Source organism: Moheibacter stercoris (assembly GCF_040545805.1).
Classification (GTDB): domain Bacteria; phylum Bacteroidota; class Bacteroidia; order Flavobacteriales; family Weeksellaceae; genus Moheibacter; species Moheibacter stercoris.
The window spans coordinates 115343-173013 of the sequence record NZ_JBEPMO010000005.1; the positions used below are offsets into that span (position 1 = coordinate 115343).

General features: G+C 36.3%; 55 protein-coding genes and 2 pseudogenes (2 of these 57 running past the window's edge). 26 read left to right on the top strand and 31 right to left on the bottom strand.

The features are described 5' to 3' along the window. The 4 genes and pseudogenes from trhA to ABID46_RS06130 form a co-directional block, all read left to right on the top strand. Window positions 1–25: the end of a PAQR family membrane homeostasis protein TrhA gene (gene trhA / locus ABID46_RS06115; RefSeq protein WP_354508126.1), read on the top strand. The gene continues 626 nt to the left of window position 1, outside the view; only the last 25 of its 651 coding nucleotides appear in the window; the start codon falls outside the window, past its left edge; its stop codon occupies window positions 23–25. Window positions 26–174: 149 nt separating this feature from the next. Continuing rightward, window positions 175–933, top strand: a complete 759-nt coding sequence (locus tag ABID46_RS06120; protein ID WP_354508128.1) for a hypothetical protein — start codon at window positions 175–177, stop codon at window positions 931–933. A 62-nt stretch (window positions 934–995) separates the two neighbouring features. Next, window positions 996–1277 (top strand): annotated as a pseudogene (locus ABID46_RS06125) (addiction module antidote protein). A gap of 495 nt (window positions 1278–1772) precedes the next feature. After that, the gene (locus ABID46_RS06130) at window positions 1773–2327 is read left to right on the top strand and encodes an REP-associated tyrosine transposase (protein WP_354508130.1); all 555 of its coding nucleotides are present in this window, start codon (window positions 1773–1775) and stop codon (window positions 2325–2327) included. Window positions 2328–3034: 707 nt separating this feature from the next. Here ABID46_RS06130 and ABID46_RS06135 read toward each other — a convergent pair. The 4 genes from ABID46_RS06135 to ABID46_RS06150 form a co-directional block, all read right to left on the bottom strand. Beyond that, entirely contained in the window at window positions 3035–3610 is a 576-nt protein-coding gene (locus ABID46_RS06135; RefSeq protein WP_354508132.1) for a suppressor of fused domain protein, read from the bottom strand. Window positions 3611–3650: 40 nt separating this feature from the next. Continuing rightward, window positions 3651–4043: a PLDc N-terminal domain-containing protein gene (locus ABID46_RS06140; protein ID WP_354508134.1), complete on the bottom strand. Its 393-nt coding sequence runs from the start codon at window positions 4041–4043 to the stop codon at window positions 3651–3653. Between the two features lie 50 nt (window positions 4044–4093). Next, window positions 4094–6121: a M3 family metallopeptidase gene (locus tag ABID46_RS06145; RefSeq protein WP_354508136.1), complete on the bottom strand. Its 2028-nt coding sequence runs from the start codon at window positions 6119–6121 to the stop codon at window positions 4094–4096. 178 nt (window positions 6122–6299) lie between these two features. Then, the gene (locus ABID46_RS06150) at window positions 6300–7586 is read right to left on the bottom strand and encodes a DEAD/DEAH box helicase (RefSeq protein WP_354508137.1); all 1287 of its coding nucleotides are present in this window, start codon (window positions 7584–7586) and stop codon (window positions 6300–6302) included. A gap of 313 nt (window positions 7587–7899) precedes the next feature. Here ABID46_RS06150 and ABID46_RS06155 point away from each other — a divergent pair, with 313 nt between their 5' ends. The 5 genes from ABID46_RS06155 (at window position 7900) to ABID46_RS06175 (ending at window position 12629) form a co-directional block, all read left to right on the top strand. Beyond that, on the top strand, window positions 7900–8352 hold the full coding sequence (locus ABID46_RS06155) for a Fur family transcriptional regulator (protein ID WP_354508139.1): 453 nt from the start codon (window positions 7900–7902) through the stop codon (window positions 8350–8352). Then, window positions 8330–10141: an OstA-like protein gene (locus tag ABID46_RS06160; protein WP_354508141.1), complete on the top strand. Its 1812-nt coding sequence runs from the start codon at window positions 8330–8332 to the stop codon at window positions 10139–10141. Before ABID46_RS06155 ends, ABID46_RS06160 begins: the two co-directional genes overlap by 23 nt. 62 nt (window positions 10142–10203) lie before the next feature. After that, the gene (locus ABID46_RS06165; RefSeq protein ID WP_354508143.1) at window positions 10204–10893 is read left to right on the top strand and encodes a hypothetical protein; all 690 of its coding nucleotides are present in this window, start codon (window positions 10204–10206) and stop codon (window positions 10891–10893) included. Next, a complete protein-coding gene (locus ABID46_RS06170; protein ID WP_354508145.1) occupies window positions 10893–12083 on the top strand; it encodes an aspartate aminotransferase family protein in 1191 nt (396 codons plus the stop codon). The genes ABID46_RS06165 and ABID46_RS06170 overlap by 1 nt, the downstream gene beginning before the upstream one ends. Window positions 12084–12098: 15 nt before the next feature. Next, complete coding sequence (locus ABID46_RS06175) at window positions 12099–12629, top strand: adenine phosphoribosyltransferase (RefSeq protein ID WP_354508146.1); 531 nt, start codon at window positions 12099–12101, stop codon at window positions 12627–12629. Here ABID46_RS06175 and ABID46_RS06180 read toward each other — a convergent pair. From ABID46_RS06180 to ABID46_RS06190, 3 genes are read right to left on the bottom strand one after another with little or no spacing between them, the layout of a single operon-like run. Next, window positions 12626–13621, bottom strand: a complete 996-nt coding sequence (locus ABID46_RS06180) for an OmpA family protein (protein ID WP_354508148.1) — start codon at window positions 13619–13621, stop codon at window positions 12626–12628. The genes ABID46_RS06175 and ABID46_RS06180 overlap by 4 nt on opposite strands. Before the next feature lie 36 nt (window positions 13622–13657). After that, the gene (locus ABID46_RS06185; protein WP_354508150.1) at window positions 13658–14779 is read right to left on the bottom strand and encodes a GNAT family N-acetyltransferase; all 1122 of its coding nucleotides are present in this window, start codon (window positions 14777–14779) and stop codon (window positions 13658–13660) included. Between the two features lie 20 nt (window positions 14780–14799). After that, entirely contained in the window at window positions 14800–16254 is a 1455-nt protein-coding gene (locus tag ABID46_RS06190; protein ID WP_354508152.1) for a GFO_1087 family putative carboxy terminal peptidase, read from the bottom strand. Between the two features lie 59 nt (window positions 16255–16313). On the opposite strand from ABID46_RS06190, the gene ABID46_RS06195 reads away from it, so the two are divergent. After that, entirely contained in the window at window positions 16314–16703 is a 390-nt protein-coding gene (locus ABID46_RS06195; RefSeq protein WP_354508154.1) for a hypothetical protein, read from the top strand. Window positions 16704–16718: 15 nt separating this feature from the next. After that, window positions 16719–17408, top strand: a complete 690-nt coding sequence (locus ABID46_RS06200) for a zinc metallopeptidase (RefSeq protein ID WP_354508156.1) — start codon at window positions 16719–16721, stop codon at window positions 17406–17408. A gap of 64 nt (window positions 17409–17472) precedes the next feature. Here the strand turns inward: ABID46_RS06200 and ABID46_RS06205 are convergent, their stop codons facing one another. The 10 genes from ABID46_RS06205 to ABID46_RS06250 form a co-directional block, all read right to left on the bottom strand. Beyond that, complete coding sequence (locus ABID46_RS06205) at window positions 17473–18093, bottom strand: response regulator (protein WP_354508158.1); 621 nt, start codon at window positions 18091–18093, stop codon at window positions 17473–17475. 23 nt (window positions 18094–18116) lie between these two features. Then, on the bottom strand, window positions 18117–19979 hold the full coding sequence (locus ABID46_RS06210) for a tetratricopeptide repeat-containing sensor histidine kinase (protein WP_354508159.1): 1863 nt from the start codon (window positions 19977–19979) through the stop codon (window positions 18117–18119). Window positions 19980–20169: 190 nt separating this feature from the next. Next, window positions 20170–20718 carry a hypothetical protein gene (locus tag ABID46_RS06215; protein ID WP_354508161.1) on the bottom strand — a complete coding sequence of 183 codons (549 nt, stop codon included), beginning with the start codon at window positions 20716–20718 and terminating at the stop codon, window positions 20170–20172. 77 nt (window positions 20719–20795) lie between these two features. Further along, on the bottom strand, window positions 20796–21917 hold the full coding sequence (locus tag ABID46_RS06220) for a hypothetical protein (protein WP_354508163.1): 1122 nt from the start codon (window positions 21915–21917) through the stop codon (window positions 20796–20798). Between the two features lie 200 nt (window positions 21918–22117). Further along, window positions 22118–23272 carry a homogentisate 1,2-dioxygenase gene (locus ABID46_RS06225; protein WP_354508165.1) on the bottom strand — a complete coding sequence of 385 codons (1155 nt, stop codon included), beginning with the start codon at window positions 23270–23272 and terminating at the stop codon, window positions 22118–22120. A gap of 90 nt (window positions 23273–23362) precedes the next feature. After that, window positions 23363–23743: a CCC motif membrane protein gene (locus ABID46_RS06230; RefSeq protein WP_354508167.1), complete on the bottom strand. Its 381-nt coding sequence runs from the start codon at window positions 23741–23743 to the stop codon at window positions 23363–23365. Window positions 23744–23745: 2 nt separating this feature from the next. Further along, a complete protein-coding gene (locus ABID46_RS06235; protein WP_354508169.1) occupies window positions 23746–24030 on the bottom strand; it encodes a DUF2752 domain-containing protein in 285 nt (94 codons plus the stop codon). After that, window positions 24018–24506, bottom strand: a complete 489-nt coding sequence (locus ABID46_RS06240; RefSeq protein WP_354508171.1) for a tetratricopeptide repeat protein — start codon at window positions 24504–24506, stop codon at window positions 24018–24020. Before ABID46_RS06240 ends, ABID46_RS06235 begins: the two co-directional genes overlap by 13 nt. A 38-nt stretch (window positions 24507–24544) precedes the next feature. Further along, a complete protein-coding gene (locus ABID46_RS06245; protein ID WP_354508173.1) occupies window positions 24545–25417 on the bottom strand; it encodes a T9SS type A sorting domain-containing protein in 873 nt (290 codons plus the stop codon). Between the two features lie 36 nt (window positions 25418–25453). Continuing rightward, a complete protein-coding gene (locus ABID46_RS06250; RefSeq protein WP_354508175.1) occupies window positions 25454–26662 on the bottom strand; it encodes an RsmB/NOP family class I SAM-dependent RNA methyltransferase in 1209 nt (402 codons plus the stop codon). A 414-nt stretch (window positions 26663–27076) separates the two neighbouring features. Here ABID46_RS06250 and ABID46_RS06255 point away from each other — a divergent pair, with 414 nt between their 5' ends. After that, a complete protein-coding gene (locus tag ABID46_RS06255; protein WP_354508177.1) occupies window positions 27077–28099 on the top strand; it encodes a quinone-dependent dihydroorotate dehydrogenase in 1023 nt (340 codons plus the stop codon). Here the strand turns inward: ABID46_RS06255 and ABID46_RS06260 are convergent. Beyond that, window positions 28091–28960 (bottom strand): alpha/beta hydrolase, encoded by an 870-nt coding sequence (locus ABID46_RS06260; RefSeq protein ID WP_354508179.1) that lies wholly within the window; start codon window positions 28958–28960, stop codon window positions 28091–28093. The two genes, ABID46_RS06255 and ABID46_RS06260, sit on opposite strands and share 9 nt — an antisense overlap. 48 nt (window positions 28961–29008) lie before the next feature. Continuing rightward, window positions 29009–29764, bottom strand: coding sequence for an SDR family NAD(P)-dependent oxidoreductase (locus ABID46_RS06265; protein ID WP_354508181.1), 756 nt, complete (start codon window positions 29762–29764; stop codon window positions 29009–29011). A gap of 645 nt (window positions 29765–30409) precedes the next feature. Here ABID46_RS06265 and ABID46_RS06270 point away from each other — a divergent pair. From ABID46_RS06270 to ABID46_RS06285, 4 genes are all read left to right on the top strand, one after another. Then, entirely contained in the window at window positions 30410–31846 is a 1437-nt protein-coding gene (locus tag ABID46_RS06270) for a phage tail-like protein (protein ID WP_354508183.1), read from the top strand. A gap of 9 nt (window positions 31847–31855) precedes the next feature. Beyond that, window positions 31856–32410 carry a phage tail-like protein gene (locus tag ABID46_RS06275; RefSeq protein WP_354508185.1) on the top strand — a complete coding sequence of 185 codons (555 nt, stop codon included), beginning with the start codon at window positions 31856–31858 and terminating at the stop codon, window positions 32408–32410. Between the two features lie 151 nt (window positions 32411–32561). Further along, entirely contained in the window at window positions 32562–34064 is a 1503-nt protein-coding gene (locus ABID46_RS06280) for a hypothetical protein (protein ID WP_354508187.1), read from the top strand. A 29-nt stretch (window positions 34065–34093) separates the two neighbouring features. Further along, entirely contained in the window at window positions 34094–36868 is a 2775-nt protein-coding gene (locus ABID46_RS06285; protein ID WP_354508189.1) for a GH92 family glycosyl hydrolase, read from the top strand. Window positions 36869–36875: 7 nt separating this feature from the next. Here ABID46_RS06285 and ABID46_RS06290 read toward each other — a convergent pair whose 3' ends face one another. After that, window positions 36876–37658: a M48 family metalloprotease gene (locus ABID46_RS06290; protein ID WP_354508191.1), complete on the bottom strand. Its 783-nt coding sequence runs from the start codon at window positions 37656–37658 to the stop codon at window positions 36876–36878. A 78-nt stretch (window positions 37659–37736) separates the two neighbouring features. Here ABID46_RS06290 and ABID46_RS06295 point away from each other — a divergent pair, with 78 nt between their 5' ends. The 4 genes and pseudogenes from ABID46_RS06295 to rplI form a co-directional block, all read left to right on the top strand. Then, entirely contained in the window at window positions 37737–38216 is a 480-nt protein-coding gene (locus tag ABID46_RS06295) for a hypothetical protein (RefSeq protein ID WP_354508193.1), read from the top strand. A gap of 88 nt (window positions 38217–38304) precedes the next feature. Then, window positions 38305–38655 carry a 30S ribosomal protein S6 gene (rpsF, locus tag ABID46_RS06300; protein WP_354508195.1) on the top strand — a complete coding sequence of 117 codons (351 nt, stop codon included), beginning with the start codon at window positions 38305–38307 and terminating at the stop codon, window positions 38653–38655. An 11-nt stretch (window positions 38656–38666) separates the two neighbouring features. Then, window positions 38667–38969 (top strand): 30S ribosomal protein S18, encoded by a 303-nt coding sequence (gene rpsR, locus ABID46_RS06305; protein ID WP_354508197.1) that lies wholly within the window; start codon window positions 38667–38669, stop codon window positions 38967–38969. A gap of 24 nt (window positions 38970–38993) precedes the next feature. After that, window positions 38994–39491: pseudogene (gene rplI, locus ABID46_RS06310) on the top strand (50S ribosomal protein L9); the annotation flags it as partial. Window positions 39492–39688: 197 nt separating this feature from the next. On the opposite strand, the gene ABID46_RS06315 reads toward rplI, so the two are convergent. From ABID46_RS06315 to ABID46_RS06350, 8 genes are all read right to left on the bottom strand, one after another. Further along, window positions 39689–41809, bottom strand: a complete 2121-nt coding sequence (locus tag ABID46_RS06315; protein ID WP_354508199.1) for a cation:proton antiporter — start codon at window positions 41807–41809, stop codon at window positions 39689–39691. A gap of 15 nt (window positions 41810–41824) precedes the next feature. Further along, complete coding sequence (locus ABID46_RS06320) at window positions 41825–42412, bottom strand: hypothetical protein (protein WP_354508201.1); 588 nt, start codon at window positions 42410–42412, stop codon at window positions 41825–41827. A gap of 115 nt (window positions 42413–42527) precedes the next feature. Beyond that, window positions 42528–42824, bottom strand: a complete 297-nt coding sequence (locus tag ABID46_RS06325; RefSeq protein ID WP_354508203.1) for an ATP-dependent Clp protease adaptor ClpS — start codon at window positions 42822–42824, stop codon at window positions 42528–42530. Between the two features lie 15 nt (window positions 42825–42839). Next, a complete protein-coding gene (gene prmA, locus ABID46_RS06330) occupies window positions 42840–43667 on the bottom strand; it encodes a 50S ribosomal protein L11 methyltransferase (protein ID WP_354508205.1) in 828 nt (275 codons plus the stop codon). Window positions 43668–43701: 34 nt separating this feature from the next. Continuing rightward, window positions 43702–44463 carry a triose-phosphate isomerase gene (gene tpiA, locus ABID46_RS06335; protein WP_354508207.1) on the bottom strand — a complete coding sequence of 254 codons (762 nt, stop codon included), beginning with the start codon at window positions 44461–44463 and terminating at the stop codon, window positions 43702–43704. Window positions 44464–44586: 123 nt separating this feature from the next. Further along, entirely contained in the window at window positions 44587–45663 is a 1077-nt protein-coding gene (locus tag ABID46_RS06340) for an ABC transporter permease (protein ID WP_354508209.1), read from the bottom strand. Between the two features lie 26 nt (window positions 45664–45689). Continuing rightward, window positions 45690–46817 carry a BT_3928 family protein gene (locus ABID46_RS06345; RefSeq protein ID WP_354508211.1) on the bottom strand — a complete coding sequence of 376 codons (1128 nt, stop codon included), beginning with the start codon at window positions 46815–46817 and terminating at the stop codon, window positions 45690–45692. A gap of 101 nt (window positions 46818–46918) precedes the next feature. Further along, complete coding sequence (locus ABID46_RS06350) at window positions 46919–47464, bottom strand: DUF1599 domain-containing protein (protein WP_354508213.1); 546 nt, start codon at window positions 47462–47464, stop codon at window positions 46919–46921. A 41-nt stretch (window positions 47465–47505) separates the two neighbouring features. On the opposite strand from ABID46_RS06350, the gene folP reads away from it, so the two are divergent. Beyond that, complete coding sequence (gene folP / locus ABID46_RS06355; RefSeq protein ID WP_354508215.1) at window positions 47506–48327, top strand: dihydropteroate synthase; 822 nt, start codon at window positions 47506–47508, stop codon at window positions 48325–48327. Between the two features lie 54 nt (window positions 48328–48381). Next, entirely contained in the window at window positions 48382–48786 is a 405-nt protein-coding gene (locus tag ABID46_RS06360) for a hypothetical protein (RefSeq protein ID WP_354508217.1), read from the top strand. 76 nt (window positions 48787–48862) lie between these two features. On the opposite strand, the gene ABID46_RS06365 is transcribed toward ABID46_RS06360, so the two are convergent. Beyond that, the gene (locus tag ABID46_RS06365) at window positions 48863–49657 is read right to left on the bottom strand and encodes a superoxide dismutase (protein ID WP_354508220.1); all 795 of its coding nucleotides are present in this window, start codon (window positions 49655–49657) and stop codon (window positions 48863–48865) included. 171 nt (window positions 49658–49828) lie between these two features. On the opposite strand from ABID46_RS06365, the gene ppk2 reads away from it, so the two are divergent. Both ppk2 and typA read left to right on the top strand, forming a co-directional pair. Continuing rightward, window positions 49829–50647: a polyphosphate kinase 2 gene (ppk2, locus tag ABID46_RS06370; RefSeq protein ID WP_354508222.1), complete on the top strand. Its 819-nt coding sequence runs from the start codon at window positions 49829–49831 to the stop codon at window positions 50645–50647. Between the two features lie 147 nt (window positions 50648–50794). Beyond that, entirely contained in the window at window positions 50795–52600 is a 1806-nt protein-coding gene (typA, locus tag ABID46_RS06375) for a translational GTPase TypA (protein ID WP_354508224.1), read from the top strand. 195 nt (window positions 52601–52795) lie between these two features. Here typA and ABID46_RS06380 read toward each other — a convergent pair whose 3' ends face one another. Further along, window positions 52796–55240, bottom strand: a complete 2445-nt coding sequence (locus tag ABID46_RS06380) for a DUF5686 family protein (protein WP_354508226.1) — start codon at window positions 55238–55240, stop codon at window positions 52796–52798. A 238-nt stretch (window positions 55241–55478) separates the two neighbouring features. On the opposite strand from ABID46_RS06380, the gene ABID46_RS06385 reads away from it, so the two are divergent. Together ABID46_RS06385 and ABID46_RS06390 are read left to right on the top strand one after the other, a co-directional pair. After that, the gene (locus ABID46_RS06385) at window positions 55479–57329 is read left to right on the top strand and encodes a TonB-dependent receptor (protein ID WP_354508252.1); all 1851 of its coding nucleotides are present in this window, start codon (window positions 55479–55481) and stop codon (window positions 57327–57329) included. After that, entirely contained in the window at window positions 57322–57531 is a 210-nt protein-coding gene (locus ABID46_RS06390; protein WP_354508228.1) for a hypothetical protein, read from the top strand. The genes ABID46_RS06385 and ABID46_RS06390 overlap by 8 nt, the downstream gene beginning before the upstream one ends. 79 nt (window positions 57532–57610) lie before the next feature. On the opposite strand, the gene ABID46_RS06395 is transcribed toward ABID46_RS06390, so the two are convergent. Beyond that, window positions 57611–57671 carry the final stretch of a hypothetical protein gene (locus ABID46_RS06395; RefSeq protein WP_354508230.1) on the bottom strand. Its footprint extends 68 nt past the window's final position, so the window shows 61 of its 129 coding nt (coding positions 69–129); the start codon falls outside the window, past its right edge — the gene reads right to left on this strand; it ends in the stop codon at window positions 57611–57613.

Genomic DNA, 57671 nt, shown 5'->3' on the forward strand with positions numbered 1-57671 from the left:
CTTTTGGTATGTGTTGCCGAGGTAGTTTAGGTTTTAAGTAGTAGGTTTTTAATAATAGAATTGCCACATCAAATTTAATATTATTTATAAATTCTGATTGTTTATGTTTTTTTTTAAATTTACCTACACCAATTGATTTAAACCAATAATAATTATTCAAATTTTTATATTAATATGATCAGAATTCTATCCTTTACCTTGCTAATTATTTTAAGTTCTTGTGCTACCAAATACGTAAAATTTGAACAACCGAAAAATGAAATTCACCCAACTCCCAAATTATTGAATTATATCAAAAATACGCCAAATCCTAAAGTGGTTATTAGAACTAAAGATGTAAAAACAAAAATTATTACAGGTAATTATTCGAATTATTCAAATGGCTATAGTGATAGTAACATTTTAGGTACATTTGATTCAAGAAACACCCATGGTAGCTCTCAATTTATAGAAAAAGAAATAAATTATGATAATTTATATGATGTAATCGAAAGAGAATTAATGAAAAATCAATTTATTGTTAGAGATAGACAATTATATAATCAAGCATTGATAAATAATGATTACGTTTCAAAAGGAGATACAGATTTGATCATTGAAATAAGTAAATTAAATCTTAATGTGATTTATGAAACAAATAAGTATTACACTGATAAAAATAAAGATGGTAGATTACCATATTTGTATAAAAGATATGGAGCAGAAATTGAATTTAAAGTATTGATGATTGAAGAAAATGAATTAGTAGGTTCATATACATACAAATACGCTCCTTGCAATAGTAAATATCCATGTGTTATTGATGAAGCTTTTTCAAAAAATTGGCATAAAGCAAGAACAGGAAAAACTGGATATGAAAAAGTTAGAGAAAATGAATTAGAAGTCTTTTTAGAAGTAGCTACTCAACAATTAGTACATAGTTTAATAAATTAAAAAGCTTCCGCACTTTTAAAATATAAAAAACAAAATTTTTCGGTGAAAATTAAATCTATAAAATGCAAACAACAAAATTTGATATAGCTGAATACTTAAACTCAAAAGAAATGATTGCTGAATATTTAAATACAGCACTCTAAGAAGGGAATGAGTCTGAAATACTTGTTGCAATTGGAAACGTTGCAAAAGCAATTGGTATGACGAAAATTGCAGAAGAAACGGGTATGAGCAGACCTAGTTTATACAAGACTTTCGCGGAAGGTTCTAAACCACAATTTTCAACCATTTTAAAGGTTTTGAAGGCTATTGGTGGACAAATTCAAATCAATCCTATTTCTTAACAATCCAGTGAAATCACATTTAGGAAAATATAAAACCCATATTTATACAATTGTTTTGTTATTAGTAACGGTATGGATATGGTCTTTGCTTTATCAAGCCCAATTTTTACCTTATGATGATAATTACGGGTTTTTAATAATGGCATTTTTACTTTCTGTGTCTGCTTTTTTTCTTCTGTTGTTTGTATGGGTAAATTGGAAACCATTTATTCTTCAGTGAAAATGGATTAGTCTTTTGTTTTTATTGTTTTGCTCGCCTCCTAGCATTTTTCTTGTGTTTTTTAACTATTGCTTTTTCTTTGGGGCAAATTTGGAGGTATGATTTTCTAGCGCTCGTTTGAGCGCAGCGGTTACGAGTGTTTTACTTATTCAGCGTTTAAAACGCAAAAATTATAGGCATGCGTTACTCCCGATGTTTCGGGAGCGCGCCAGACTAAATCCTTATTTTATTATATTTAATTGATTTCTAGTTATTAAATTTAAAACAAGTTCATTATGTCTGAAAAATACAAAGTGATTGATAGTTCTATTCCTACTTTTGTTACAATGACAATTATTGGTTGGGTTGATTTGTTTATTCGTCCTTCTTACAGTAAAATACTGGATGATTCGTTGAATTATTGTATTGAAGCTAAGGGTTTAAAAGTTCACGCCTATGTTTATATGACAAGTCATATCCATTTAATTTTAAGTTCTGAGGGAAATGAAATTCAAAACATTATCCGAGATTTCAAGAAACATACGAATAAGAAATTTATAGAAGAAATAAATTCAGTATCAGAAAGTAGAAGAGTATGGTTATTGAACAAATTTTCCTACGAAGCGCGTCGAACGAACCGTGCCGATCATTATAAAATTTGGCAAGATGGATTTCATCCAATTTTGTTGGATAATTATAAGAAAATTGAACAGCGTATTCACTACATACATTATAATCCCATAGCAGCAGGTTTTGTTTACCATGAAAGAGATTGGAAAAATAGTAGTTACTCTTCCTATGAAGAAGGCAATAGGGAAATTTCAAATGTGAAAGTTAGCCCACTTTGGTAATAAACGCTCGTTTGAGTGCAACGGTAACGAGTGTTTTTTTTATTCAGCGTTTAAAACGCAATTAAGATTGACACGCGATGCAATCGCGCGCCAGATTGGGGTCTTAATGTTGGTTGCAATGCCGACGTACAAGAGGTTGTAGACTATTGAATTTTGAAGTTCGCCAAAGGATTTTTCGTTTTCCAAGAACATTGAGTTGTTTGCAGGTTCTTGTGGAAGTATGAAAAAGGTATAAATGGCTGCAATGGGACTAAAGATTGTGTCTTTGGGGTATAGGGGATTTCAGATTTAGGATTTCAGATTGCTGATTTTATTAAACATTAAGGCATTAAGTGTTTTAAGGTTATTATGTTTCTGCGCTCTTTGCGAACTCTTTGCGCTCTCTGCGGTTATAATTTCTTCTCTAGCGCTCGTTTGAGTGCAACGGTAACGAGTGCTTATATTAATCAGCGTTTCAAACGCAAAAAAGATAGGCACACGATGCAATCACGCACCAGATTACGTTAATAAAACAAAAAAAAGCACCCAGTCTCCCAAGTGCTTCTTATATGTTTAGTTTTTATACTGTCTCCGGTCCCTGAGCATTTGAGATTAAGAGGAGAAACGCAGTTTCGGGTAATAAATATCGTCACTGGTCACTGACCAGAGCCTGTCCACCGAAGGAGGGTCGAAGGGCCAACTTCCTATATCGCAGCTCGCAAATCGAATTATCCCAAACTCACTTTCTCACGTCTTACATTATACGGATGAAAATTTGGATGTTTCCAAAAGTCCTCAATTCCCATAATGTTGTAGGCTTCTAGTTCAGAAGCATAGATAGGGTAGAGTGACGTAAGGTTAATTTTGTAGTCTTCACCGACATCAATTCCTGCCCATTCTTCACGTTCAAAAACAGTTGGAGCAAAGACCAAAAAGGCATCCATCTCGGAATCCTTCGCCACTTGGCTCTTGAAATCAATCGTGAAACCATAGGTAAACGGATATTTCCCACGCAAATGGTTGGCAATATGCCCAATGACAATCCCCCAATTGATTTCGTCTGACTCTACACAAATGCATAGTTCTGGACGAGTATCGGTATAGTCTGGATGTTCAACCAAAGACAAACCATAGGTTACAGCAGTCATATATCCGATTGTCGGATAATCTCTGTATACAATGGCTGAAACATCATTGACACCTTCGATGGTGCTTTCATTTCGAAAGAATTCAGGTTCGCGTTGGAAGATTTTATCTAAATGTGCCAAATACTTGACAACGGCTGTTTCTTTGGGGTCTTTCATTTTAGTCTAAACTTGATTTCGTTTCTATAAAAAGAAACAATTAACTCGGAATATAGGGTCTAGGTTGTTTGGATTGGATTTCGGCGATCCAATAGATCATTGGGCCAATAATACTTACCAAAACAATGATAAGAATCCATACAATCCGCATGTTTTGATTTTCGGGCTTTTCGAAATTAGGGTTTTTGATGGCATGGATCAAAAAGTAAATCCATGAGAAAAAACAAATGGCCATGGTAGCAAAGAATAGGGCAAAGAAAGTACCCATTCCTACAGCCAAACCTACGGGTAAGTCTAGTTCGCCACTAGCTCGATCCTGCATGGAGACTTCAATGATTCCAAATACAAAAATGAAATAGCCGAAAAATAGGAGGAAAAATAAAGCAATCGGTCCAATGGCTAAAAAGGCTTGTAGTTTTGAGTTATTCAACATAAAGAGTCATTTTTAGCCATTAGACGTTTTTGCTTGTATTTTGTTACAAATTAGTTGAAACCAGCACGTTTCATCAAGGCATCGTTGCTTGGTTTTTGACCACGGAACTCTATGTACAATTCCATAGGGTCCACGCTACCACCACTTTGCAATAATTTCTTGAATTTTGCTGCTACTTCTTTGTTGAAAATTCCTTTTTCTTGGAAATAGGCAAACGCATCGGCATCCAAAACTTCTGACCATTTGTACGAATAGTATCCAGATGAATATCCACCGTTGAAAATATGAGAGAAGGAAGTACTCATCAAGGTTCCTTCAACTACCGGATATAAATTCGTTGGAACCATGGCTTGGTTTTCAAATTCCGAAACCGAAGTTACCTTCAATGGGTTGGAGCCGTACCATGCTTGATCCAAAATACCAAAGCTCAACTGACGTACCGTTTGGTATCCTTCCATATAGTTAGACGCATTTTTCACTTTGTCAATCAAAGATTGAGGAATGGTTTCTCCTGTTTGGTAGTGTTGTGCGAAAAGTTTCAAAGCTTCTGGTTCGTAGCAATAGTTCTCCATAAATTGAGAAGGTAATTCTACGAAATCATACAATACATTGGTTCCAGAAAGGCTTTCATATGTTGTGTTGGCCATCATTCCATGTAAAGCATGCCCAAATTCGTGGAACAAAGTTTCTACTTCGTCAAACGTCAACAAAGCAGGTGTGTCAGCTGTTGGTTTGGTGAAATTACATACAATTGAAACATGAGGACGAACTTGTTTTCCGTTGATGTTGGATTGTTCTCTGTAGCTAGTCATCCATGCTCCAGCTCGTTTACCAGCTCTTGGGTGGAAGTCTGTATAATACAAAGCCAAATGTTGTCCTTTCTCGTCCAATACTTCGTAGACTTTTACATCTTCGTGGTATTTGTCAATATCTTTTCTTTCTACGAAAGTGATTCCAAATAAACGTTTTGCAATTTCAAACGTTCCTTGAACAACTTTGTCCAATTCGAAATAAGGTTTCAATTCGTCTTGAGACAAACTGTATTTTTCCATTTTTACTTTCTCTGCATAATAAGCATGATCCCATCTTTCCAATTGTTTGATACCGTCTTTTGCTTTTGCGTAGTCTTCCAACATTTTCACGTCACGTACGCCAAATGGTTTGGATTGTGTCAATAAATCGTTTAAGAAGGTTTTCACCGTTTGAGGATCTTTTGCCATACGATCTTCCAATACGAAATCAGCATGGGTGTTGTATCCCAAAATGTTGGCACGTTTCAAACGCAATTCTGCGATTTTTTGAACGTTTGCTTCGTTGTTGTATTCGTTTGCTTGAAAACCTTTGTTGCTATATGCCATGAACAATTCGCGACGCAATTCTCTGTTGTCTGCATAGGTCATCACCGGCAAATAACTTGGAATGTGCAAGGTAAAAACCCAACCTTCCAATTTGCGGTTTTCTGCTTCTGCTTTTGCTTCTGCCAAAACATACGAAGGAAGTCCTTTTAATTTGGACTCATCTTTAATTTGTAAGAAGTAATTGTTGGTTTCTGCCAAGGCATTTTGTCCGAAATTCACAGTCGTTTTGGATAATTCCGCATCGATTTTACGAATTTCATCTTTTTGTGCTTCGTTTAAGTTCGCACCGTTACGCGTGAAAGATTTGTATTTTCTTTCCAACAAACGCATTTGCTCCGGATTTAAATTCAAAGCATTTCGGTTATCATAAACGGTTTTGATACGTTTAAACAAAACTGGATTCAACATGATGTCATTGCCATGGCTCGACAACATAGGTGAAATAGTTTTGGCTAAATTTTGAATTTCTTCGTTGGTTTCAGCTGAATTCAAATTGAAGAAAATCGTTGAAATTTTCCCCAATTTTTCTCCCGAAGTTTCCAACGCCAAAATGGTGTTTTCAAACGTAGGTTCTGCTGGGTTGATGCAAATATCTTCGATTTCTTTTTGAGACATTTTGATGGCAATTTCAAATGCTGGTAAGAAATGTTCGGTTTTAATTTGACTAAATGGAACCGATTCATGCGGCGTGTTGAAATCTTGTAACAAAGGGTTTTCCATTTGATTCTGATTAAACATTAATAGTAAAAAATAAATGAATTTCATTTGTATAATTTATTTTGAAAAAGGCAAATTTAGCTTTTAATCAAATAGACAGACCTTATATAAGTCATATAAACTGTTAAGATTTTCTCAAAAAATTCCGATTTAAAGGGCATTGCCTTGGGATTCAATTTGTTTATTTCTTAAATCCAAAATATTTTTTGGGTTTGCTTTTCTTTTTTGAATTCGCCGAATTTCCAGAAGAAGTATCCGAAACCTTGCTTGGAGCATTTCCTCTTTTGGAAGGTCTTGGCTGTTTTACTTTTGGTGGAGACTTGGTGAAATTTTTCATCGGAAAAGGATTGTCCTTTGCTTCTGGAATTTGCATACCAATGGTTTTTTGAATGTCCTTGATGTAGTCTCTCTCGTCTATATCACAAAACGAAATCGCAATTCCTTCGGCACCCGCTCGTCCGCCTCGTCCAATTCTATGCACATAGGTTTCGGGAATGTTTGGGATTTCATAATTCACCACATATTTCAACAAATCTATGTCAATTCCACGCGCCGCAATATCAGTCGCCACCAAGACTTTGATTTTTTTGTCTTTGAAATTATTCAAAGCATTTTGTCGAGCATTTTGCGATTTGTTTCCATGAATCGCCGCCGCCGTGATTTTTAATTTTGCCAAAGCTTTGACCAATTTGTCCGCACCATGTTTGGTTCGGGTAAAAGTCAATACACTTTCGTTGATTTCGGTTTTCAACAAATGGTGCAAAAGACTTACTTTGTTTTCTTTGTCTACAAAGTATACTTCCTGCTGAATCGTTTCCGCTGTAGTGGAAACAGGTGTAACCTCTACTTTAATCGGATTATGCAAAATGCTATTGGCCAATTCCATAATAGGCTTGGGCATCGTTGCTGAGAAGAACAAAGATTGTTTCTTTTGAGGAAGGATTTTCAATAATTTTTTGATGTCATGGATGAATCCCATGTCCAACATACGATCTGCTTCATCCAATACAAACAATTCTATATCACGAAGCGAAATGATTTTTTGATCGATCAAATCCAACAAACGTCCAGGCGTTGCGACTAATATATCCACACCATTGCGAAGTTTTCCCACTTGAGGTGTTTGTTTCACTCCACCAAAAATAACGGCATGTTTCAAATTCAAATTCTTTCCATAATCTTGGAAAGATTCTTCAATTTGAATCGTCAATTCACGCGTTGGCGTTACAATCAAAGCTTTGATGCTTTTCTTGGGATTTTGTTTTTTACGCTCTTCTAATAATTGTAAAATAGGAATGGCAAAAGCTGCCGTTTTACCTGTTCCGGTTTGAGCACAACCCAGAACATCTCTACCTTGTAAAATAGGAGGGATGGCTTGTTCTTGAATGGGTGTTGGGGTTTGGTATCCAAGTGCGTCCAATGCATTTTGGATAGGGTCAATGAGGTTTAATTCCTTAAATTGAGTCATATAATTTTTAAAATAGGAAATAGGATGCCAATCCAATAATTGGAGCTATTTCGTTCAAATGTTTTGATTTGGGCTTTTCCTAACTTTACCTTCTTTCTAAAGTAGCTTTTTCAGAATGAAAAATAAGCCCTGCTGTTGAAGAATTCGGATTGTTTTAAAAATCTGAAAGAGATAAAATCGGGGCAAAGATAAGGGATTTAAATTAAACTGAATGGGAAAGAATTGGGTTCCGATAATGATCCTATAAGAAGGAATGATGCTCAAATTTTCAAATCTTCAAATTTAGAACTATCTTTACCGAAACTTTGCTGTAATGGAAATGGATGCTGTAAAACAGAAAAATTATGAGGTTGTAAAACAAGTTTTCACCAAATTTTTGGAGGAACATGGGCACAGGAAAACACCTGAACGCTATGCAATCTTAGAAGAAATCTACTCAACAGATGAACATTTTGACATCGATCGTTTGTACATCATGATGAAAGATAAAAAGTACCGCGTGAGTCGTGCTACTTTGTACAATACCATTGAATTATTGTTGGATGCTAAATTGGTACGCAAACATCAGTTTGGAGATCAACAAGCCCATTACGAAAAATCCTATTTTGACAAACAGCATGACCATATCATTTTAGGAGATACAGGCGAAGTTATTGAATTTTGCGATCCACGAATTCAATCCATCAAAGCAACGATTGAAGAAGTTTTTGGCATAAAAGTGGATAGTCACTCGCTTTATTTTTATGGCAGAAGAAATCAGCAATAGAATCAGAATCTTATCCTTTCTTGGTATTTTCTTTCTTGGAATCTTTGCATGGGCGCAAGTCACGCAAGGAACTCCACCGAAAAAGAAAATCAAACATTTGCATTCCGATGTGATCAAAAGTACTCCCGAACGATTTGAAGGAAATCAATTCGCCTATGGGAACGTAGGTTTTGAACATGAGCGAACCAAATTATACAGCGATAGTGCTGTGTATTACATGAAAGAAAATTTCTTTCGTGCTTGGTCCAATGTTCGAATTGTCAACGATACCATGAACATGCGTTCCGATAGTTTGGAATACGATGGAAATTTGAGCATAGCCAAAGCCTTTGGAAATGTTCATATGAAAGACCCTAAATCAGAAATGTTTGCGGACTACGTCGAATACAATCGTGAAACGGAATTCATCATCGCTTCGGGAAATGTTGTCTTGGTCGATCCGACTCAACGAGTTGAAACTCCTTATTTGACCTACGATAGACGAACTGGAATAGCTTACACAGACAAAGGTGCCATCATTAGAGGTTCAGATGGAACCGTCACGCATACCCAAATTCTTCAGTACGATACAAGAACCAAAACCATTGATTTCAATCAAAATACACGGATTGAAACAAAGGATTATATAATTGATTCGCACAAAATGAGGATGAATCAACAAACAGGTGAAACGGAATTTTTGGCGAATTCAAGAGTGACAAGTCGTGAAAATCCGAGAGACAATATTTATATGCCCGAAGGTGGCGGAATTTTCAATCGGAAAACGGGTGAAGCCTTTCTAAACAAGCGATCGATTGTGTACAGAGAAGGCAAGGAATTGCATGGAGACAAAATGTATTTCAACGATAAAACCGGATTTGGATGGGCGAGAGGAAATGTTTTGATGGACGATCCAGAAGAACAACGTTTCATACGAGGTGAATACGCCGAAGCGCATCGTGATATGGATTCCGCTTTTGTAACTGGAAATGCCTATGCTGTCAAAGCCTTTACTGAAGATTCGCTTTATTTCCATGCAGATACCATCATGGCGGTTCAACGTAAAGATTCGACACGTGTTTTGAAAGCCTATTACAATGCGAGATTCTTCAAATCCAATGCCCAAGGAAAGTCAGATTCGGTCTTTTACAATGAAACGATTGGTTTGTTGAAATCCTTTCGAGATCCCATTATGTGGTCGGGTGATCAACAAATTACCGGCGATACCATTTATTTGTACAACAATCCTCAATTGGAAGTTTTGGATTCGGTTCGAATCTTCAACAATGCTTTTGCGGTTGCTAAAGTCGATTCCTTGAATGATAAAGAATTCAATCAAGTAAAAGGAAAATTTATGACAGGTTATTTTCTGAACAATTCTTTGAATTTGGTGGAAGTTCATGAAAATGCGCAGTCTGTAACCTTTGTGGACGATGAAGATGAAGAAACACTAGAGAAAGAAAGAATCGGAATCAACTTATCGGATTGTGGAATCATAGAAGCCGAAATCAATGGGAAGAATGTTGATGTTTTATCTTGTCGAATTCAAGCCAATTCCAAACTCTATCCGGATTCCAAATTACCCGAAACGGCGAGATATCTCAAGGATTTTCGATGGAGAGGAGATGAACGCATGTTGAGATGGCAAGATATTTTCATCAAGGTTCCAGAAAATCTACAAATCGATATTTCCAATACAGATACTGAATCCGTTGAAGCTGAGCGAATTGATTTGGATAAAATTCTGGAAGAAGAAGAAAAAGAACAAGGAATTAATTCTTCTGAAGAAACGAAAGAAAATAAAGAATAATCCGTTATAGATTAGTATTTTTACCTTTTGGAAAATATAAGACGAAACATTCACAATTGAATATGAAAAAATTAAACTATTTCTTTTTGCCTTTGGTTTTTATTTTGAGTAGCTGTTATATCTACAAACCTTATTCAGTAAAAGAAGAAATTGCGCAAGGTGATCCGAATCAAAAATCTGCATCAAAAGCAGGCATTAGTGTTCGTGATACAAAGCAACCCACAGGAAATCTTTCAGCTTCTTCCAAAAATACTCCTTTGGATAAGGGTGAAATAACCGAGGAAGAAAAACAAAGAATCAAGGCAGAAGAGGCCAATAGAAATCAGTCTCCTACAGCCAATAACAATATTCCAGGTAGAACCACCTCTGAGATAGAAGGTGAATCTGCCGGAACTCCTAAAATGACATTGGGCCGTGATCCCAATCCAATCAATACTGGAAAAGTATCACGTGATCCAGAACCAAAGGTTGCCCTTCCAGCTGGTGCAGGATTGAAACAAAAAATTCAACCCAACAAATACTATAAAATAACGGTTGAAGAAAAAGAATACAAAATTCAAGCAGACAAATGGGAAGGAGATACCTTGGTTTCGCATATTTTACGCAAACCCAATCGTGTCTTGAGATTTCATGAGAATCAAATCGATGAGGAATTGTTGAAAGAAAGAAGATTCTCAAAAGCCTATTCTGATTTGTTTACGGTTGGAGCTTATGCTGCTGCCGGAGCTGCTGTTTTATTATTGATATTGTAATGAAAACTTCCAATCTTCAAGAAGATTTTTTTAAATACCAAGCCAAAACTACCCCATTCGCATCGGGATTTGAAGTCGACTACGCAAAAGGATCTTATGTGTATGGGAAAAATGGAAAAGCTTATTTAGACTTTGCCGCGGGAGTATCTGCCAATACCTTGGGACATTCGTTTCCAAGAATTATCAATGCCATAAAAGAACAAGCAGATCGCCATTTGCATGTTATGGTATATGGTGAATATGCACAAGACAAACCTGTTCAATTGTGTAAATTATTGGCAGAAGTATTACCAAATCCTTTGAATACTACCTATTTGGTGAATTCAGGAACGGAAGCAATCGAAGCTTCTATGAAGTTAGCCAAACGCTATACAGGTCGTGAAGAAATCATTGCTTGCAGAAATGCCTATCATGGAAACACCCATGGTTCATTGAGTTTGGCTGGTCGTGAAGAAAAAAAACGTGCTTTTAGACCTTTATTGCCCAACATTCACTTTATTGATTTCAATTCCGAAGAGGATTTAGCCAAAATTTCATCCAAAACTGCAGGAGTTGTTTTGGAATCCATTCAAGGAGCATCGGGCTTTCGATTGCCTCAAAATAACTATTTGAAGAAGTTGAAACAACGTTGTGAGGAAGTGGGCGCTTTATTGATTTTGGACGAAATTCAACCAGGATTTGGCCGTACCGGAAAATTATTTGCCTTTGAGCATTATAATATGGTTCCCGATGTTTTGGTAATGGGGAAAGGTATGGCAGGAGGGATGCCAATTGGCGCCTTTACTGCATCTGCCGAAATTATGGATTGTTTATCACATAACCCAAGTTTGGGGCATATTACCACTTTTGGAGGGAATCCACTTGTAGCTGCAGCTGCTTTGGCAACTTTGGAAGAATTGTTGGAAGGTCCTTGGATGAAAGAAATTGACGAAAAAGAACAATTATTCCGTGAATTATTGGTTCATCCGAAAATCAAAACCATTGCTGGAAGAGGTTTGATGTTGGCTCCCGAACTCGAATCGGCAGAGTATTCCTTAGAAGTTGCTGCGAAGTGCATGGAAAGAGGTTTGATCTTGTTTTGGTTGATGTATAGCATTCAAAATCTACGCATCACGCCACCCTTGACCATTTCCAAAGATGAAATCAAAGAAGGTTGCGATATCCTATTAACTGTTTTAGACGAAATTTAATTTAAGAATATAAAAATGAGCGATTTAAGTCAAAGAATCGATGAGAACATTGCACGAGTAGCCGATTTTCCACAAGAAGGTATTCAATACAAAGACATCACTTCTTTGTTTCAAAATCCTGCTTTATGTGCCGAAATTGTAGATGCGTTTGCAGAATTTAGCCGTGGGAAAATTGATGTGGTTTGTGGAATTGAAAGTCGAGGTTTTCTATTTGGAATTCAAATTGCTCAAAAATTAAACCTACCCTTTGTCTTGATTCGTAAACAAGGAAAATTACCGCCTCCAACGATTGCCGAATCTTATGAATTGGAATACGGTAGCGCAACGATTGAGGTTCAGCCTCAATACATCCAAAAAGGAATGCGCGCTTTGATTCACGATGATGTTTTGGCAACCGGTGGTACCGCAGAAGCTTCTGCAAAATTGATTGAAAAATGTGGCGGAGTTGTCACACAATTCAGTTTTATTGCAGACTTAACTTTCCTAAACGGTAAAGAGAAATTAAGCCATTTTACAGAAGATATCCAGAGTTTAGTCGGATATTAAAATTTGACAAGCTCAACACGTCTGTTTTGGGCTTTTCCAGAATCAGTTGTATTATCCGCTATAGGATTTTCTTGACCGAAGCCATTGGATTTTAAACGATTTTCAGCGATTCCGTTTTTGATTAACTCATTTTTTACGGTTTCTGCTCGTTGTTTGGATAAATTTAAATTATGTTCAGCTGTCCCAGTGTTGTCCGTATAGCCATTGATTTCAATGTTCAAGTTTGGTTCATTTTTTAAAGCAGCCATAATTTCATTTACGGCAATGATTCCATCCTTTTTCAAACTTGCTTTATCTGTGTCAAAATTGATGTGCAAGGTAACTTTACCTTGTTCGGTCAAAGCTTTTTCAATTTCATCTGCATTTAGCAAAGAGATCGTAGATTTAAAAGCTTCTTTTTGTAAAATTTGAATTTTTCCTGAAGCTGAATTTCCACTAATCTGAACAAAAATATCATCTCCATTTTCACGTCTGATTACATAAACTTTTACTGGCTCGTTCCAATAATCAATTGAACCATCTTCTCCCAAATAAGTAGCATTATCAGATAAGTATTTCAATTGTTCGGCGTCTAGCTTTCCATCAAAGATTTTAACTCCTCCAACTTCCGTTAGAATGGCGTCGTAATTTTTATAAAATAAAGGCAAACTCCAAGTAGAACCAGATGTATTGTCAGCTACAATATTGGATTTCCAAACTTTTCCATCAATTGGTTGAAATTTTCCATCAATGGGAATATATAAGGTTTCGAATTCTTTTTCAATGGGATTGTTCTGATTTTTTAGATTTTCAGGAAGTGAGAAATATGGAAATTTTCCCAATTCATGATTTGAAACGGGGATGGACGTTAAATCAAATTCATTTTCATTTTTTTCGCCTTCATTTACGACAACTTCTGTTTTTTCTTCTTCAATTTGAGTGGTATTTTCATTTTTACATGCCCAGTTCATCATGAATACTCCGACAAAAAGATAAAGTGTTGTTTTTTTCATTTTCTGATTTGATTTAAAAAAATAAGATGTTTAGGATTAAATAGCTTTCTTAAATGTTTTTCTGCGTTTATGAAGGATAGGGTTGTAATCTTTCCATAGCATTTGCACACTTTGGTTATCTTCCAATTCTGGATTGGTTTCCAAAAACTTGATGTTGTGCTTACGGAAAGTTTCATACATTTCTTTGAAAATAATCGCCGTAACGCCTTTTCTCTGATAAGAAGGATGAACGCCAATCAAGACAAATTCAACTGTGTCATTTTTCTTTTGCGCTTTCAACAAATGATACCAGCCAAATGGGAAAAAGCGACCTTTTGCTTTTTGAAGTGCTTTGGCAAAGGAAGGCATGGTAATGGCAAAAGCGATCAAATTCTTATGTTCATCTTCAATGAATGTGATGAAATCTGGATTTAAAATGGTCGAATATTTTTTAGCATAAAATGCTTTCTGTTCTTCAGTAATTGGAACAAAAGTTTCCAAATCTTTGTAAGATTCTTCAAGTAAATCAAAAACAGGTTTGATGTAGGGCTGAAGCTCACTCGAATTTTTGAAATGAATGACATTTAATTTGTATCGTTCCGCTACCAATTTCGCAAAGTCAAAAATTTTGTCTGAAATGGTTTCAGGAGCCGTCATGAAATTTTCCACCCATTCTTTCTGCTTTTCAAATCCCAAAGCTTCCATGTGTTGCGGATAATATTCGTAATTATACGGTCCGATAGCTGTTGCAATTCGGTCAAATCCATAGGTAAGCATCCCTGCAAATTCTAAATTGGTTGCACCCATCGGGCCTTCCATATAGGTCAAACCATTTTCTTTTCCAATTTCAGCTACTTTGGCAAATAGTGCTTTGGAAACTTCGATATCATCAATTACATCGAAATGCCCAAAACGGATTTTTTTATCTTGTAATTGATTTACTTCGATATTGTTGATAATTGCCGCAATTCTTCCTACAATTTGTCCATTTTTATACGCCAGAAAGTACCTTGCTTTCGCATGTTTGAAAGCTGGATTTTTGGAAGTGTCCAAATTATTGATTTCCTCAGCCACCAATGGCGGAACGAAATAAGGATTGTTTTGGTACAAGCGAAGTGGGAATTTAGCGAATTCGCGTAATTCCGTTCTAGAAAATATTTCTTTGATTTGAATTTCCATATACGCGGCAAATATAGGAACTAAGGTTGTAAAATTATTCCTTTGTCCAAATACATTTCCGTTCCAAAGCGATTCAGGCTCTGAGACGACCCAATTTTTGAGGTTTGGATGGTTGAAGGGGATAGGATCGGTGCAACTGGTCCAAGTATTTGATTCAATGCTGTCGCCAATAGTGGTTCGTTTAATTCGCCCAATTCTGGTAAGTTTTCTAAATAATGCAATTCATTCACTTCATACATTGGTGAAATTCCATGAGTCGGCCCTGATTGATTTTGCGAATTTTTGTAGGCAAATACAATAGGTTGCATAGCAATGGTATGATTTGGATTTAGGTTGTTGTCTTGGGTGAAATACGTAGAAGGAGAATCATACAAAGTGATGGAACCAACTGTTTTTCCATAGGTTTTCGTTCCAATCGTCACCACATCGATATAAGGTTCCAAACAAGAAATTAACATTTCACTTGCCGAAGCAGAATTTCCTGTTGTCAATATGAAAACTCGATTTAAATTTAATTTTTCCATCGGGAATGTTCCAATTGGATTCAAATTATTGTCATACCATTTCGCAATATCGGCAAATCGATAGGTTTCATTATTCTGATCCATTTTATGGTTATAATGTAAACTGGAAAAAGCTTGATTGGTAAATTGTCCCGTAATCATCGAACCCAAATAAGTCGCAGTTTGGACAGAACCACCACCGTTGTAACGAAGATCCAAAATCAAATCGCTAATTCCTTGAGATTCCAATTCCATAATGGCTTGGTTCAATTCATCATTGTAATTGGCACGAAATCCATTGTAGACCAAATACCCAATTTTTTGTCCCGAAATTTCAATTACTTTGGTTAGGTAAATAGGATTTTCTTGTAGCTCAGTTCTGGTTAATGTTTTTTCTTCATTGGTTTCGATTAATTCTCCATTTTGAAAATAGGCCAAACGAAAACTCGCTGTCGAATTCCCAAGCAAACTTGCATAGTTGGAAGTCGTCAAGGCAGTTCCGTTGATTCTAGTAAAAATATCACCACGAGAAAATCCTGCTTGAGCAGCTGGCGAATTGGGTAAAACATACTGTACATATCCAAAAACTGAATTGGAATTGGTGTTTTGAATCACCAAACCATAATCCATTCCAAAAGTTTTGTTGATTCCTGCAAACTGATTTTGAAGCGTTCGATAATCGCTAACAATCCATGAAAAACGGTCGGTATTACCATAATCATACAAAAGGTGCTGAAATAATTCTTGTGTTTGAAAGGAATTTAAAAAGGATTGATAATCCGATTCCGACTGAAAACGATCATCTGCTAAATCTTCTACTTCGGTCTGCCAATAGTACCATAAATTCATAGCTTTCCAGACAAAATCCTTTTCCGATTTGGAATTGGGAAGTCCATCGTCATCATTCGTACAAGAATAGATTCCCACCATAAGAATGCTCAAAAAGAGTATTTGGTAAAATTTAGATTTCATAACGTAGAATTTTGTTGTATTTTTAAATTCAGTTGTTTTCAGGATGGTAATTTAAAGGTATGAAATTTTTAAAAATTTTCGGTTTTTTCTGTTTGCTATTGAATTGGAATTGTCAATCTTCTCAAAGTATTCTGGGCTATGAAATTTTGTCAGCCACTTATTCCGAGAAATCCTATGACGAATTTGACAAAGGATTTTTGGTGAATATGGAATATCAGATGCCACCCAATACCCAAATTAGTCATATCATTCTTAATCGATTCAAATTCAAGTTAGAAAATATAGATAAAAATAATCAAGGAAATTATGTTGTTGATGCCTATTTTCCTGTTCAGTCCAAAATCATCCAAAATTTCACGCCACCTAAGACTGACAAAAGAAAAGATGGAATAATTTTTGAAATTGATGGAGTGGAAATTTACAAAGAAGTAAAATTTAAATTAAAATAAATAAATCGAAAAACTATGGATCCAATCTATTTGATTGTTGTAGGTGTGCCGATGCTTTTGAGTATGTACATCAGTTATCAGTTGAAAAGCAAATTCAAACATTACTCAAAAGTTCATTTGGCAAACGGTATGAGTGGTAAGGAAATTGCCGAGAAAATGTTGAGTGACAACGGAATTCATGACGTAAAAGTGATTTCCACACCAGGACAATTAACTGACCATTATAATCCTGCCAACAAAACCGTTAACCTTTCTGAAGTGGTTTATCACGAAAGAAATGCAGCCGCCGCAGCGGTGGCAGCCCACGAAGTAGGTCACGCAGTTCAGCATGCCAAGGGCTATTCCTGGTTGGAAATGCGTTCTAAAATGGTTCCAATGGTAAGTATTTCGAGTAATTTGTTGCAATGGGTTTTGATGGGAGGAATTGTATTGTATGCTTCTTCTGGTATTTCAACCGTATTGTGGATTGGAATTGCCTTATTTGCGGTAACTACTGCTTTCGCTTTTGTGACCTTACCAGTAGAATACGATGCAAGTAATAGAGCCTTGGCTTGGATGAAAGAACGAAATATGGTATTGCCAAACGAATATGCGGGCGCACAGGAATCATTGAAATGGGCGGCTAGAACCTATTTGGTAGCGGCTTTGGGGTCTTTGGCTCAATTGCTTTATTTCGTGATGATTGCGATGCGCGGAAGAGATTAATTCAGAAAATCAATTCCATATTAGATAGAAACCTCAGGGGAAACCGCTGAGGTTTTTTTATGGACTACAACAACCCAAACTCAAAACAATATTTAATGAGTTGAGCAGTGTTTTTGGACTCCGTTTTTTCCAATAAACTTTTTCGGTGGCTGATGACCGTGAGCTGACTGATAAATAATTGATCAGCGATTTCCTGATTGGTCAGTCCTTCGGCAATAAGTGCCAAAACTTCCTTTTCTCGTTTGGTGAAAACCGGAGTCTTGGAAGTTGTTGGAATGTTATTGCTCAAAATTTTCCGGATGGATGCTGGTAGAAACTTTTTCCCCGACGAAACTTTTTCAATGGTTTCAATCAATTCGTCTGAGCTTGTGTTTTTCAAAAGATAAGAATCCGCACCGTTTTCCAACATTTTTTGGATGATGCCTGCCTGGTTAAAAGTACTAAGCGCGATGATTCCCACTTTAGGAAATTGATGGCGGATGTCGTTGCAAAACTCAATTCCGTTTCCGTCGGGCAGGTTGATGTCAAGCAAAATAATGTCGGTATCGGGATTTTGTTCCAGAAATCCAAGTCCTGCCTTGCCTTCCATAACATGTTCTACTTTTTCTACATAATTCAATTCATTGAGCATAATGGAAATTCCTTCTGCCACTACCTGATGGTCTTCAATTATGAGTATTTTCATCTGCAATTTTTTTAAATTACATATCAAACCGGGATTTCTATGTGCACAGCCGTTCCGGAATTTTCAGAATCAATCTCGAGTTTTCCTTTCCAATAATCTACTCTTGAACGAATTCCCGTCAGTCCCATTCCGGTTTCTTTTTCAATCGATTGAGGATCAAATCCTTTTCCGTTGTCTTCCACTTCAATGATTACTAAATTTTCATCTTTTCTTACCTGAACCAGGATTTCAGATGCGTCCGAATGTTTGATGGAGTTGTTGACCAGTTCCTGAATGATTCTGTAAACCGAAATATCGAGTTGCTTTCCGAGTCCGTTTTCTATGTGATAAGATTGATAAATGATTTTCAGGTTTTCGTTCTGAATGCTTTGTAGGAATTCTCCAATGGCTCCGTTTAGACCGAATTTCAGGATGCTTTCCGGCATCAGGTTATGTGCAACCCGCCGCAATTCGCTGATGGATTCGTCCAGTAAATGAACCGATTTTTCAAAAGCAGCACCGTCTTCTTCTGTAATGATTAATTTTTTGTGCATGTTATTTAGATTAAGTTTTACACCGCTGAGCAGTCCGCCCAATCCGTCGTGAAGCTCTTTTGCCATTCGGCTTCTTTCATCTTCCTGGCCTTGTAATAATGCCCGGGTGGCTGAAAGTTGTTTTTCCGTTTCGAGTTCATGTATTCTTTGCGTTTGTAATTTTTGTCTGTTTTTATAATTTTTATAAACCAAAAATCCAATGATTCCAGCTGCTAAAAGAATGGCTGCAAGTGCGAAATTGAGAAAATTTTTCTGACGGATTTTTAAAGTTTGGGCTTGTTTTTCTGCATTTAAAGTTCGGATTTCAGCTTCTTTTTGTTTGAATTGGTATTTGGCTTCAAATGCGATGAGTTGTTTTTTATTTTCGTCCAATTGAATTTCAGAATGCAGTTTTTCATATTGTCGGTTATGAGTCAGTGCTCTTTCAAAATCACCTAATTTTTCATAAGTTTCAGATGCTTTTTTGTGGAAATCAGCCAGTTCGTATTTGGTTTCGAGTCTTTCTGCAATCGGAATTCCTAATTCAATGTTTTCAATGGCGTTTTTGTATTTTTTATGTTCAATATAAATTTCTGCCAAATAAAGGTAACCATACATCTCGCTTTCAGGGAAATTCAGTTCCTTTGATTTTTGCAACGCTTTGTTTAAATAAGAAATGCCTTCGGATAATTTTGTTTTTCCCAAAAAATTTCCTTTGGCCAAATAACCGTCAACGATGTCGTATTCGCTACCCAATTCTTTGGCTATTTTTTCGAACTGATTTATGTAGTCAATGGCTTCGTCATATTTTTTGTGATATTTTGCATTGATAGCCAGATTATATAATGGCGAAAGGGAAGTCCATGGATCTTTGTTTTCTTTTGATAATTTTAATGCTTGAATTGAATATTCTTTTGCTTTTTCGTATTGCCTCATTTCTGTAAAAACAGAACCAAGATTGTTATTTACAGTACGTTGCGTAATTTTATCCTGTAAAGAATCAGCTATATTTTTAGCTTTTAGGTAATAATCCGAAGCTGCCATGAAATCTGACAAATATTGCCACTGATTCCCAATATTAAGATATGCGATGCTAAGGTTTTTGGGACTATTTAGTTTCTTATATTTTTCAGCTGATTCTTCTGCCAATCTCAGTGCTTCTTTAAACTCGCCCTGCTTATTCAGAATCATAATAACATAGCTGGCATAGCGTGCCTCGCCTAAACCAAATTTATTTTTCTTTGCAAAATCCCTGGCAACGGTATAATAATGCAGCGCCGAATCAGAATTTGATTCTTCAAATAAATCGCCTAATTCATAAAAATGATCGGTTTTTTTTTCGACATTTTTCTCCTTTTCAATCAGGATTTTCAAACTGTCAATCTTTGAATTTTCCTGAGAAAATGAATTCAGATAGCATAAGGAAATGATCAATAAGTATAAGTTTTTCAAATCAGATGTTTTGAAATTAATGATATATTGCGCTGAAAGATTTAGGATGTTCATCAAATATAATCAAAAAACAAGGACACAAACCCATATGTCCCTGTGATTTAAAGATTCATCAGAATTTAAAAGTTAAGCCAGCATTTAGTACAGAAACACCATAACCCAGTTCTGCATAAACGCCGAACATATCGGTGAAAAACCAACGGGCTCCCGCGAAACCGCTTACTCCGACGCCACTGCCATAGCTTTTTCCGAAATAATCTTCGTCTAAATCTGATGAATATTTGACAATGTTATATCCGACCATTGCTCCGGCATACAAATCCAAATCGGGAAGGTTTTCAAATCCGTTGTAATGATAAGCCCCGCGAACCCCGACGATGATATAATTCCATTTGGCATTATAACTTGAATCGGAATATTTATAACCGGTCGTACCTAAATATCCCCCCAAACTTACCACGCCCGGTCCGCCGACTTCCCAGATTCCATGGTCTGCCGACAAACTGATAGCAGGCCTTACTTTTCCGTATCCGCCCAAAGCGGTTCCTACACCGACCCCGGCATTGATGGCAGTCGTTCCCTTTTGAAAAGCTTGTGCTTTTGTTTCTGTATAAAAAATTGAAAATAATAGAGAGCATAAAATGACAAATGATTTTTTCATAAGAATATAATTTTTTAATTTGATTTAGAAAAAACAAGAGCGCATGAGGACTTTGCGCTCTTGCTATAAAACACTAATTAATTAGCAGCATACAAAATATTTGGTCCGTTTATCCAATAAGAACCTGTACCACCGTCCGTATATCGGAAACCTTCCCAATCACCTGTGGCGGGGGTTGTGATATTGCCATCTCCGTTGGTGTCGCCACCATGAGTATCGTCTTTATAAGAAGTCAAAATAGCAGTTGGATCTAAACTTACATTTCCAAGGTAAGACTGAATGCCACTTCCGGGATTGATGAACTTTACTATGACACCGGGTTTGATGTTAATACTCGCAGAGGAGTGTACTTGTGTGACAGACGGAGAATTGGAAACATAAGGAACTTCTGTATTGTCCCAGTTTACAGATTGACCATTATTGCCATCAGAACCCCATATGCTCAGGAAAATACCATTATGTGAATTGGTCATAGTCGGATTTTCAGGATTATGGAAGATGTTGCTTGGATTTAGTTGGTAGAAAGTATTAAAGTAAATAGGTCTTCCATTATCATAGAGTGCATTATTGGTGAATTTACTTACGCTTGCATCCTGCATAGAAGAACTTCCATAGAAAGCATAGGAACTGCTACCTGGCTGATAGAAGGTATGGGCGATTCTACAATTGTCAAAAGTAAAGGAAACAGACTGAGCCCAATCGATAAATACTGCATGACTGTTTCCGCCACTAGGCTGGCCAGCATAAAAAATGTCCACATATTTGAAAACCGAAGCAATCGTTCCGTGAAGGTCCAATTCGATCCAATCCCCTTTTTCTGCTTGGGTGAAATTTCCATCGCCATTTGTGTCCCCACAATAACGGTCATCGGCCAGAGAAGTGAAAACAATACGTTTGTCAGCGGTTCCTTCTGCCAGAATTTTTCCTTCTTCATATATGCGGATACTTGCATTTCTGATTTTTATAATCGCACCCGGCTCAATGGTCAGAACAGAGCGCACAGATAAATCAGATCCGTCAATTACATACACAAAACCTTCTTCCCAAACCGTAGGTTCATTGATGGTTCCCGAAACTTCAATTACATCACAATACGCAACCGGTTCTTCCTGTTCTTCCGGCATTCCACCGTCATCATCTGTACTTGTACACGCCATAAAGTATAATCCGGCAAATAATAGAATTAATAATTTTTTCATCTTGAATTTATTTGATTTTTATTGATGACAAAATTATCGGCAGTAGCAAAGGAAGACAATCCTTATAAATGAGGATTTTTTAAATTTAGATTGGAAATCAATGAATTAATGCAATGTGGCTTCGAGAGCCTCAGCCACCGGAAACAAAAAAATCCCGCAAAACGGGATTTTTCTATATTCTATTCTCTATGTTCTATTTCTTATTCCAGCCAACTGGTTTTATAGCTATCATCCTCTAAATCAACCGCTGCTTGTGTCATTTTTAACGGATGAAATGGATCGACCATTAAAGCCAATTCACCAGTTTCTTTTTGGCCAATACTTCTTTCCATTGCTCCTGGATGAGGGCCGTGTGGAATTCCTCCTGGATGAAGCGTGAAATATCCTTTTTCAATGTGATTACGGCTCATGAAATCGCCATCTACATAGTACAATACTTCTTCTGAGTCAATGTTGCTATGGTTGTAAGGAGCTGGAACTGCATCAGGATGGTAATCATACAATCTAGGGACAAACGAACAAACAACATAATTGTTTCCTTCGAAATTTTGATGTACTGGAGGCGGTTGGTGAATTCTTCCCGTAATCGGTTCAAAATCGTGGATAGAGAATCCGTACGGATAGAAATATCCGTCCCAACCTACGACATCAAAAGGATGTGTTGCGTAGGTGATCGGATGAATCATTCCCGCTTTTTTGACTTTGATTAAAAACTCTCCTTGTTCATCCACTGGAGCTTTGTATTGAGGCATTTTCATGTCACGTTCACAGAAAGGTGAATGCTCCAATAATTGTCCGTATTTGTTACGGTACCTTCTTGGGGTTTCGATTGGCGAAAATGATTCCATGAAAAACAAACGATTGTTTTCGGTATCAAATTCCATTTGGTAAATGGTTCCTCGAGGAATGATAAGGTAATCTCCATATTCAAATTTGATGTCACCCAAAAAGGTTTTCAAGGTTCCAGAACCTTCGTGAATGAACAACATTTCATCGCATTGACCATTTTTGTAAAAATAATCGGTCATGGATTTTCTAGGCGCAGCCACACCCATGATCAAGTCATTGTTAAAAAATAAAGGAGTTCTTGCCTCCAAAAAATCATCGGTTAGTTTGGCTTTGAACCCTTGAACCAATCGTGGTGTAATATTTTTTTCAATCGCTGCAACTGGAGTAACATCAATTGGTTCTCCAAATTTCATCATTTGAGTTGGTCGATGGATGTGATATAATAAAGAAGAAACGCCACTGAAACCTTCCGTTCCAAATAATTGTTCATAACGGTGTTTTCCATTTTCATCTTTAAATACCACGTGTCTTTTTTGAGGTATTTCCCCTAACGTATGATATCTCATTTTGCGTGTACTTTGTTTGTCTAAAGTTAAGAATTCTTTGTGATACCAAAGAAAACATTCATCATATAATCAATAGGATGGAGCGTTTCCTTATGAATTTTGTTGCATTTGTTCAATTGTTGAACGCATTTCTTCCAAAATTTCTGGTTGCGCCATGACACCTACAAACCATAATACGGTAAAGATTCCTAGTATTAATCCTAGAATAGTACCAATTATCGCAAGGATTTTCGCCGTTTTGGTATTGTTGTAAGATGTTAAATTGTAATAGTTTGGGTTATTGGAATATTCCTTTAAAGCTTTGGACGCCATCAACCAGCCTATAATACCGATTAAAAATCCTGGTACAGCCGTAAATGCGCCGCAACAACAACCCAATAAAGAGAAAATTATCGAGCCAATTCCCAAAATTAACGCAAGCGGATCATTGGGTAGTTTCTGATTGGAATTAAATTCTTCGAATTCGTTCATAGTTAGATAAATTTTAAAATGTAAGATATAAGCATAATGGCAACCGAAATGATAAAGGAATATTTCAAAATAGCCAATGTTTTTAGGTTTCCTCTAAAGGTATGATAGGCAAGAATTCCTAAAGTGAAAAGTAAGGGTAGAAGTGCAGGATACATTTTGAATGATTCGACAAAATGTCCGTTGATCAATAATTCAAAACTTCTTTGGATGCCACAACCAGGACACTCAATTCCAGTTGTATCCTTAATTTTGCATGAAAGTTTTGGTGTGGTGATTAAAAAAGCCATTTGAAATTTTTTTGCCAAAAATTCATTTTCATTTGAACGCGTCCAATTTCATTGAGCAATAATCCATGAAAATCCTTGTTAAAGTTCAGATTTTTTGCTTCTAAATAGGTTTTATAGGCTTTGATATAATCCTTACGATGCTCAGCAATTTTTGCTTTCTGATAATACAAAGTTGCTTTGTCTGCACCATCAACGGTTAAGCCTTCAGCTATAACTTTTTCAGCTTCTTCCAAATGTCCAAATTCAATCAACAAATAGCCATAATTTACATAAACGACCGGATAAGTTCCTTGGCAAAATTTAATCGCCAATTCATAATGACGTTGGGCTTTTTGGAAATCTTTGATTTTGGTTTCATAGATCCAGCCCAAATGATTATGCGCTCGACCATATCCAGGATCGATGGAAAGCAATTCTTCCAACAAAAGTTTAGCGCCCGATAAATCACGTTCGTCAATCGCTTTGCTAATCTCCAAAAAAAGATTTTCTACCTCTTGCATAAGCACAAATGTACTTATTTTTTCATCAGTTTAAAGGTTTCTTTTGAGTTGTTTGAATAGGTAATGGTTAACAAATAAATACCCGATTTCAAGGAATTTACATTGGAATTTAATTCAGCCAAAGTCGTTTTGGATTGAATCAATTTCCCCGTCATATCATACAATTCCAATTGTTTGATGGGTTTTTGACTATCAATTTGAATTTGAGTAGTAAAAGGATTTGGATAGACTTTTGAGATTATTGAGGAAACTTCGCCTTGACTTAAATTCTTTCCAAAATCTGTTAATTCCCAACCAAAATCTTGCATTACAGTTGCAGTGAATAAGCCCATTGTGTTGCCAATTCCCTCATAAATACGAAAATTAAAACCAGTCATTTCTTCAAAATGATAAGTTTTCACATTTTCCACACCATAAATTGATTCGTTTGTTATATTAGTTATAGTAACGGGCTCAGAAGTGTCGCCGTCCACAAATCCTAGTAAATTAACGGTGTCTCCTATTCCTAGATTGAAATCATATAATAGAAATTCACCCAAAGAATGCTGGGCAAAACCTTCTTCGTAATAGACATAGACTTTCTTTTCATCTATGTTTTCACTTAATAAAATGCCTGCATCCGCCCAATCTGTCCAATCTGAGGTAGCTATATCGTTAATTCGATCTCTTGAACGTATTTCCAATTCCCAATATAATTTATCATTTAAGGTAATTGTATTGTCCGTAAATCTTACGTGATAATCTTTGTAATAAAAATCTCCTGAGTCCATATCGGGCATTACAGAATGAAATTTCCATTCATTGTCCGATTGAATCATTGGAGAATAATCTTGCGCTACGACAAGGCCAAAAAAACTAAATAAAAGAGAAAATAAAAATTGTTTCATAAGGCTAAATTTTTCGTTTTTGCCTTATAAAGATACTTAATTTTTCTCTAAATACGCCATATAAAATCCATCATAACCTGTTTGAGAAGGAAATAATTGTTTTTCTCTAACCAATTTGAATTCAGGATGATTGGCCAAAAACGCTTGAACTTGGTTTTGATTCTCGCTTGGCAATATGGAACAAGTCGCATAAACCAATGCACCACCGTTTTTCACCATTTTCGAATAGCTATCCAAAATTTCTGCTTGAATCTTTTTAATGTCTTCAATAAATTCCGGCGTCAATTTCCATTTCGAGTCAGGATTTCGGCTCAATACCCCCAACCCACTACAAGGAGCATCGATCAATACACGATCTGCTGTTCCTTCCATCTTCTTGATTACTTTGGTCGAGTCGATGACTTTCGTCTGAATATTCTGAGCACCCGCACGTTTCGCACGTTTTTTCAATTCTTGTAATTTCCACTCGTGGATATCCAAGGCATAAATCTGACCTTTATTTTGCATCATTGCTGCAAGATGCAAGGTTTTTCCTCCAGCCCCTGCACAAGCATCAATCACGCGCATTCCCGGTTGAACGTTTAAATAAGGCGCAATCAACTGAGATCCCGCATCTTGAACTTCAAACAATCCCGCTTGAAAAGCATCGGTTTTGAAAATATTGGCTTTGTCAGCCATTTCCAATGCATCCGGATATTTTGATAAGACCTCGGTCAAGAAACCTTGATCTTTCAAATTCTTTTGCAAAGCCTTACGATCGGTTTTCAACGTATTGGTTCTGATGACCGTTGGAGCAGGTAAGTTCATCGTTTCCACCTCTTGGTGCCATTGATTTTTCCCCAATTCCTTCAATCCTAAATCATACATCCATTGAGGCATCGATTCTCTGATGGCGAAATTTCCGTCGGTTGCGGCGTGATTTCGTTTCAAAACATCCTTGGCACTTATTTTTTTGAACTCATCCCAAAAAGGCAATTTTTCATCTTCCAATACAAACCAAGTTCCCACAAATTCCCACAAATTATCGGGTGCGACTTCTTTGCCCATCGAAGCCTCGATCATGCGTTTCCAACGAACGGTATCGTAAACAGTTTCGGCAATAAAAGCGCGATCTTTGCTACCCCATTTGCGGTTTGATTTCAACATTTTCTCCAACTCTCGGTCGGCATATTTGTTTTCAAAAAACACATTGTGTAAGGTTTCGGTAATCCCGATGAACAAATTTTTATAGGGAAGTATCTTCATGAATTCAAAAAATATGGCGCAAAATTACGATTTACCAACCAATAAATCACATTTTCAAGAGCTCAACCCGCTGTTCGTTCCCATCTTTTTTGCATTTCTTCGTTTTTTGTCCGTCAGGAAAAGGAGTTCACTATCTTTCCACTCTTTTTCTGCCACAAAAAATCTCGCCCTACAAAAAAGGATGTCCACAGCCATCGGGGCTATTTTGGGTGGGGAGTTGGAAGTAGGAAGTAGGAAGTAGGAAGTAGGAAGTAGGAAGTAGGAAGTGGGAAGTTGTTTATGCCTAATTAACGTTGACCGTTTTTATCAACTGTTTAACTTTAAACCTGAAACTTTAAACCTGAAACTTTAAACCTGAAACCTCAAACTCAAAGTTCTTTTTTTCCTTACTTTTGTCCCACAGAATTCTACAAAATGTACAAATCGCTCATTCGTCCGATCTTATTTTCATTCGACCCTGAAAAGATTCACCATTTTAGTTTCCGATTTTTAAAGATTTCCCAGAAAATTCCATTTGTTTCGTCCATATTGAGAGCTCAATTTCAAGTGCAAGACAAACGATTGGAAACAGAAGTTTTCGGACTAAAATTCCCTAATCCAGTGGGTCTTGCCGCCGGATTTGACAAAGACGCTAAATTGTACAAAGAATTGTCCAACCTCGGATTTGGTTTCATAGAAATTGGAACCGTTACACCCAAACCACAACCTGGAAATGATTTGCCAAGGTTGTTTCGTTTGCCAAAAGACAAAGCCTTGATCAATCGTATGGGTTTTAACAACCATGGAGCTTGGGAAGCCGCCAAACGTTTGCGTAAGAACAAAAACGTTTTAATCGGAGGGAACATTGGGAAAAACAAAATCACGCCCAATGAAGACGCAATTTTGGATTACGAAATTTGTTTCGATGCCTTGTATAGCGTAGTCGATTATTTCGTTGTCAATGTCAGCAGTCCCAATACACCCAATCTTCGCGAACTGCAAGAAAAACAACCTTTGATGGATTTGTTGAATTCCTTGCAAGCAAGAAATGCTAAAAAACCAGAAGCAAAACCGATTCTCTTAAAAATCGCTCCCGATTTGACCGATGAACAATTGCTGGACATTATTGAAATCGTTCAAGTCACCAAAATTGCCGGTGTTATCGCGACCAATACAACGATTTCTCGTGAAAATTTAGAATCGGACAACCAAAAAGAAATGGGCGGTTTGAGTGGAAAACCTTTGACAAAACGCTCAACAGAAGTAATCCGATTTCTATCCGAAAAAAGTGGGAAATCCTTTCCAATTATTGGAGTAGGAGGAATTCATTCTCCCGAAGATGCTCTTGAAAAATTAGAAGCAGGAGCCTCTTTGATTCAATTGTATACCGGATTTATTTATGAAGGTCCAAGTTTAATTAAACGAATTAATCAAGCGATCTTAGCAAAACTAAGGTAAATACGTATCAATATATTGTCCGAAAATCATCCAAGCTTCGGCATAATTCGCCTGACTCCAATCATTTCCATGTCCACCAGGATAAATTCGTAAAGTATTGGAAATTCCTTGTTGATTTAATTTCGTTTCGTAATCCACGGCATTGGTTGAAGGAACCAATGGATCATCTGTTCCATAAAACATTGCGGTTGGCGCCGTTTGATTTCCAACATGAAAAATGGGACTTAGGACATATAGGTAATCGGTATTGGCTGGATAAGCCGATTGGTCCACCAAATTCCATAAAATTCCGCCAAGTGGAAAATTACTACTATAAAAGGGATCATAAAAATTGGTCGGTCCGACTATATCGATGACAAATTTAACTTGATTTTGGGTATCGTACACACTGTCAAACATCATAGCAAGATGCGCTCCAGCACTCGTTCCAGCCAATCCAAACTCTGGTTTGATTTGCAAGATTTCCTTTTCATGGGTCAATTTTTCAACCACTTCTTTGATATCCAAAAATTGATGAGGAAATGCGTAATGATTGTCATTGGCCAAAACATAATTCACATTGACAATGGCATATTCTGGATGTGTCGATTGCAATTGGGTAACCAGAAAATTCATATCAGACTTATCTCCACTTGTCCATCCGCCGCCATGAATCAACAAGATGACTTTCGTTGATTGAGAACTTCTTCCAGCGGGCAAGTAGAGATCATAAACTTCCTGTGGATGCGTTCCGTAGGAAACGTTGAGCATTACTTTTGCTTCTAATGGTTCGGTTTCTGGTGAGTTCGAATCATCATCACTACAAGACAATATTGTTGTAAAGATTAAGAGTAAAATAGCGAAATGCTTAAACGTTTTCATAGTGATGGGTTTAAGTAAAGGTATCATTTAGTTGGATTGAAATTTCGATTATTTTGATAAATTTCGCAAAATAGTGGTTCCATCGGCTTGGGCCTTAGGTGTAATGGTAATATCACCAATTTGAACATGGTCGGGTTGAGAAATCGCAAAATAGATGGATTGAGCGATGTCTTCCGCTTGTAAAGGTTCAAATCCTGCATAGACATTGGCAGATTTTTCTTCATCTCCTTTGAATCGAACCAAAGAGAATTCCGTTTCGACGGCTCCTGGAGCGACATTGGTTACTTTAATACCCAATGGTAGTAAATCCAAACGCATGCCTTTGCTTAGGGCTTCTACTGCCCATTTTGACGCACAATAGGTTGTTCCGTTTGTATAGACTTGTTTTCCTGCGATGGACGATAGGTTGACAATATGACCCGAATTTTGTGGAATCATGTAAGGCAAAACAGCTTTGGTCACATAAATTATGCCTTTCACATTTCCATCGATCATATTTTCTAGATCTTCGAGTTCGGCGTCTTGAAATGAAGCCAAACCATGTGCGTTCCCTGCATTGTTAATCAAAACATCAAGTTGATTCCAATTGTCTGGCAAATTAGTTATAGCCTTAAAAACCGCTTCTTTATCTCGTACATCAAAGTTCAAAGTTAACACTTCGGTGAAAGGAGTTAATTCGGATTTGATTTCCTCTAAGCGGTCGGACCTTCTACCGCATAAAATCAATCGATATTCTTTGGCTAGGATTTTGGCAGTTGCTTTTCCAATTCCAGATGTGGCTCCCGTAATCAATGCTGTTTTCATTGGATCGATATTATTTTCATGCAAATGTAGATTTTTAGATCGTGTATTCTTTCGAAAATCATGAAGAAAATCGGACAATTTTTAAGTTATCGAAATGGTAATTTATCTTATTCATGAATAAAACAATTCAGTGCCTACGAAATTGCTGTAAAAAAATAGTATTTCGATACTTATTTCATACTTATGGCTTCCTTCTTTCATGAATTTGAATAGTTTTTTACTGCAGTGGAAATGAGTTTAATGTGGTGATTTTGAGGTTTTTGTTTTGTTTTTAAAATAGTTGTATCGGATACGTATGGGTATTTTTTGTATACATGAAAAATCAGCCTTTCTTTGCACACTCAAATTCCAAAAACACAATTGTTTAGGCAATTATTCAGAATTTACATATTTATAAAAATGGCAATAAAATGTAAAGTTTAAAATGGCAATGATGGAATATTTTATTTATAAAACTATATAAATCTCAATCTACAATGAAGCAATTTAATTACTCACCCAAACTTTTTCAAAATTGATGTAAACATTCAACTTTTTCAGAAGCTATCTCCCAACACCAACACCTCAAAACCGGGTCAATTTACAAAATAAAAAAACTGATTATTAAAAATTGATCCTATTAATTCAACTTAATGTAAAAAATAAATGAGAAGTTTTTTCCATGTTAGTGTATGGTTCATTTTAACCTTTATGGCTATGGCTCATTTGAAAGCTCAATGCTTCGAATGTACAATGACCAATCCAACGAACGGCAATAATATTCCAGCAGATGCAAAAGTATGCATCACCTCCAATGTTACCTGGAATGATGTAACGGTTGGCAACAATGTTCGTATTTGTATTGCTGAAGGAGCTACCTTAACGATCCAAAACAATTTCAACACCAATTCAAACCATTTTTTAAATCTTGATGTGGTTGGAAATCTACGATTTGGGCAAAAACCCAATTTCAAATCCAATCTTTTATTGACAGTTCGTTCTACAGGAAAATTGGTTGTGGGAACTGAAACCAATCCTTCTGATATTGAATTTAATGGCTTGCAATCAAACATTTACAACAACGGGAAAATCATTACCAATGTGTTAGGATTTTTGAACAATCAATCCATCAATGAAATCGAGAATTCATCCAATGGAGAACTTGATATCCGCGCCAATATCAACATCAATGGAACGACAGTTTTTGAAAATTTTGGTGATATCAATATTTCAAATAGTTATAACAATAATTCCACAAGTACCTATATCAATTGTGGTGTTATCAATGCCAATACAGGATTTAATTTAGGTGGAGGGAAAATTGTCAATTCTGGTGAATTCAATCATGGTACAGGACAAATGGACTTAACTGGAACAAGCCGTTTGGAAAATTATGGCACACTTACTTCCTTGGGAACAATCAATGGAAGTTCAAATGGAACTTTACTCAATCATGGGTTAATGAAAATTACTACCATTCAACCCAATGGAATGCAAATGTCGGGACCTTCTCATTCTGATAAATTAGGATATTTCCAAATTGTTAATGCTATCAATCCAAACGGCGCCAAGGTTGGTCCAAATTTAAACTTTACGAAATATCAGCCAGGTTTTCATCTGAAATCGACCAATCAAAATCCATCGCAAATTTTTGCCAATAATCCTATCTATGTCGACGCTACTGGGCAGTCATCAACAGCTGAATTGGCCAATGTTGTATTTGATTGTGAAGCCAATGGTAGTTGTTCTGCTACATTGAATTTATCCTCAAATTGCGAAGCGGAGGAAACTCCAAATCTATGTACACGACGACCTACAGGCGGTACGCCAGATGGATTCACGACAGTTGGAATCAATACCTATAAAAGTGTAAAATCCAATTGGCCTCAATCTGAACCCAATGGATTCATCGCCTTGGAATCAGCAAACAAAGGTTTCGTGATTACGCGTGTTGAGCATGTAAGTTTTGAGCCTACCAATACAGACTCCATAGCTCCAGAAAATCTTGTGGAAGGAATGTTGGTGTATGATATTCAAGATGAATGCATCAAATTATTCAACGGTATCAATTGGAAATGTATCAACAAATGTGTGACTTTATAATTCGTAACTATGAAAAATAGCATCAGTATATTCATCTTTATAACAAGTATAACGTTCAGTTTTGGTCAATTGGCTATTGGGAAAGCTGAAGTGGAAGGAGCAGGAATTCTAGATTTTTCAAGTGGAGAAAACAAAGGGATATTGCTTCCAATTGTTTCCGATATGCCCGAAAATCCAGCCAATGGAACATTCGTTTTTAATAATGATCAAAACCATGCCGATAAGTTAAAAGTGATGGTATTTGAAAAAAATCAATGGAAACCTTTGAGTGAAATAGGAACGATTGAGGCGGTTCAAGAAAATGGACAAAATTTAACGACTGGTTTTCAGCCGAATTTATCGGAAGAAGTTGGAGAAGGAGTTGTAATCGGGACAAATTCAGAAGAAAGTCCAGTTCCAGAAGGAATTTTGGTATTGGAGTCAAAAAATCAAGCCTTAATTCTGCCAAAAGTCGTAGATCCACATCTTCATGTGAAATCTCCAAGGGCTGGAACTATTTTATATGATATAACTACGAAATCATTGGTGGTTTTTGATGGTGAAGTTTGGAATTACTGGCAATAGCCAATTGTATAGTGTAGTGAGAAAAATAGATGTCAATTGACATCTATTTTTGTTAGCATAAGATAATGTTCTTGCTATAAAAATTCCTTAATATTGCCTATCTTTCTACTAACAATCGATTACCTGCATTTATCGATTTAATCTTATTGAGATGAGTTATTATTTAAGGGTTGTTGTCAGTCTTATATTTCTTTGTTGTCATATTTTTGGAGTAGCGCAAACAAGCAAAAAATCTTTGGATGAAATTGATAATCTTCTTGATTCTTCAAGAGTTGCTTCCAATAATTTGAAATTTGATAAATCCTTTTCTTTTGCGGAAGAATCTTTGAATTTAAGTCAAAGAATAAACTACCAAAATGGTATTGCATGGTCTTATTTCCAAATGGGGCAAGCTCAATCCTTATTGAGTAATTATAACAAGGCGATGGATTTTTTGAATCTTTCAGAAAATAAGAATCAAATGGCGAAAGATCAATTTCTCCAGTATGAAATTCACCGAATAAAAGGAAGGATTTATGGCAATTTAGAATTGTATGACAAAGCAGTCGTTCAGCTCAAAAAAGGATTGAAAATCATTCCTTCTACCAAAAGAACCCAAGATGAGAAAAAATATTTGGAGGTGCTGATCAATGAAAATCTGTATGTTACCTACAATATGCTCAACAAATTGGATTCAGCGTATCAATACATGAATGCCAATAAATATTTACTTAAAAATGTAGAAGCCACCTACGCAAAAACTTCCCAAACGAGTTTGTATACATTTTTAGGAAATTATTTTAGCAATCTAAACGAAGTCGATTCTGCCTCGTATTATTTTCAATTATCAGATGATTTCGCCAAAGAAAATCAAATTCATTATACCAATTTCAATGATCAATATTGGGCAGATTTTTTATTCAAACAAAATAAAAAAGATTCAGCTATACTTTTATATAAACGTGCTGCTGAACATTTAGAAGAATTAAAAAATTTAGCTCCATTGCCAGAATTGTACACCAAAATAGTTGAGTATTTTGAGAGTATAGGTGAGGAAGAAATGGCGCGTACCTACAAGGTGAAAAGCTTGGAAATTGAAAAATTGCTAAATGATAATAAATTTCAAGTCATTCAAACCGAACTGAAATCGGTTGAAAAAGATCGAGATCAAAAACTTGGAATTTTAAAAATCGCGCAATACAGTATTCTTGGTATTATCATTCTGATTTCAATTTATCTGATTTATTTCTTCAAATTCTTGAAACCACGTATTTCCAAATTGAAAAATGAATCCAAAGATTCAGCTGAAGCCATATTAAAAAATGAAAATTCCAAATTGGCAAAAATTGAAATTGCCAAATCTGATGAGGATAAAAACTGGCAATTTGAAGATTTAATTGAACTTGCCAAAGAAAATAGTCCAGGTTTCCTTGCTAGATTTCAAGATATTTATCCAGAATTTATGAGAAGCTTACTGGAGATTCAGCCCAATCTTCATCCGTCTGAATTGACCTTGTGTGCGTATATTTATTTGAATTTCACAACCAAAGAAATTGCAAAATTCACATTTACTTCACCAAGAACAGTTCAAACTCGAAAATATAATTTACGAAAGAAGCTACAAATTCCAACAGAAGAAGACCTATATATTTGGATGCGAAAATTAAGTTGTTAATTCCTAAATTTGGGCATATTTGATTCGCCATGAGGAATTTTCTACTGCTTACAATCCTATTCATTTCGTTTTTTTTAAATGCTCAAAACTATCATCAATATGTCAATCACTTCATCGGAACAGGTGGTCATGGGCATACCTATCCAGGTCCAACCATGCCGTTTGGAATGGTACAATTGTCTCCCGATACGAGAATTGATGGTAGTTGGGACGGATGTAGCGGTTATCATTATTCTGATTCTATTATTTACGGATTCTCGCATACGCACTTAAATGGAACAGGAGTTTCAGACTATGGTGATATTATGATTATGCCGACTATGGGCATTACTTCTTTTGATCCAAAAGTGTATTCCTCAAGTTTTTCCCACCAAAATGAAAAGGCTTCGGCAGGATTTTATGCGGTGCATTTGGATAAATATAAGATTGATGTGGAATTAACGACGTCCACTCGAGTTGGATTTCATAAATATCAATTCCATCAAGCAGGAAAGGCAAACATCCTATTGGATTTAAATCATCGTGATAAATTATTGGAAGGCGAAATTCGAATCATCAACGATAGAACCTTAGAAGTCTATCGGAAAAGCCATGCATGGGCGACCAATCAACAAATTTGGTCACGTATTGAATTCAATCAACCGATGGAATTCAGTAAAATCGAAACAAACCCAACATCCAAACATACTGGTTTGATCATTTCTAAAAAAGTAAATAAAGGAGATGAAATTTTAGCAAAAGTTTCTTTGTCATTCACAAGCTATGAAGGTGCGAAATTAAATGCAACCGAAATTCCACATTGGGATTTTTCCAAAGTGAAACAAGAAGCGGAATCAGCTTGGAACAAAGAATTGTCCAAAATCGAAGTAAAATCAAACGACAAGGATAAATTGACGATTTTCTATACAGCCTTATATCATACCATGATTCAGCCCAATATCGCGCAAGATTTAGATGGCAAATACATGGGTCGTGACTTCAAAGTTCATGAAAATCCTGGATTTGACTATTATACTGTTTTTTCACTTTGGGATACATTTCGAGCAGCGCATCCTTTGTATACCTTGATTGACCAAAAACGTACAGTTGACTATATCAATACCTTTATCAAACAATACGAACAAGGAGGGCGATTGCCAGTATGGGAATTGGCGTCCAACGAAACCGATTGCATGATTGGGTATCATTCGGTTTCGGTCATGGCTGACGCGATGGCAAAAGGAATCAAAGGTTTTGATTATGAGAAAGCATTCGAAGCAGCAAAAAATAGTGCAATGCTCGATATTTTTGGGTTGGATGCCTATAAACGAAATGGTTTTATTTCGATTGATGACGAACATGAGAGCGTTTCCAAAACTTTGGAATATGCTTATGATGATTGGTGCATTGCGCAAATGGCGAAAATTCTGAACAAACCACAAGATTATCAGTATTTCATGGAGCGATCTCAGAATTGGAAAAATCTATATGACGCAGAAACCAAATTGATGCGTCCCAAAAAGAATAGTTCCTGGGAAGAACCTTTTGATGGAACAGAAGTCAACAACAATTATACAGAAGGTAATTCTTGGCAGTATTCCTTTTTCGTTCCGCATGATATTCCGGGATTGATTGAAGCTCACGGAGGCAAGCTAGAATTTGAGAAATCTTTGGATCAATTGTTTACCATGAGTTCAAAAATGGCAGGTCGTCATCAGGTTGATATTACGGGATTAATTGGTCAATATGCGCATGGAAACGAACCAAGTCATCATGTCGCGTATTTGTATAATTCGATTGGGAAATTTGAAAAGACCAACGAAAAAGTCAAATTCATCATGGACAATTTCTACAAAAATTCTCCCGATGGTTTGATTGGAAACGAAGATTGCGGACAGATGAGCGCTTGGTATATTTTAAGTGCCTTGGGAATTTATTCTGTTACGCCAGGGCAAATAGAATGGGCAACGACAGAACCTTATTTTGATGAGGTGAAAATCAATTATGAAAATGGTACTTCTGAAATTATTAGGAAAAAGGAATATCAATTAGGTCAACGAAAATACTTCCGAAACCTTAATCATTTTTTCAATCTTTCTGGAAATCATTTGCCAACCATTGATGATATTGTAATTGTCCCAAATTTTGTTGGATCGAAATCATTTAAAGATCAGCAAACCATCGAAATCAAATCGACCGAAAAAGACGTTCAGTTTTATTATTCGATCGATCATGCCGAATTCCAGATGTACAAAAAACCATTTCAGATCAAAGAAACTTCATTCATAAAGGCTTATGCACAAAGAGGAGAGAAGAAAAGCAAAGAAGTACAAGGACTTTTTATCAAAAAACCAAACGATTATTCCATCGAATTATTAAGCGAATATTTGCCACATTACCATGGAGGCGGACCTGATATTTTATTGGACGGAGTTCATGGAACGGCGAATTGGAAAAAGGGCGATTGGCAAGGATATTTTGGAGTTGATTTTGAAGCCATCATCGATTTAAAAGGGACCCCAGAGATTTCTCAAGTTTCGTCAACCTTTGTCCAAGATTCTCGTTCTTGGATTTTAATGCCTCGCAAATGGGAAGTGATGATTTCAAATGACAAAGGAAAAACTTATCAATTATTTGATACCGTAGAATTTGAAGTGGAACCTTTAAACGATGAGATTTTTGTTCAGATGATTTCTTCCAAAGTTAAAAAGGTAAAGGCCAATTACATTAAGGTAAAAGCCTACCAATTCGGAAAATTACCCAAAGGGCATTTAAGCGAAGGAGAAAATTCCTACGTTTTCATTGATGAAATTTTGATCAAATAGGGCTGAATTACTGCGATCTGTATTTTTGAATGGCTTGTTGAATTTTTTGACGTCTGTTTTCGGGTGAAGGGTGTGTACTTTGAAATTCGGGAACATTGCTTCCGCCAGAAGCACTTTCTAGAATATCCATAACGCTGATTAAAGCTTCGGGTTGATATCCTGCTTCAATCATAAAACGAACGCCCAATTCATCACTCTCCAATTCATCTTCACGACCGTATTTCATGTTGACCATATTGGCAACAACTTGCGCATAATAAGCCGAATTTGCATCTCCACCAGCAACACCAGCAGCACCGGCTATTCCTTGAGTAAGTTCTTGTTTGGCCATTTGTTGAGCACTATGTCGTGCTATAACATGTCCTACTTCATGACCCAAAGCACCGGCCAACTGATCGGTGTTTTCCAATCTACCCAAAAGTGCTTCTGTGATGAAAATTTGTCCGCCAGGTAATGCAAATGCGTTTACGGTGCGTTGATCTGCCAATAAATGAAAGTCAAATGGATATTTTGATTGAGAGGCAGAACTATTGGCCACGATATGACGTCCAATAGAGTCAACCAAATAACGCGCTTCTTGATTTCTACTTAAACCGCCAAATTCTTGTGCCATTTGAGGAGCACTTTGAATTCCTAAGGCAATTTCTTCATCTTTCGAAAGACTTATGTATTGTTTTTCGCCAGTGATTTCATTGACTTCAGAGGAAGAAAGAAATTTGAATAAGGAAAAAATAACGATTCCAGCAGCAATTAAGATGCGCAATAGAAATCCTGAACTTCTGTTTCTCATAATTCGGTCATTTTGTCTATCAAATATACAGATTTCTTAAACGCAATATTGTATTTTTATCAGCCTAATAAACTTGCTATGGAGATATTAATTATTATGATAGTGCTGTTTGCACTATTTCCACTAATTTTAATTTTGGGTGTTGCATTTTGGGCGGCCAAGAGTAGAAAGAAAAAGCAAGAACTACTAAAGAACTCTTTGCCCGAAGGCGTGAAGTTTTCGGCTTTGGTTCGATTCAATTCAGGCAATCAACAAGACAAATTTTTAAAATTTAAGGCATTTGAAGGGAGTGGTATTTTGTATGTGCATGATGGATTCATTGAGTTTAAAAGCACCAAAGGTTTGACTCATCGGTTTGATTTAAATTCGGCTAAAATCTACTGGGAAGGAGAAAATCTAGTCAATGGCTTGTTGAAATGGTTTAGTATTTCAGATGGAAACCAGAAGATGTATTTCAATGTGGAGTCTGGTGTTTTTATATTTCATACAGATCCTTCCAAAACCACCACAAAACAGATTTACGAATCATTGGTTCTTGAACAAATCAATAGGAAATAATTCGCAAGTTCCTAAATAATTATAGGCGAAGCTTTGTCTAGTTTAAAATAAATCTTACCTTTGCACTCCAAATTAAAAAATTAATTAAATGACTCATTACGAAACTGTTTTCATTTTAACTCCCGTTCTATCTGACGCTCAGGTAGAGGAAGCAGTGAAAAAGGTAGAAGATTTCTTGGCTGAGAATCAAGCTGAAATCGTAGCAAAAGAGAACTGGGGACTAAAAAAATTAGCGTACCCAATTCAAAACAAAAGAAATGGTTTCTACCATTTATTTGAATTCAAATCTGAAAACAACGAAATCGTTGCAGGTTTAGAATTGATGTTCAAACGTGACGAACGTGTGATCCGTTATTTGACTGTTAAATTAGACAAACACGGTGTTGATTGGGCGGAAAAACGCAGAACAAAATTAAAATCTCAAAAATCTAACGCTTAAAAATCAGAGTTATGGCAATCGATGAATTAGCAAAAAAAGCTGCGGAAGGAGGTGAAAGCGAAATCCGTTATTTATCTCAATTAGACATTCAAACACAAACTAGTAAAAAGTTTTGTCGTTTCAAAAAATACGGAATCAAATACGTAGATTATAAAGATCCTGATTTCTTATTACAATTTGTAAACGAACAAGGTAAAATTTTACCTCGTCGTTATACTGGGACTTCATTGAAATATCAAAGAAAAGTATCTCAAGCTATCAAACGTGCTCGTCACATGGCTTTGATGCCTTTTATTGGAGACCAATTAAAATAAGTAAAACCTAAAAAATAGAATAAAATGGACATTATTTTAAAGCAAGATGTAGAAAATTTAGGTTTTGAATTCGAAATCGTTTCTGTAAAACCAGGATATGCTCGTAACTTCTTAATTCCTCAAGGAAAAGCAGTTATCGCTACAACGAAACAAAGAGAAGAATTAAATAAAATCTTAGAAACTCGTAAAGCTGAAGAATCAGCATTGATTTCAGCTGCAGAAGCGAAATCAGCGAAGTTAAACGGTTTGGATGTGAAAATCGAAGCGAAAGTTGGTGCTGGAGATAAATTATTTGGTTCTGTAAACAATGGTGATTTAGCAGATGCTTTAGTAGCTGCAGGTGTTGAAATCGAAAAGAAAAACATCAAAATCCCAGGAAATACAATCAAACGTTTAGGGAAAAATACTGCGAAAATCCGTTTCCACAGAGATGTAGAAGTTGATTTTGAATTTGAAGTAGTTGCTGACAAAGAATCTATCCAACGTGCAGAAGAAGCTGCGAAAGCAAGAGCGGAAGTTGCAAGAATGGATGCTGAAAGATTGGCAAATGCGAACAAATCTGAAGAGACTGGATTTAACTATGACAATCCTTTGTACGAGAAGAAGCCAGCTGTGAAAGAAGAAGCTCCAGCGACTGAAACTCCATCAGAAGAAGCATAAGCTAAATTTTGAAATAAAAAAAAAGAGGCTATCTCAAAACTGAGATAGCCTATTTTTTATTAGAATAATTTTTTCACGATTTTTCCTATTTCTTCAAAGTCTCCATGGTTGTTGATGGACCTCACTTCCTGCGAAAGCTCTCTGTCTTCGTCAAATGGATAAATCAATAAATAATTCTTTTCAGAAAATTGAGCATTTAAAACGGAAGGAATATATTGCATTTGATTCAGATAGGATTTCATTCCTCTTTTCGCCATAAAAACAATTAAGCCATCATTTTCTCCAACTTTTTCATAAATACTTTGGAGTTTCATCCAATTTGGAATGGTTTCAAATTTTGCCTCGATGGTAAATCTTTGGTGAATTCTTTTCAAAACGGTTAGCGTGTTTTGCGAAGCGTAAAATTGCAATTGAGCCCCTGAATTACGAGCGATGTTCCAAACACGAAGCATCGCATGGAAAAATCCTGATTCCAAATGTGCATTTTCTGGCAATATGACAATTTGCTTTTTGATGGTTGAAATGGGTTGAGCTGCATGATAAATCAAAATATTGATTGATTTATTTTGAAAATACCCATTGTAGAGATTATACAAAAAGGAAGTAGTGAATCCTTTTTCGGGATCCAAAGCCACCAGTAAATCCGTAATTTTTTGTTCTTTTATCACATTGTTTACACCATTTATGACATCGTTGTCATAGCGCGTAACAGGCGTTAATGTCGTGTCTGCTGCAGCTGCCATATGGACTGCATCACCGAGAATTTTTTCTGCATTTTTAACGGAAGATTCATTTTTTTCTTCGTTAATAATGTTCAAGGCATATAGACCATCTTGATTGTTTTTCGATTTGATCATTACAGCTAAATTCACCAAAGGCTCAATTGTTTTAGGATAATTCAAAGCCAAAAGCAAATTCTCTTGTTCAACCGAATCTCCTGAAAGAGTGTCTTCATTTTCCAATTCGGCAATTTTTTCTGCATTGTTAGCAGACACAAAAGAGGAAACGGTACAAGAAACCAAGATTAATAAAATACTACCATTTAATACATGTTCATTGAGCAAACGAATCGGTTCTCCAGCTTCGTTTTCAGATATAATGATGTTGTATCCAACCATTACTGCTGCTAGGGTTGCTGCTGCGGAAGCTGTACTCAATCCGAATATTAAATTTCCATCGAGTTTTGAAAATCGAAATGTTTTTTGCGTCAATCTTGCGGCTAAATATTTTCCGCCAATCGAACAAATCAACATAACAATAGCAACTCCAATGGTTTCGAAACTGCTGAAAAAGACTTTGAAATCAATGATCATTCCCACACTAATTAGAAAGAAAGGAATGAAAATCGCATTTCCTACAAATTCGACACGATTCATCAAGGAGGAAGTATGCGGAATCAATCGATTCAAGGCCAATCCGGCAAGGAACGCCCCAATGATAGCTTCAATTCCTGCAATTTCTGCTAGAAGTGATGCCAAATAAATGATGACCAAAACAAAAATATACTGGGAAATTTTGTCTTCGACGTTCTTAAAAAACCATCGACTAATAATTGGGAAAATAATGAGCACTATGGCACCAAAAATGGCAATGGAAATTCCCATTCTGATCCAAAACTCAGATCCTACTTCACCTTGAGCCATTCCAACACAAGCTGCAAGAACCAATAAAGCCAATATGTCGGTAATCATAGTTCCACCAACTGTGATGTTGACGGCTTTGTTTTTGGCAATTCCGAATTTGCTTACGAGCGGATAAGAGATTAAGGTGTGCGAGGAAAATAAACTGGCAAATAAGATGGAAATCAATAAGTCAAATCCTAAGATGAAATAGCCGCAAATAAATCCCAAAGCAAAAGGAATGAGGAAGGTATACAATCCAAATCCTAAACTTTTCCATTTGTTTCGTTTAAAATCACCCATATCAATTTCCAATCCTGCCAGAAACATAATGTAGAGAAGACCAGTAGTTCCGGTTACCACAATGCTACTATCTCTTTCTAGCACATTAAATCCGTTGGGACCGATGATGGCACCTGCTAAAATGAGCCCAATCAAATGTGGGATTTTAAATTTGTTAAGGATTAAGGGTGCAAACAATATGATGATTAGAACCAATAGAAATTTTAAGACTGGATCTGTAATGGGCAGAGTCAAATCGTGTAGGCTTAGCAACAACATGAGTTCGAATTTAGGTTAGTTATTTTTAGGGGTCATTTTGGTCAATTCAACTGAAAAACTTGCGAGACAATTTTGGTTGACCTTGATGGTTCGGGTACCACTCATTCGGTTTTTCTTGAAGGAATTTAAAAGAATTTCCATTTCAACATGTTTTGTCGAAGTAGGATCGGTTTGAAAGTTTAGTTTGATTTCTTTTTCGTCAAATTCCGCGTTGTAAACCCTTACCATTTCGTTTTTTTGATTGAAAACTTCGACCATAATTCGGGTGGAATCTTGGGTGAATTTCCATTGATCACTTCGTTGATCGCCCACAAGATAATCGGCACAATCGGATTTTGCGCAAATAACCTTACTGCTCCAGATACCTTGCAGAGAATCTGGCCATTCAGTGTAGGCAACTAAAGAATCGACAGGTTGATTGAGTTTTTCCAAACTATCTTTGAATTGACGTAGGGTTGCCAATTCGTTTTCGCTTTCGAGTATGGCTGCTTCTCTCAGGTTTAACTCTTTCTCTTTCTTAAGCAAGCGTTGTTCAAATTCTTTGTCTTTACATCCAAAGAATACAAGAGCAAGGATGAGGTAAATAAAAGGAAATTTTGGCATGAGAAAATGACTTTAAATTAGAAAAACTCAAGTTAAAGAAATTATTTTCGCTTGCCAAAATTGTCAGCTTAGAATTAAACCAAAGAAGAAAATCTTAACATTTTATGTAAGGAAATCACATGATTTCGGCGCTCAATCCTCTATCAAGTAGCGCTGTACACATAGGTTCTAAGAATTCATAACTTCCTGTTTTGACTTCGCATTTCCCTTTGTAGTGCACAAGCCAAGTACATTGCTCTGCTTGTTCCAACGTATGATCACAAACTTCCATCAACGAGACGATCACGAAATCAAACGTATTGTAGTCATCATTATGAAGAACCAAAACGCGTTTTACTTCTTCTTCTGTTAAGACATCAACGTCAACATCTACTTCCCACTGTGGTTGAACATGAAAATTAAAATTCGACACTTTTAAAATTTTCTTTTATGATTGAACAAATTTTAAGGCGATCCATTCGTTTCGTTGTTTTTTAGAAACAAATTTCAAGCCATTTTCTTCGCATTTTTGTTTGATATCTTCAAAATCAAAATGCATCAATCCACTTAGATACAATTCTCCATTGGGTTTTAAATCCCCAACGTAGGCAGGAATGTCTGCCAATAAAATATTTTTATTGATGTTGGCCAAAATAATGTCGAATTGATGCTGACCAAGTAAACTAACATCACCTAATTTTACTGTAATGTCAACATGATTGCGTTCAGCATTTTCAATAGAATTCTCCACAGACCATTCGTCAATATCAATTCCTTCGACGTAATTTGCCTCTTTCATTTTTGCTAAAATGGCTAGAATGGAAGTGCCACAACCCATATCCAAAACATCTTTCCCAGCGAATTCATTTTCCAAAATGTATTCCACCATCAAATGTGTGGTTTCGTGGTGTCCAGTTCCGAATGACATTTTGGGTTGAATGACAATTTCAAACGGAAATTCAGGTTTAGCTTCGTGAAATTCTGAACGAATGTAGCATTGATCATTGACATTGATCGGATGAAAATTGGATTCCCATTGTTCGTTCCAATTGATTTGTTCAATTTCGAGTCGTTCGTAACTGATAGCGATTTCGGAAAGTTCTTCTAGTTTTGATTGAACAAATTCTTCATCGTCCAAATCTTTTATAACGTAGGCTAATAAACCTTCCTCTGTGTCAGTAAAACTATCAAATTCACCTTCCGCCAAATGAGCCATAAGAATTTCTCTCCATGGCTCAATTGGTGAAACCTTGAATTGGTATTCGATGTAATTCATGTAATGTTTAAAATTTCTACAAAAGTAGCGGAAATTAACCTCTTGCGTTGATAATTGTTGTAAAGTCTTCTAATTTTAACGAGGCTCCACCTACCAAAGCTCCATCTATATCATATTGCTCAAACAAATCTCTTGCGTTTCCTGCATTAACACTTCCACCGTATAAAATACTAGTTGCATTGGCAACGGCTAAACCATGTTGGTTTCCGATGGTTTTACGGATGAAATCATGCATTTCTTGCGCTTGGTCTGGACTGGCTGTTTTTCCTGTTCCAATAGCCCAAACTGGTTCATAAGCCACAATGAAATCTCTTAATAAATCCTCTGGATTTTGACGCTCCAAGGCAATGTTCAATTGTTCCTTCACTACGTCGAAATGCTTTCCAGATTCACGATCTTCCAATTTTTCACCTACACACAAAATTGGAGACATTCCTTTTTTGTATAAGTGAGAAATTTTCATTCCAATATATTTATCCACTTCGTGGTGATAAGCTCTTCTTTCTGAGTGCCCAACAATGCTGATTTTGGTTCCGATTGATAACAATTGCTCAGCCGAAACATCTCCCGTATAAGCACCGTTTTCCATAGCAGAAACATTCTGAGAAGCAACGCGTATTCTACTATTTTTCAAATCTTTGTTCAATTGTTCCAAGTATAAATGAGTTGGCGCAATGATGATTTCAGCGTTAGGTTTATGCGCATTTACCCAAGTGTTTAAGTGTAATGCTAATTCTCTTGCTTGTGGAAAGGTTAAGTTCATTTTCCAATTTCCAGCTACGATTTTTCTTCTCATAATTTCGTTCTTATTTGTGTTAAACTTAAGTTCTAATTAGTATTTACGCTTATGCATAAAGTTACGTAAAATTAAGCTCAAAAAGAATAGGCTAAAGTCAAAATATTGGAAACCTAAAATAAATCAGTTTATACGAACTTTTGGATCCAAAATTCCATACAAAACATCGACCAAAATATTGATGATGATAAAAGTAGTGGCAATGATTAAAACTGCTCCCATGACGATAGGTAGGTCCAAACTATTGAGAGCTGTAACAATTTCTTTTCCCAAGCCATTCCATCCGAAAATGAATTCTACAAAAACAGCACCCGCCAACATGGAAGCAAACCAACCCGAAGTTGCAGTAATCACTGGATTTAAGGCATTTCGTAGGGCATGTTTGTAAATGACCGATCTAGAACTTAATCCTTTTGCATAGGCAGTTCTGATGTAATCTTGAGACAAAACTTCCAATAATGAATTTCGGGTTAATTGAGAAATTACGGCCAATGGACGAATTCCTAAGGTTATAGCAGGCAATATTAGGTTTTGCAAGGCCAAGTATTTTCCATTTCCCATATCATCAATTTCATACAAACTTCCTGTCATAGATAATCCTGTGAAATCATGTAGCAAAAAGGCAAAAATAAATCCAATGAGAATGGCTGAAAAGAAAGAAGGTGTACTCATCCCAAAACTGGTCAAAACCAATAAACTTCTATCCATCCAACTGTCTTTCACCAATGCAGACCAAATTCCCAATAGTACACCAATTATAATAGCAAAACTAATGGCCGCAACGGCTAAAATCAAGGTGTTGGGCAAGGTTTCTTTGATGATATCCGATACTAATTTTCCTTGTTTTTGAAAGGAAGTTCTGAGATACGGATATTTCAAAACCAACGAATTCTCTCCCAATGGTAGTAGAGTTGAATAAGAGTATTTTTCAGTTTCCAAAGATGTATAACTATCACCTGATTTCCCATGAATGGAAATCGGAGATAAGTCGTTTACATAATAGCCATATTGTTTCCACAAGGGCTGATCCAATCCCAAGTTTTTTCTGATCAAAGCCAATTGTTCTGGATCTTCTTTCTGATCGAGCATCATTCGTGCAGGATCACCTGGAAGTACCGTAAACAAAAAGAATACAACCGTTATCACCCCTAACAAAGTTAGAAATCCATATATGATTTTTTGTAGGATGTAACGTAACATTATATACTATTAAAATGGATTTAATTTTAATTGAAACTTGCTAAGATTTCATCTGAATTTGGCATTGGGTTATCGTGGAATTTTTTCAAAACTGTTCCTTTCGAAATAGCCAAAATGCCAGGATTATTTCGGATGATGGTTTTCAACGTAATTTGATCGACAAAACAATAGGGGAATTTCGCTCCTTCTACATCATTGTTCACCAAAGCGGTTACCTGAACTCCTTTCTGCGTCAATTCGGCATACAAAAGATTTAACTTTGCTTTTTCCTCTTCGGTCATTTGACTCACAAAAGGAATCACGAAAAAAACCACTTTGGATTCACTCAAATAAAATTCGGTTTTATCTTCACCATTGCAATCCAAAATGAAATCCTTCACTGGCGGTTCATAACCTGCAGAAATTTTGTTGTTTTCGATTGCGTTCGTATCCATTTCCCAAGGAGTTCCTTCGTCATACCATTTCGAATCAGCTAGATATTCGGTATCCGTAATTTTGACCACTTCACCCGTTGTTTTGTGTTTCATGGTGTAGATTACTTCATATTGAGGCGGTTCTAAACCTAATTCCTCTGCCGATTTCATTCCTTCCACAATGCTTTTTCCTTCTGCATACGCACGGAAATCAATCAATGGCAAATACTGAATTCCAGTAAATGAAATCCATCCGCAAATCAGTAAAACAACAGCTGAAATTCCGTAATTGACTTTCATATTGGAAATCAATGGCGTTATGTATTTCTGTCCGATGAACAAAATGATGATTTGAACCAACAAGAAAATGTCTTTCCAGAAAGATTGCCAAGGCGTTAATTTCATCGCGTCTCCAAAACAACCACAATCGGTTACTTTGTTGAAATAAGCCGAATAAAAGGTTAAGAATGTGAAAAATACAATCAAGATCATCAACGACCAAAGCGTGAATTTTCTAAAAATTCCTAAGAGTAGAAATACTCCTAAGACGATTTCAAAGATGCTGAAAAAGGTTGCTTGAGGCAAAGCTAAATCATGCAAGAATGGTATGTTGAATACATCGGGTGCGAAATATTCTTCTAATTTGTATCCAAATCCAATCGGATCAATGGCTTTGACAAATCCGGAAATAATAAAAATGATTCCGACAATAAATCTGCAAATCTGTACGATGTATTTCATATGTCTATGTTTTATTTTCTAACTAATTAATGTTTAAAGTTTAAAGTTTCAGGTTTAACGTTTAACTTCCAACTTCCCGCTTCCAACCTCCAACTTCAAGCCTAACTTTTATCCTCTCCCAACAAAATCAACGCAAAAACGGCATAATTCACCATATCCAAATAATTGGCATCCAAACCTTCTGAAACCAGAAGTTTTCCTTTGTTGTCTTCGATTTGTTTTACGCGCAAAACTTTCTGCAAAATCATATCGGTGATGGAACTCACACGCATATCGCGCCAAGCTTCGCCATAATCATGGTTTTTGTCCATCATCAATTGTTGGGCTAATTCGGCTTTATGGCTATAGAGTTCGATGGCTTTTTCATTGGAAATGTCCAATTGATCGGCAATTCCCAATTCCAATTGGATCAAAGCGATGATCGAATAGTTGATGATTCCGATGAATTCACTTTCTTGTCCTTCGTCGATTTTTTGAACTTCTTTTTCCTGTAAACTTCTGATTCGGGCAACTTTGATGTAAATCTGATCGGTCAAGGAAGGCATTCTCAAAATGCGCCATGCCGGACCATAATCTTTTAATTTCTTCTCAAAAAGTGATTTACAAACTCCAATTACTGCCTGAAATTGGTTTAAAGTATTTTCCATAAATTCGTTTCGGATTCAAAAATAACAATACAAACCATAAAATGCTAATTAACTGCAAAGGAAAATTGGTTGATTTGTCTCAGCCAAAAATAATGGGAATTCTCAATACAACGCCAGATTCGTTTTTTGCCAAAAGTCGAGGACAGAATTTGGATGCTGCTTTAAGAAGAACGGAAGAAATGCTGAAGGAAGGGGCGGATTTCATTGATATTGGCGGAATGTCCACGCGTCCAGGTTCGGAGGAGATTTCGGAACAAGAGGAATTGGACCGAATCATGCCGATTTTGGAAGCGGTTTTAAAGGAATTTTCAGACATTTTGATCTCCATTGATACCTATCGATCCAAAGTCGTTCGGGAAACCATTGGAGCGGGAGCGGCGATTGTCAATGATATTTCTGCTGGAATCTTGGACAAGGAATTATTTGCCACTGTAGCTGAATTGAAAGTTCCTTATATTATGATGCATATGCAAGGAAAACCGCGCGATATGCAAGTCAACCCAACGTATGAAAATGTGTTGACAGAAGTCAATCAGTTTTTGGCAGAAAAGGTGTTGGAATTGAAAAGGCTAGGAGTGAACGATATTATTTTGGATCCTGGTTTTGGGTTTGGGAAAAATTTGGACCATAATTACGAACTGATGAAACATCTGGACTTGATTGGATTTGGAGAATTTCCTTTGCTGGTCGGAATTTCAAGAAAATCTATGATTACAAGATTGTTAGATATACCAGCTGATGAAGCCTTGAATGGAACGACCGCTTTGAATATGTTTGCCTTGAGTAAAGGAGCCAATATTTTGCGCGTTCACGATGTAAAGGAAGCCAAAGAAACTTTGAGAATTTGGGAGCGTTTGCAGTGATTTATATGGTAAGAATTTAAAATCCTTCTAGATTATACTTCAGAATAAATTGAAATGAACGAAAAATTAAAATTTATCAATACCCATATTTCAATAGAAAGGAAAAGTGAATCATCTTACTTTTTGGAAAATATTGATTTTAATGCTGGTAAATTAACGTTCACTTTTAATACTGTTGAAGACAATCAAACTATTAAACTAATATTTTCAGATTATTATTCTTTCAGAATTATGGAAGAATCATTGCTGTTAAATTATTTTGGTTTAGAGAATATTTCAAAAATAGAATTTGATTGTATATATCAAGTTGAAAGTTCTCCATACATGAATGAACTTGTGAATTCTTCCGAAAATTTTGCCACACAAAGTAATAAGATTCCAAAATTATATGGAATATATTTGTTTGACGATTGTATTGAAGTGATTTCTACTAACGATCCAAGAATAGAATATTGCTAAATTCAAATTAGTTGAATTAGTATATAAAAGAAAACCTCCTAAATCTAGGAGGTTTTGATATTTAAAGATGCTCAAATTAAGATTTTGAACCTTGCGTAACTTTCGCATAATTTTCATTCACAGCATTCCAATCTACTACATCAAAGAAAGCCGTGATATAGTCAGCACGTTTGTTTTGGTAACGTAAATAGTACGCATGTTCCCAAACATCGATACCAAAAATTGGCGTTCCAGAAATGGATTGACCTGGCATCAAAGGATTGTCTTGATTGGCAGTTGAACCAACCGATAATTTTCCGCTAGCATCTGAAACCAACCAAGCCCATCCAGAACCAAATTGTTTTGCTCCAGCATCAGACAATTGTTTTTTCAATTCGTCAAACGAACCAAAATCACGGTTGATTGCTTCAGCCAAAGGTCCAGTTGGTGCTCCACCTCCGTTTGGACTGATGGTTGCAAAATACATTACGTGGTTGAAATATCCACCACCGTTGTTTCTCAATGCAGCATTTTTCAAATCCAAACCTTTCAAGATTTCCTCAATTGATTTTGATTCATCAGCCGTTCCTTTGATAGCTTTGTTCAAATTGTTGGCATAACCCAAGAAGTGTTTGGAATAGTGAACTTCCATGGTTTTTGCGTCAATCGCTTTCTCCATATCTGCATATCCATATTTTAAGGCAGGCATTTGGAAAGGTCCTTCGTCAACTTTTACATCAGCCGGATTTCCAACTGCTTCAGAAGAATTTCCATCGGTTGAAGTAGATTCTGTAGCAACTGGGTCTGTCGAGTCTTTCGATTCTTTTTGATCACAAGAGATCATTCCGAAAGCTAAAATCATTGCGCTTAGCGCTATACTTAATTTTTTCATATTCCTTGTATTTAGTTTCAAAAATAGGAAATGTTAAAATGGACTGAAAGAATTTTATCTCAAATAAATGTTAAATAAGCTATGTTTTGAAGAAAAATTCATTTTTGGTAGAGGATTGCAAGGAATCTATGACGGAAAAAATCCTATCTTAGAATTAGATAAACAAAAAAAATGGCAGAATTTGATTTAGAGGATTTGGAAAGGATATCCAAAAGTGAAGAAATCATCGATTTATTGGTAGAGAAAGGAATCATCAAGGAGAAGAAATTTTTGGAACAATTGGCGTACGAAAAGGAATTGGACCAATTGCAAAAAGAAATGCTTCGTTTGCAAGAATACATCATCCAGCAAGGAAAAAAGATGTTGATTATATACGAAGGTCGCGATGCTGCAGGAAAGGGTGGGACGATTGCTCGAACGATTGCCAAAATGAACCCTAAACATTATCGGGTAATGGCACTTCCCAAACCAACGGAATTGGAACAAAAAGAATGGTATTTCCAACGCTATATTCAAAATTTACCTCGAAAAGAAGAAATCGTATTTTTTGATAGAAGTTGGTACAATCGGGCAGTGGTGGAACCAGTTTTCGGATTTTGCACAGCCGAACAACATGAAACCTTTATGAAGCAAGTCAATCCCTTGGAACATTTAATCATGGAAGATGGAACGATTTTGATCAAATTTTTCTTGAACATATCCAAAGACGAACAAAAAGAACGATTGGACGAGCGCAAAGAAGACGAAATGAAACAATACAAAATAGGAGGATTGGATGAACAAGCGCAAGTCAAATGGGATGATTATACCTTTTATTTTGACAAAATGTTAAAAGAAACATCAACTGAAAAATCTCCTTGGATTGAAATCAGAACCGATGATAAGAAGACAGCGCGATTGGAAACCATGAAATATATTTTGAATTCGGTTGAGGGATTTTCCTCTGAATTAAAATTAACTATGAATTCAGATGTACTAAAAATTCACTAAATAAATTTAAAGTAGTATAAAATCAAAACGATAGAAAATCAGCTTCTTTATGGAAGTTGATTTTTTTTTGATTTAACACATTATTAATCTGTTCTATACATTGTGGTTTTTATATTTTGTCGTAATTTTGCACCCTCAAATTTATTTATGCAAAACATACGCAACATTGCGATTATCGCACACGTTGACCACGGAAAAACTACTTTGGTCGACAAAATATTACATTCAACCAACGTTTTTCGTGAAAATCAAGAAGCTGGAGAATTGATCATGGACAATAATGATCAAGAGCGTGAACGTGGGATTACTATTTTCTCCAAAAATGTTTCTGTCGAGTATAAAGGAACTAAAATCAACGTTATCGATACTCCAGGCCACGCGGATTTTGGTGGTGAAGTAGAGCGTGTTTTGAAAATGGCCGATGGGGTTATTTTATTGGTCGATGCATTTGAAGGACCAATGCCTCAAACTCGTTTCGTTTTGCATAAAGCTTTGCAATTAGGATTAAAACCTTTGGTGGTTATCAATAAAGTAGACAAGCCAAACTGTCGTCCTGACGAAGTGCACGATGCAGTTTTTGATTTGTTCTTCAACTTAGATGCAACTGAAGAGCAATTGGAATTCCCAACTTTCTACGGATCATCTAAACAAGGATGGTTCAACACTGAAAATGTTCCAGCAGAAGATATCACACCATTATTGGATGGAATCTTGGAACATGTTCCAGCTCCTGAAGTTTCAGAAGGAACTTTGCAAATGCAAATTACCTCTTTGGATTATTCGTCTTTCTTAGGACGAATTGCTGTAGGAAAAGTGGCGAGAGGTTCTATCAAAGAAGGTCAATGGATCAGTTTGATGAAACCAGATGGAACTGCAACCAAGCAAAAAGTAAAAGAATTGATGATTTTCGAAGGTTTAGGAAAAAAGAAAACCAACGAAGTTATCGCAGGAGATATTTGTGCGGTTGTGGGAATGGATAAATTCCAAATTGGAGATACCATCGCCGATGCTGATAATCCAGAAGCTTTGCCAAGCATCAAGATAGACGAGCCAACGATGAATATGTCATTTGGGATCAACAATTCACCATTCTTTGGTAAAGATGGGAAATTCGTTACCAGCCGTCACTTGGTGGAACGTTTGGAATCGGAATTGGAAAGAAACTTAGCATTAAGAATCGAACCAACCGATGATTCAAACTCGTATTTGGTTTACGGTCGTGGTATCATGCACTTGTCGGTTTTGATTGAAACGATGAGAAGAGAAGGATACGAATTAACAGTAGGTCAACCTCAAGTTATCATCAAAGAAATCGACGGAGTGAAATGTGAACCGTACGAAACTTTGGTGATCGACGTTCCTCAAGATTTCGCAAGTAAAGCGATTGACTTGGTAACCCAACGCAAAGGGGATTTATTGATTATGGAATCCAAAGGAGAAAACCAACACTTGGAATTTGACATTCCATCGAGAGGTTTGATCGGATTGCGTTCTCAAATGTTAACAGCAACTGCAGGTGAAGCTGTAATGGCACACCGTTTCAGCGAATATAAACCATTGAAAGGGAAAATTCCTGGACGTTTAGCAGGTGTATTGATTAGCAAAGATCAAGGTGTTTCAACTCCTTATTCGATTGATAAATTACAAGATCGTGGAAAATTCTTCATCTCTCCAGGTGAGGAAGTTTACACAGGAATGATCATTGGTGAACATTCTCGTGACAACGATTTGGTAGTAAACGTAATCGAAGCCAAAAAATTGAACAATATGCGTGCTTCTGGTAAAGATGATTCCAATGCAATTGCGCCAAAAATCGATATGTCTTTGGAGGAATGTATGGAATACATCCAAGCCGATGAATGTATCGAGGTGACTCCAAACTTCATTCGTTTGAGAAAAATTCACTTGAAAGAAGAAGACAGAAAACGTCAACAAAAAGTATTGGAATCTTAATCTTTTTGTAAAAAGTATAATGTATAAAGTATTAAGTAAAGCTGCGATTTATCGTGGCTTTATTTTTTTTTGAACAATTTGGAGGATATAGCTTTAAGTTAACAGTTCCATGCAATACGTTTAAAATTCTAATTGTTCATTTTGTATTGGACGAAATTTACTTGATACTATATACCAAATACCAAATACCTGCGATTAAAAGAACGTCAACTTCAAGGTAGCCTTCACAAAGAAATTCTGATCAAAGGTATCTTGCGAATAAGATCCAAATCGATAGTAAGCTCCAACACCCAAAATGCCATAAATCAATTGGTTCAATTCCAATCCTGCTTCTTGATAATAATTTTTTGGAGTTTTAAACGAAATGTGTTGATGATCAATGGTGTTTTCCAAATCTCCAATCAATCCGCGGTAAATGAATTCTGGGAAAACTTCTTGATTTAAGAATCGGAATCCAGCGAATTTATGCGCCACATGAAACATTAGATATCGATCGGAATAGAATTCTCCCGGTTCCATGGTTTCAAAATTATTCAATCCTGCTACTCCAAAATTCTTGAAAATTCGATCTTTCCCTTTGGAATTCCCCATTCCTTCATACAAATTGAAAATTGGGGTATCGCCAAAACTTGCTCCCGCTCGGAATTGGAAATTCGTTTGTCCGAAAAAAGTTCGATACAAATCCAAATAGGTGAAATCCAATTTGGTTGGCGTATAATCGGCATTGAATAGGTTGACTCCTTGTGTCAAAGCCAAATAAAAGACTGGCATTCCGCTGCTGATCGTTACTTTTCCATAAGGTGTACGAACGTTTTGGTCTTTTGGAGCCCATCGGAGAGCCAATTGTGTATCAAATGATAAATAGGTTTCATCCAATCGATTGTCTTGGTATTGATAGGTAAATCCAGCTTTTTTTTCGTGGTAAATTCCAGCAATTCGGAAGGTGAAATTTTGCCAGAAATCTTGCTGATAGCCAAAACTTGCGCGTTGGTATTTGTAGAAGTAATCGTTGTAAATATTGGTGAAATTATCGTTCAAATACTGAATGTAATTGTTTTGAAGCAAAATCGGATTTCGTCCAGAAGCTTCTACATCTTTGGCATATTCAGCGAAAATCTTTCCTGAATAAGGTTTGTTGACCAACCAATCAATTCCACCGCCGAACTTGAATTCCTTGTCTTTGAATCCATAGGCAGCGTATCCGTTGAAATAAATATTTTCATTGAATTTATAGTTCGTTCCACCACCAACGCCCAATCGGAAGCCTTCATAATCATTGTAGTGAAACAATTTGGTCAAGTCCAAATCGTAATTTCCAAGCGATAATTTTCCGCCAGAACTCAAGACTCTCAACAATCGGATGTTTCGGTCCATTTTGTATTTCTCACCAATAGAATCGATTGCGATATAGGTGTTTTTTTCCATTTCGGTCAAAATGCTATCGCGGTATGCTTCCAAGGTTTCGTCAGATTGATCCATGGATTTGATGTCAATTTCGTTGGTGTATCCTTTGAATTCATTTCGTTCAAACTCAACAGGAGAAAGAATGTCTTTGAAACTTGTTGTCAAATGCAACCAAACCTTTTCTTTCTTTTGGATGGTATCTATTCGTAAAGTTCCATCTGCCAAAATGGTGTCTTTGGACGTTGGATATGAAATTTCGCCACCATCCATGCGATAGCGTTGTTGTTGTGGAAACCAATAGTTGTCAAATAGCGTCCAATCCATCTCTAATTCAGCAACATTTTTGTCTGAAAGGTTTTCAGCATAAAATTTCCCTAAAGCAAAAGTTTCTTTGTCAATCCAAACTTTTCCTTTGATTTGTTGTTTGTTTTGAACTCTTTTTTGTGGAAAAAAGGAAACGATGATCATTTCTTTTCCTTCCAATTCTTCATAATCTGAAATTCGAAATCGATATTCGTTCAAACCCGCTAAAGAAACAGGATTGACAAATTGACGAAAGAAGAAATTAATTTTATCATCTGAAAAACTATGTGAAATCGGTTGCATGGCAACGAATTCATACAAAGGAATTTTCGTTCCAGAAATTCGAGTTGCTTTGACGATGTTTTTTGCACCGAATTGATTGGAAAACTTATGATCCATCGCACGTTCGCCCAACATCAAATGGCTTTTGTCCAATAATCGACGTACATCATTGTAACTAGAATCCGATTCATTTTTTGGGAACAAAATGTACGGCATAGAATCGGTTGCGGCAGTGACCAAAAATTTGCTATAACTTTTATATTGATAGGTTTTTAGGTTTTCAATGCTGTTTTTCTTCTGATTCTGAATGGATTTTCGGATGATATTTCGGGCTTCGGAATCGTCGTTGGTTATTTCGGTGGAGCTAAGTTGAATGGTGATCGGTTTTAGTTGAACGACCATATCCTTTCCATACACATATAATTTTTTCTCTTCGTAGCCATCATAATTCAATTTGACCAAATTAACTCCAGTGGGAACTACAAATAATCCTTTGGAATTGGTTTTTCCCAATTCTTGATTGTCCTGATTGAGAACATAAACATCTTGTAGCGGTTGATCTTCCATAAAACCATCCATCACAATGATTTTGGTTTGGCTCCATAAAATTCCAGAGAAAAGAAGAAATACGAAAAGTAAATGTTTTGGCATACTTGAATGCATTGAATTCGGTAACAAATTTAATCCAATTCAGATTATAAAATAATTAATATTTAGTCGATTGTAAACAATTCATCCACGAAAAATGTCAATTCATCTACATTTATTTTTGGAATGATTAGAAAACCTAGAATTTCGAACTAAAATTCGATCCATGAAAAATATTTTATCCTTTCTGTTTCTCCTAATTTCCTCTTAGATATGGTCACAGAATTTAATTTCTGGCAAAATATCGAGCTCTTCTGGAAGTCCTGCCAAAAATGTGAATGTTACCTTGGTTGGAACATACGATGGCACAACAACTGATGCGGAAGGGAATTTTTCTTTTGAAACGGAAGAATTGGGTGAAAGGGAATTGGAACTAGAAGGTGAAGGATTTGCCAGTCAAATTCTAGTAATAGAAATTCCTTTGAAAGCATCTATTGAAATTGAATTGGAAGAAGTAACCCAATTGGAAACAGCTGTTTTTACCGCTGGAACAATGCGTGCTGTGGGAAATACCAACGAAACGATGATGAGTTCTTTGGATGTGGTAACGACGGCAGGATCTGACGGAGATATCATCGCCGCGATGCAAACTTTGCCTGGAACGAACAATGTTTCGGAAGATGGTCGTTTGTTCATCAGAGGTGGAGAAGGAGAGGAGACGTCGATTTTTATTGACCGATTACGTGTTTTTCAACCTTATTCGCAAACGGCGCCCAATACACCTGCGCGTGGTAGATATTCGCCTTTTTTGTTCAAAGGAATCAATTTTAGTACAGGCGGATACGAAGCTGCGTATGGTCAAGCTTTGTCGGGGATTTTGAGTTTGGAAACCCAAGATTTTCCGACAGAAAATAGCGTGGATTTGGGAATCATGACTTTGGGACTAAGTGCGGCTTTAAACAAATCTTGGGAGAAAGATGCGCTAACAACGAGTTTGGCTTATTATAATTTGTGGCCAGCGATGCAGATGTTGAAAACACGCGATGAATTTACCCATGCGCCCGAAGGATATAGTGGAGAAGCGGTTTATCGTCATCAATTCAAAAATGGTTTGTATAAATCCTATATGGCAGCGGAATATTCGAAATTGGGTGTTTTGTACGAAGACATCAATTATGAGAATTTGGTTGATTTCAAATTGAAGAATACCAATTTGTATTGGAACAATTCCTATGTACATACTTTTCATCGGAATCTAGAAGGTTTTATTGGATTTTCTGTGGCGAAATCTGATACGGAAGTGGAACAGATGCAAAATGACTATCTGAAAGAGGATTGGGGATTCAACGCAAAAATGGAATTGGATTGGAAATTGAATGCGAGAAATTTGGTCAAATTGGGTTCGGAATATATGGGCAGAGGAATTGAAAACGAAGAAGTTGAAACGAATTTGGTTTCAGATTTAGATGAAAATCTTTGGGCGGTTTATGCGGAACATACTTGGTATTTTGCTAGAAAATGGGGATTGAAAATGGGGATACGTTCAGAATATTCCGATTATGTCAAGCAATGGAATGTTTCGCCAAGAGTTTCATTGGCCTATAAAATCAATCGATACCATAATATTTCGGCATTTTATGGAGAATTCTTTCAATCTCCGATCGATGAAATGGGTTATGATCAACCCAATGGTTTTATGAAATCACGCCAATATTTATTGAATTATTTCTATCAAAAAGAGAAGCAAACTGTACGAATGGAGGTTTATCAGAAAGACTATTCAGATTTAATCCGAAATACAACGGAAGGAAAGATTTTCCAAAATGGAATCGGCTATGCGCGCGGTTTGGATTTCTTTTGGCGAAACAATGGATCGCATTTCAAAAATGTACAATATTGGGTTTCTTATTCGTACATCGATACGAAACGTTTGTACCAAGACTTTCCTGAAGAAACGCAGCCGAGTTTTGTAGCCAATCATAATTTGTCCTTGGTGGGGAAATATTGGATTCAGAAGTGGCGCTCACAATTGGGTATGACCTATCAGTTTGCTTCGGGACGACCTTATCATAATCCAAATTCCAATGAATTTATGAGTGGGAAAACAAAGGAATTTTCAGAACGTTCATCTCAGTTGGGCGTATTTGATTGATCAGCAGAAGATTTTGTATTTCTCGATTTCCAATCCAATGGGAATTCAAAATGTCAATGGTTATTCTTATGCTCATTCACCCGATCAAAATGGATTTTACCAAAGAATGGAACAAAAACCATCGATGGATCGATTTTTCTTCATTGGTTTTTTCTGGACAATTAGCGAAAACAAAAACCGAAATCAGTTGGATACTTTGTAAGAAAAAAATATTTAGGATATAGGTTGTAAAACTTTTTTGATTAAAACAATTTGGCCTAAATGGTAATAACTATGTTCTATCATGGCGTCAATGTTTCTGTTGTAGGAGCTATATTTTCCAATTCGTTTTTAAAATTTGTA

Coding starts and splice junctions, on each gene's coding strand:
- ABID46_RS06120 (WP_354508128.1), top strand. CDS start 175: ATGATCAGAATTCTATCCTTTACCTTGCTAATTATTTTAAGTTCTTGT.
- ABID46_RS06130 (WP_354508130.1), top strand. CDS start 1,773: ATGTCTGAAAAATACAAAGTGATTGATAGTTCTATTCCTACTTTTGTT.
- ABID46_RS06135 (WP_354508132.1), bottom strand. CDS start 3,610: ATGAAAGACCCCAAAGAAACAGCCGTTGTCAAGTATTTGGCACATTTA.
- ABID46_RS06140 (WP_354508134.1), bottom strand. CDS start 4,043: ATGTTGAATAACTCAAAACTACAAGCCTTTTTAGCCATTGGACCGATT.
- ABID46_RS06145 (WP_354508136.1), bottom strand. CDS start 6,121: ATGGAAAACCCTTTGTTACAAGATTTCAACACGCCGCATGAATCGGTT.
- ABID46_RS06150 (WP_354508137.1), bottom strand. CDS start 7,586: ATGACTCAATTTAAGGAATTAAACCTCATTGACCCTATCCAAAATGCA.
- ABID46_RS06155 (WP_354508139.1), top strand. CDS start 7,900: ATGGAAATGGATGCTGTAAAACAGAAAAATTATGAGGTTGTAAAACAA.
- ABID46_RS06160 (WP_354508141.1), top strand. CDS start 8,330: ATGGCAGAAGAAATCAGCAATAGAATCAGAATCTTATCCTTTCTTGGT.
- ABID46_RS06165 (WP_354508143.1), top strand. CDS start 10,204: ATGAAAAAATTAAACTATTTCTTTTTGCCTTTGGTTTTTATTTTGAGT.
- ABID46_RS06170 (WP_354508145.1), top strand. CDS start 10,893: ATGAAAACTTCCAATCTTCAAGAAGATTTTTTTAAATACCAAGCCAAA.
- ABID46_RS06175 (WP_354508146.1), top strand. CDS start 12,099: ATGAGCGATTTAAGTCAAAGAATCGATGAGAACATTGCACGAGTAGCC.
- ABID46_RS06180 (WP_354508148.1), bottom strand. CDS start 13,621: ATGAAAAAAACAACACTTTATCTTTTTGTCGGAGTATTCATGATGAAC.
- ABID46_RS06185 (WP_354508150.1), bottom strand. CDS start 14,779: ATGGAAATTCAAATCAAAGAAATATTTTCTAGAACGGAATTACGCGAA.
- ABID46_RS06190 (WP_354508152.1), bottom strand. CDS start 16,254: ATGAAATCTAAATTTTACCAAATACTCTTTTTGAGCATTCTTATGGTG.
- ABID46_RS06195 (WP_354508154.1), top strand. CDS start 16,314: ATGAAATTTTTAAAAATTTTCGGTTTTTTCTGTTTGCTATTGAATTGG.
- ABID46_RS06200 (WP_354508156.1), top strand. CDS start 16,719: ATGGATCCAATCTATTTGATTGTTGTAGGTGTGCCGATGCTTTTGAGT.
- ABID46_RS06205 (WP_354508158.1), bottom strand. CDS start 18,093: ATGAAAATACTCATAATTGAAGACCATCAGGTAGTGGCAGAAGGAATT.
- ABID46_RS06215 (WP_354508161.1), bottom strand. CDS start 20,718: ATGAAAAAATCATTTGTCATTTTATGCTCTCTATTATTTTCAATTTTT.
- ABID46_RS06220 (WP_354508163.1), bottom strand. CDS start 21,917: ATGAAAAAATTATTAATTCTATTATTTGCCGGATTATACTTTATGGCG.
- ABID46_RS06225 (WP_354508165.1), bottom strand. CDS start 23,272: ATGAGATATCATACGTTAGGGGAAATACCTCAAAAAAGACACGTGGTA.
- ABID46_RS06230 (WP_354508167.1), bottom strand. CDS start 23,743: ATGAACGAATTCGAAGAATTTAATTCCAATCAGAAACTACCCAATGAT.
- ABID46_RS06235 (WP_354508169.1), bottom strand. CDS start 24,030: ATGGCTTTTTTAATCACCACACCAAAACTTTCATGCAAAATTAAGGAT.
- ABID46_RS06245 (WP_354508173.1), bottom strand. CDS start 25,417: ATGAAACAATTTTTATTTTCTCTTTTATTTAGTTTTTTTGGCCTTGTC.
- ABID46_RS06250 (WP_354508175.1), bottom strand. CDS start 26,662: ATGAAGATACTTCCCTATAAAAATTTGTTCATCGGGATTACCGAAACC.
- ABID46_RS06255 (WP_354508177.1), top strand. CDS start 27,077: ATGTACAAATCGCTCATTCGTCCGATCTTATTTTCATTCGACCCTGAA.
- ABID46_RS06260 (WP_354508179.1), bottom strand. CDS start 28,960: ATGAAAACGTTTAAGCATTTCGCTATTTTACTCTTAATCTTTACAACA.
- ABID46_RS06265 (WP_354508181.1), bottom strand. CDS start 29,764: ATGAAAACAGCATTGATTACGGGAGCCACATCTGGAATTGGAAAAGCA.
- ABID46_RS06270 (WP_354508183.1), top strand. CDS start 30,410: ATGAGAAGTTTTTTCCATGTTAGTGTATGGTTCATTTTAACCTTTATG.
- ABID46_RS06275 (WP_354508185.1), top strand. CDS start 31,856: ATGAAAAATAGCATCAGTATATTCATCTTTATAACAAGTATAACGTTC.
- ABID46_RS06280 (WP_354508187.1), top strand. CDS start 32,562: ATGAGTTATTATTTAAGGGTTGTTGTCAGTCTTATATTTCTTTGTTGT.
- ABID46_RS06285 (WP_354508189.1), top strand. CDS start 34,094: ATGAGGAATTTTCTACTGCTTACAATCCTATTCATTTCGTTTTTTTTA.
- ABID46_RS06290 (WP_354508191.1), bottom strand. CDS start 37,658: ATGAGAAACAGAAGTTCAGGATTTCTATTGCGCATCTTAATTGCTGCT.
- ABID46_RS06295 (WP_354508193.1), top strand. CDS start 37,737: ATGGAGATATTAATTATTATGATAGTGCTGTTTGCACTATTTCCACTA.
- rpsF (WP_354508195.1), top strand. CDS start 38,305: ATGACTCATTACGAAACTGTTTTCATTTTAACTCCCGTTCTATCTGAC.
- rpsR (WP_354508197.1), top strand. CDS start 38,667: ATGGCAATCGATGAATTAGCAAAAAAAGCTGCGGAAGGAGGTGAAAGC.
- ABID46_RS06315 (WP_354508199.1), bottom strand. CDS start 41,809: ATGTTGTTGCTAAGCCTACACGATTTGACTCTGCCCATTACAGATCCA.
- ABID46_RS06320 (WP_354508201.1), bottom strand. CDS start 42,412: ATGCCAAAATTTCCTTTTATTTACCTCATCCTTGCTCTTGTATTCTTT.
- prmA (WP_354508205.1), bottom strand. CDS start 43,667: ATGAATTACATCGAATACCAATTCAAGGTTTCACCAATTGAGCCATGG.
- tpiA (WP_354508207.1), bottom strand. CDS start 44,463: ATGAGAAGAAAAATCGTAGCTGGAAATTGGAAAATGAACTTAACCTTT.
- ABID46_RS06340 (WP_354508209.1), bottom strand. CDS start 45,663: ATGTTACGTTACATCCTACAAAAAATCATATATGGATTTCTAACTTTG.
- ABID46_RS06345 (WP_354508211.1), bottom strand. CDS start 46,817: ATGAAATACATCGTACAGATTTGCAGATTTATTGTCGGAATCATTTTT.
- ABID46_RS06350 (WP_354508213.1), bottom strand. CDS start 47,464: ATGGAAAATACTTTAAACCAATTTCAGGCAGTAATTGGAGTTTGTAAA.
- folP (WP_354508215.1), top strand. CDS start 47,506: ATGCTAATTAACTGCAAAGGAAAATTGGTTGATTTGTCTCAGCCAAAA.
- ABID46_RS06360 (WP_354508217.1), top strand. CDS start 48,382: ATGAACGAAAAATTAAAATTTATCAATACCCATATTTCAATAGAAAGG.
- ABID46_RS06365 (WP_354508220.1), bottom strand. CDS start 49,657: ATGAAAAAATTAAGTATAGCGCTAAGCGCAATGATTTTAGCTTTCGGA.
- ppk2 (WP_354508222.1), top strand. CDS start 49,829: ATGGCAGAATTTGATTTAGAGGATTTGGAAAGGATATCCAAAAGTGAA.
- typA (WP_354508224.1), top strand. CDS start 50,795: ATGCAAAACATACGCAACATTGCGATTATCGCACACGTTGACCACGGA.
- ABID46_RS06380 (WP_354508226.1), bottom strand. CDS start 55,240: ATGCCAAAACATTTACTTTTCGTATTTCTTCTTTTCTCTGGAATTTTA.